Origin of the sequence: Micromonospora sagamiensis, assembly GCF_014680085.1 — a bacterium.
Lineage (GTDB): Bacteria > Actinomycetota > Actinomycetes > Mycobacteriales > Micromonosporaceae > Micromonospora > Micromonospora inyonensis.
In genome coordinates this window covers 1,266,859-1,323,826 of record NZ_AP023438.1, presented here as the reverse complement: position 1 = coordinate 1,323,826, position 56,968 = coordinate 1,266,859, and the positions used below count along the sequence as shown (strand labels likewise).

The 56,968-nt window shown below is 73.2% G+C and carries 54 protein-coding genes, 2 pseudogenes and 1 riboswitch (2 of these 57 running past the window's edge); of the genes and pseudogenes, 37 read left to right on the top strand and 19 right to left on the bottom strand.

What is annotated here, in order from left to right; genetic code table 11:
- From era to IGA62_RS05425, 5 genes and pseudogenes are all read left to right on the top strand, one after another.
- Positions 1 to 485, top strand: the 3' portion of a protein-coding gene (gene era / locus IGA62_RS05445) for a GTPase Era (RefSeq protein ID WP_145815973.1). 457 nt of this gene lie to the left of the window's left edge; 485 of the gene's 942 nt are visible here — the last part of the coding sequence; its start codon lies off the left edge, out of view; its stop codon occupies positions 483 to 485.
- A 218-nt stretch (positions 486 to 703) separates the two neighbouring features.
- Positions 704 to 1,825 carry an acyltransferase family protein gene (locus IGA62_RS05440; RefSeq protein ID WP_145815974.1) on the top strand — a complete coding sequence of 374 codons (1,122 nt, stop codon included), beginning with the start codon at positions 704 to 706 and terminating at the stop codon, positions 1,823 to 1,825.
- 52 nt (positions 1,826 to 1,877) lie between these two features.
- A pseudogene (gene recO, locus IGA62_RS05435) lies at positions 1,878 to 2,719 on the top strand (DNA repair protein RecO).
- A gap of 8 nt (positions 2,720 to 2,727) precedes the next feature.
- Positions 2,728 to 3,537, top strand: coding sequence for an isoprenyl transferase (locus IGA62_RS05430; protein WP_145821778.1), 810 nt, complete (start codon positions 2,728 to 2,730; stop codon positions 3,535 to 3,537).
- 81 nt (positions 3,538 to 3,618) lie between these two features.
- A complete protein-coding gene (locus IGA62_RS05425) occupies positions 3,619 to 3,807 on the top strand; it encodes a hypothetical protein (protein WP_091459496.1) in 189 nt (62 codons plus the stop codon).
- A gap of 34 nt (positions 3,808 to 3,841) precedes the next feature.
- Here the strand turns inward: IGA62_RS05425 and IGA62_RS05420 are convergent.
- Positions 3,842 to 4,153, bottom strand: a pseudogene (locus IGA62_RS05420) (hypothetical protein); the annotation flags it as partial.
- Here IGA62_RS05420 and IGA62_RS30725 point away from each other — a divergent pair.
- The 3 genes from IGA62_RS30725 (at position 4,141) to IGA62_RS05410 (ending at position 5,628) form a co-directional block, all read left to right on the top strand.
- The gene (locus tag IGA62_RS30725) at positions 4,141 to 4,515 is read left to right on the top strand and encodes a Scr1 family TA system antitoxin-like transcriptional regulator (RefSeq protein WP_222433298.1); all 375 of its coding nucleotides are present in this window, start codon (positions 4,141 to 4,143) and stop codon (positions 4,513 to 4,515) included. The pseudogene IGA62_RS05420 and the gene IGA62_RS30725 sit on opposite strands and share 13 nt — an antisense overlap.
- Positions 4,516 to 4,526: 11 nt before the next feature.
- The gene (locus tag IGA62_RS05415; RefSeq protein ID WP_145815976.1) at positions 4,527 to 4,739 is read left to right on the top strand and encodes a DUF397 domain-containing protein; all 213 of its coding nucleotides are present in this window, start codon (positions 4,527 to 4,529) and stop codon (positions 4,737 to 4,739) included.
- A gap of 196 nt (positions 4,740 to 4,935) precedes the next feature.
- Positions 4,936 to 5,628 (top strand): pentapeptide repeat-containing protein, encoded by a 693-nt coding sequence (locus tag IGA62_RS05410; RefSeq protein ID WP_145815977.1) that lies wholly within the window; start codon positions 4,936 to 4,938, stop codon positions 5,626 to 5,628.
- Positions 5,629 to 5,718: 90 nt separating this feature from the next.
- Here IGA62_RS05410 and IGA62_RS05405 read toward each other — a convergent pair whose 3' ends face one another.
- Positions 5,719 to 6,015 (bottom strand): MTH1187 family thiamine-binding protein, encoded by a 297-nt coding sequence (locus IGA62_RS05405; RefSeq protein ID WP_091459502.1) that lies wholly within the window; start codon positions 6,013 to 6,015, stop codon positions 5,719 to 5,721.
- A 249-nt stretch (positions 6,016 to 6,264) separates the two neighbouring features.
- Between IGA62_RS05405 and IGA62_RS05400 the strand changes: the two genes are divergently transcribed.
- A complete protein-coding gene (locus IGA62_RS05400) occupies positions 6,265 to 6,498 on the top strand; it encodes a hypothetical protein (RefSeq protein ID WP_145815978.1) in 234 nt (77 codons plus the stop codon).
- An 86-nt stretch (positions 6,499 to 6,584) separates the two neighbouring features.
- On the opposite strand, the gene IGA62_RS05395 is transcribed toward IGA62_RS05400, so the two are convergent.
- From IGA62_RS05395 to IGA62_RS05385, 3 genes are read right to left on the bottom strand one after another with little or no spacing between them, the layout of a single operon-like run.
- Positions 6,585 to 7,385, bottom strand: coding sequence for an energy-coupling factor transporter transmembrane component T family protein (locus tag IGA62_RS05395; RefSeq protein WP_145815979.1), 801 nt, complete (start codon positions 7,383 to 7,385; stop codon positions 6,585 to 6,587).
- Positions 7,382 to 8,827: an ABC transporter ATP-binding protein gene (locus tag IGA62_RS05390; RefSeq protein ID WP_145815980.1), complete on the bottom strand. Its 1,446-nt coding sequence runs from the start codon at positions 8,825 to 8,827 to the stop codon at positions 7,382 to 7,384. Before IGA62_RS05390 ends, IGA62_RS05395 begins: the two co-directional genes overlap by 4 nt.
- Positions 8,828 to 8,831: 4 nt before the next feature.
- Positions 8,832 to 9,422, bottom strand: coding sequence for an ECF transporter S component (locus tag IGA62_RS05385; protein WP_145815981.1), 591 nt, complete (start codon positions 9,420 to 9,422; stop codon positions 8,832 to 8,834).
- A 77-nt stretch (positions 9,423 to 9,499) separates the two neighbouring features.
- Positions 9,500 to 9,605, bottom strand: a riboswitch (TPP riboswitch).
- Positions 9,606 to 9,942: 337 nt separating this feature from the next.
- On the opposite strand from IGA62_RS05385, the gene IGA62_RS05380 reads away from it, so the two are divergent.
- From IGA62_RS05380 to IGA62_RS05360, 5 genes are all read left to right on the top strand, one after another.
- Positions 9,943 to 10,875 (top strand): permease, encoded by a 933-nt coding sequence (locus tag IGA62_RS05380; RefSeq protein WP_232625045.1) that lies wholly within the window; start codon positions 9,943 to 9,945, stop codon positions 10,873 to 10,875.
- The gene (locus tag IGA62_RS05375; RefSeq protein ID WP_145815982.1) at positions 10,876 to 11,598 is read left to right on the top strand and encodes a TIGR03943 family putative permease subunit; all 723 of its coding nucleotides are present in this window, start codon (positions 10,876 to 10,878) and stop codon (positions 11,596 to 11,598) included.
- A 56-nt stretch (positions 11,599 to 11,654) separates the two neighbouring features.
- Entirely contained in the window at positions 11,655 to 12,485 is an 831-nt protein-coding gene (locus IGA62_RS05370; RefSeq protein WP_145815983.1) for an alpha/beta fold hydrolase, read from the top strand.
- On the top strand, positions 12,482 to 13,273 hold the full coding sequence (locus IGA62_RS05365) for an SIS domain-containing protein (protein ID WP_280526143.1): 792 nt from the start codon (positions 12,482 to 12,484) through the stop codon (positions 13,271 to 13,273). The genes IGA62_RS05370 and IGA62_RS05365 overlap by 4 nt, the downstream gene beginning before the upstream one ends.
- Before the next feature lie 187 nt (positions 13,274 to 13,460).
- The gene (locus IGA62_RS05360; RefSeq protein WP_145815984.1) at positions 13,461 to 13,964 is read left to right on the top strand and encodes a DUF6328 family protein; all 504 of its coding nucleotides are present in this window, start codon (positions 13,461 to 13,463) and stop codon (positions 13,962 to 13,964) included.
- A gap of 25 nt (positions 13,965 to 13,989) precedes the next feature.
- On the opposite strand, the gene IGA62_RS05355 is transcribed toward IGA62_RS05360, so the two are convergent.
- The 8 genes from IGA62_RS05355 to IGA62_RS05320 all read right to left on the bottom strand — a co-directional run bounded on the left by IGA62_RS05355 (position 13,990) and on the right by IGA62_RS05320 (position 18,845).
- The gene (locus IGA62_RS05355) at positions 13,990 to 14,157 is read right to left on the bottom strand and encodes a hypothetical protein (protein WP_176737968.1); all 168 of its coding nucleotides are present in this window, start codon (positions 14,155 to 14,157) and stop codon (positions 13,990 to 13,992) included.
- A 9-nt stretch (positions 14,158 to 14,166) separates the two neighbouring features.
- Positions 14,167 to 14,772: a hypothetical protein gene (locus IGA62_RS05350; RefSeq protein WP_145815985.1), complete on the bottom strand. Its 606-nt coding sequence runs from the start codon at positions 14,770 to 14,772 to the stop codon at positions 14,167 to 14,169.
- Positions 14,773 to 14,916: 144 nt separating this feature from the next.
- Positions 14,917 to 15,318 carry a Fur family transcriptional regulator gene (locus IGA62_RS05345; protein ID WP_091459510.1) on the bottom strand — a complete coding sequence of 134 codons (402 nt, stop codon included), beginning with the start codon at positions 15,316 to 15,318 and terminating at the stop codon, positions 14,917 to 14,919.
- Positions 15,319 to 15,367: 49 nt separating this feature from the next.
- Positions 15,368 to 15,667, bottom strand: coding sequence for an ArsR/SmtB family transcription factor (locus tag IGA62_RS05340; RefSeq protein ID WP_091459511.1), 300 nt, complete (start codon positions 15,665 to 15,667; stop codon positions 15,368 to 15,370).
- 43 nt (positions 15,668 to 15,710) lie between these two features.
- Complete coding sequence (locus tag IGA62_RS05335) at positions 15,711 to 16,577, bottom strand: metal ABC transporter permease (RefSeq protein WP_145815986.1); 867 nt, start codon at positions 16,575 to 16,577, stop codon at positions 15,711 to 15,713.
- Positions 16,574 to 17,338, bottom strand: a complete 765-nt coding sequence (locus tag IGA62_RS05330) for a metal ABC transporter ATP-binding protein (RefSeq protein ID WP_091459512.1) — start codon at positions 17,336 to 17,338, stop codon at positions 16,574 to 16,576. The genes IGA62_RS05335 and IGA62_RS05330 overlap by 4 nt, the downstream gene beginning before the upstream one ends.
- Entirely contained in the window at positions 17,335 to 18,315 is a 981-nt protein-coding gene (locus tag IGA62_RS05325) for a metal ABC transporter substrate-binding protein (RefSeq protein ID WP_145815987.1), read from the bottom strand. Before IGA62_RS05325 ends, IGA62_RS05330 begins: the two co-directional genes overlap by 4 nt.
- A gap of 272 nt (positions 18,316 to 18,587) precedes the next feature.
- A complete protein-coding gene (locus IGA62_RS05320; RefSeq protein WP_145815988.1) occupies positions 18,588 to 18,845 on the bottom strand; it encodes a DUF6703 family protein in 258 nt (85 codons plus the stop codon).
- Positions 18,846 to 18,873: 28 nt separating this feature from the next.
- On the opposite strand from IGA62_RS05320, the gene IGA62_RS05315 reads away from it, so the two are divergent.
- The 3 genes from IGA62_RS05315 to IGA62_RS05305 all read left to right on the top strand — a co-directional run bounded on the left by IGA62_RS05315 (position 18,874) and on the right by IGA62_RS05305 (position 21,420).
- Entirely contained in the window at positions 18,874 to 19,215 is a 342-nt protein-coding gene (locus IGA62_RS05315) for an antibiotic biosynthesis monooxygenase family protein (protein ID WP_145815989.1), read from the top strand.
- Between the two features lie 24 nt (positions 19,216 to 19,239).
- Positions 19,240 to 19,782 (top strand): hypothetical protein, encoded by a 543-nt coding sequence (locus tag IGA62_RS05310; RefSeq protein WP_232624884.1) that lies wholly within the window; start codon positions 19,240 to 19,242, stop codon positions 19,780 to 19,782.
- Positions 19,783 to 20,040: 258 nt separating this feature from the next.
- A complete protein-coding gene (locus tag IGA62_RS05305; protein WP_145815990.1) occupies positions 20,041 to 21,420 on the top strand; it encodes a glycine--tRNA ligase in 1,380 nt (459 codons plus the stop codon).
- Positions 21,421 to 21,617: 197 nt separating this feature from the next.
- Here the strand turns inward: IGA62_RS05305 and IGA62_RS05300 are convergent, their stop codons facing one another.
- Positions 21,618 to 22,571 (bottom strand): hypothetical protein, encoded by a 954-nt coding sequence (locus IGA62_RS05300; protein WP_145815991.1) that lies wholly within the window; start codon positions 22,569 to 22,571, stop codon positions 21,618 to 21,620.
- Between the two features lie 213 nt (positions 22,572 to 22,784).
- Here IGA62_RS05300 and dusB point away from each other — a divergent pair, with 213 nt between their 5' ends.
- Complete coding sequence (gene dusB, locus IGA62_RS05295; protein ID WP_145815992.1) at positions 22,785 to 23,951, top strand: tRNA dihydrouridine synthase DusB; 1,167 nt, start codon at positions 22,785 to 22,787, stop codon at positions 23,949 to 23,951.
- 46 nt (positions 23,952 to 23,997) lie between these two features.
- Here the strand turns inward: dusB and IGA62_RS05290 are convergent, their stop codons facing one another.
- Positions 23,998 to 26,883, bottom strand: a complete 2,886-nt coding sequence (locus tag IGA62_RS05290; RefSeq protein ID WP_190289258.1) for an AfsR/SARP family transcriptional regulator — start codon at positions 26,881 to 26,883, stop codon at positions 23,998 to 24,000.
- Positions 26,884 to 27,088: 205 nt separating this feature from the next.
- On the opposite strand from IGA62_RS05290, the gene IGA62_RS05285 reads away from it, so the two are divergent.
- On the top strand, positions 27,089 to 28,033 hold the full coding sequence (locus IGA62_RS05285; RefSeq protein ID WP_232624883.1) for a response regulator: 945 nt from the start codon (positions 27,089 to 27,091) through the stop codon (positions 28,031 to 28,033).
- Here the strand turns inward: IGA62_RS05285 and IGA62_RS05280 are convergent.
- Positions 27,964 to 29,535, bottom strand: a complete 1,572-nt coding sequence (locus IGA62_RS05280) for a beta-N-acetylhexosaminidase (protein WP_377465198.1) — start codon at positions 29,533 to 29,535, stop codon at positions 27,964 to 27,966. The two genes, IGA62_RS05285 and IGA62_RS05280, sit on opposite strands and share 70 nt — an antisense overlap.
- Before the next feature lie 317 nt (positions 29,536 to 29,852).
- Between IGA62_RS05280 and ppdK the strand changes: the two genes are divergently transcribed.
- Positions 29,853 to 32,615: a pyruvate, phosphate dikinase gene (gene ppdK, locus IGA62_RS05275; RefSeq protein WP_145815995.1), complete on the top strand. Its 2,763-nt coding sequence runs from the start codon at positions 29,853 to 29,855 to the stop codon at positions 32,613 to 32,615.
- 61 nt (positions 32,616 to 32,676) lie between these two features.
- On the opposite strand, the gene IGA62_RS05270 is transcribed toward ppdK, so the two are convergent.
- Entirely contained in the window at positions 32,677 to 33,177 is a 501-nt protein-coding gene (locus tag IGA62_RS05270) for a roadblock/LC7 domain-containing protein (RefSeq protein ID WP_186499738.1), read from the bottom strand.
- A gap of 294 nt (positions 33,178 to 33,471) precedes the next feature.
- Here IGA62_RS05270 and IGA62_RS05265 point away from each other — a divergent pair, with 294 nt between their 5' ends.
- From IGA62_RS05265 to IGA62_RS05250, 4 genes are all read left to right on the top strand, one after another.
- Positions 33,472 to 33,831 carry a VOC family protein gene (locus IGA62_RS05265; RefSeq protein ID WP_145815997.1) on the top strand — a complete coding sequence of 120 codons (360 nt, stop codon included), beginning with the start codon at positions 33,472 to 33,474 and terminating at the stop codon, positions 33,829 to 33,831.
- A 5-nt stretch (positions 33,832 to 33,836) separates the two neighbouring features.
- Positions 33,837 to 35,102: a deoxyguanosinetriphosphate triphosphohydrolase gene (locus IGA62_RS05260; RefSeq protein ID WP_145815998.1), complete on the top strand. Its 1,266-nt coding sequence runs from the start codon at positions 33,837 to 33,839 to the stop codon at positions 35,100 to 35,102.
- Between the two features lie 10 nt (positions 35,103 to 35,112).
- Positions 35,113 to 35,949, top strand: coding sequence for a siderophore-interacting protein (locus IGA62_RS05255; protein WP_145815999.1), 837 nt, complete (start codon positions 35,113 to 35,115; stop codon positions 35,947 to 35,949).
- 112 nt (positions 35,950 to 36,061) lie between these two features.
- Complete coding sequence (locus IGA62_RS05250) at positions 36,062 to 36,925, top strand: peptidoglycan DD-metalloendopeptidase family protein (protein WP_145816000.1); 864 nt, start codon at positions 36,062 to 36,064, stop codon at positions 36,923 to 36,925.
- Between the two features lie 156 nt (positions 36,926 to 37,081).
- Here the strand turns inward: IGA62_RS05250 and IGA62_RS05245 are convergent, their stop codons facing one another.
- Positions 37,082 to 38,962, bottom strand: coding sequence for a glycerophosphodiester phosphodiesterase (locus tag IGA62_RS05245; RefSeq protein WP_145816001.1), 1,881 nt, complete (start codon positions 38,960 to 38,962; stop codon positions 37,082 to 37,084).
- A gap of 46 nt (positions 38,963 to 39,008) precedes the next feature.
- Entirely contained in the window at positions 39,009 to 39,689 is a 681-nt protein-coding gene (locus IGA62_RS05240) for a hypothetical protein (RefSeq protein ID WP_145816002.1), read from the bottom strand.
- A gap of 191 nt (positions 39,690 to 39,880) precedes the next feature.
- Here IGA62_RS05240 and dnaG point away from each other — a divergent pair, with 191 nt between their 5' ends.
- The 13 genes from dnaG to IGA62_RS05175 all read left to right on the top strand — a co-directional run.
- Positions 39,881 to 41,746 (top strand): DNA primase, encoded by a 1,866-nt coding sequence (gene dnaG / locus IGA62_RS05235; RefSeq protein WP_145816003.1) that lies wholly within the window; start codon positions 39,881 to 39,883, stop codon positions 41,744 to 41,746.
- 2 nt (positions 41,747 to 41,748) lie between these two features.
- On the top strand, positions 41,749 to 42,282 hold the full coding sequence (locus IGA62_RS05230; RefSeq protein ID WP_145816004.1) for a hypothetical protein: 534 nt from the start codon (positions 41,749 to 41,751) through the stop codon (positions 42,280 to 42,282).
- A 110-nt stretch (positions 42,283 to 42,392) separates the two neighbouring features.
- The gene (locus tag IGA62_RS05225; RefSeq protein ID WP_145816005.1) at positions 42,393 to 43,322 is read left to right on the top strand and encodes an ABC transporter ATP-binding protein; all 930 of its coding nucleotides are present in this window, start codon (positions 42,393 to 42,395) and stop codon (positions 43,320 to 43,322) included.
- A gap of 16 nt (positions 43,323 to 43,338) precedes the next feature.
- Positions 43,339 to 44,151, top strand: coding sequence for an ABC transporter permease (locus IGA62_RS05220; protein ID WP_377465203.1), 813 nt, complete (start codon positions 43,339 to 43,341; stop codon positions 44,149 to 44,151).
- 9 nt (positions 44,152 to 44,160) lie between these two features.
- A complete protein-coding gene (locus IGA62_RS05215) occupies positions 44,161 to 44,970 on the top strand; it encodes an ABC transporter permease (protein ID WP_145816006.1) in 810 nt (269 codons plus the stop codon).
- A gap of 102 nt (positions 44,971 to 45,072) precedes the next feature.
- Positions 45,073 to 46,206 (top strand): YihY/virulence factor BrkB family protein, encoded by a 1,134-nt coding sequence (locus IGA62_RS05210; protein ID WP_145816007.1) that lies wholly within the window; start codon positions 45,073 to 45,075, stop codon positions 46,204 to 46,206.
- A gap of 292 nt (positions 46,207 to 46,498) precedes the next feature.
- Entirely contained in the window at positions 46,499 to 47,677 is a 1,179-nt protein-coding gene (locus IGA62_RS05205; protein WP_145816008.1) for an ROK family transcriptional regulator, read from the top strand.
- On the top strand, positions 47,674 to 49,233 hold the full coding sequence (locus tag IGA62_RS05200) for a sugar ABC transporter ATP-binding protein (RefSeq protein ID WP_145816009.1): 1,560 nt from the start codon (positions 47,674 to 47,676) through the stop codon (positions 49,231 to 49,233). Before IGA62_RS05205 ends, IGA62_RS05200 begins: the two co-directional genes overlap by 4 nt.
- A 40-nt stretch (positions 49,234 to 49,273) precedes the next feature.
- Positions 49,274 to 50,377, top strand: a complete 1,104-nt coding sequence (locus IGA62_RS05195) for an ABC transporter permease (RefSeq protein ID WP_145816010.1) — start codon at positions 49,274 to 49,276, stop codon at positions 50,375 to 50,377.
- Between the two features lie 122 nt (positions 50,378 to 50,499).
- Positions 50,500 to 51,552, top strand: a complete 1,053-nt coding sequence (locus IGA62_RS05190) for a substrate-binding domain-containing protein (protein ID WP_145816011.1) — start codon at positions 50,500 to 50,502, stop codon at positions 51,550 to 51,552.
- 53 nt (positions 51,553 to 51,605) lie between these two features.
- Positions 51,606 to 52,802, top strand: coding sequence for a Gfo/Idh/MocA family protein (locus IGA62_RS05185; RefSeq protein WP_145821784.1), 1,197 nt, complete (start codon positions 51,606 to 51,608; stop codon positions 52,800 to 52,802).
- Positions 52,803 to 53,760: 958 nt separating this feature from the next.
- Positions 53,761 to 56,592 carry a PQQ-dependent sugar dehydrogenase gene (locus IGA62_RS05180; RefSeq protein ID WP_145816012.1) on the top strand — a complete coding sequence of 944 codons (2,832 nt, stop codon included), beginning with the start codon at positions 53,761 to 53,763 and terminating at the stop codon, positions 56,590 to 56,592.
- Between the two features lie 128 nt (positions 56,593 to 56,720).
- Positions 56,721 to 56,968, top strand: the 5' portion of a protein-coding gene (locus IGA62_RS05175) for a ThuA domain-containing protein (RefSeq protein WP_145816013.1). It continues 1,864 nt past the right edge of the window; the window shows 248 of its 2,112 coding nt (coding positions 1–248); its start codon is at positions 56,721 to 56,723; the stop codon falls past the right edge of the window.

Sequence of the window (56,968 nt, the reverse complement as noted above, 5' to 3'; positions counted from 1 at the left end):
CCGAGCAACTGCTCGCGGTCAGCGAGATGGGCGAGTTCGCCGACGTGGTGCCGGTCAGCGCGGTCTCCGGGCACCAGGTGGACACCCTGGTCGAGGTGATGACCGGTTACCTGCCGCCGTCGCCGCAGCTCTACCCGGACGACATGCTCACCGAGGACCCGGAGCAGGTGCTCGTCGCCGAGCTGGTCCGCGAGGCGGCCCTGGAGGGCGTCCGGGACGAACTGCCGCACTCGATCGCGGTGATCGTCGAGGAGATGATCCCCGAGGGGCAGGTCATGAAGATCTACGCCGACGTGTACGTCGAGCGCCCCAGCCAGAAGGCGATCGTGATCGGTCACCGGGGGAGCCGGCTGAAGGACGTGGGCACCCGGGCCCGTCGGCAGATCGAGGAGCTCCTCGGCACCCGGGTCTACCTCGACCTGCACGTGCGGGTGGCGAAGGACTGGCAGCGCGACCCGAAGCAGCTGCGTCGGCTCGGTTTCTGACGCCGGGCCGAGGTCGGGGGCGGCGGGTCGGACCGGGTCCGACCCGCCGCCCGCCCACGTCGGTCCTGGCCCCACCGCACCGTCACCCGGTCCCTGGGGGCCGCACGCTGTGTGTGGGATTGCTCACTTTCGATACCCCCGGACAGGACGTTTGCAGCCGAGGGTGGCCAGGGTAGGAATCGCGACCTGTCCTTGCCCCCGGACATAGATACAGGCTGATGCGAAACCGATACCTGGATCTGCTGCGCTTCCTCGCGATCATCCGAGTCGTGGTCTACCACGTCACCGGGTGGGCCACCCTCACCCTGGTCTTTCCGGCCATGTCGGTGATGTTCGCGCTGGCCGGCTCGCTGATGGCCGCCTCGCTCGACCGCTCCGGTCCGTCCGCGGTCGGTCGCCGGCTGCGCCGGTTGCTGCCCTCGCTCTGGGTGGTCGCCGCGATCTTCGTACCGGCCATGCTGCTGGCCGGGGGCCTGCCGGTGAGTTGGCGTCTGGCGCTCTGGCTCTTCCCGATCACCGATCCGCCGGCGAACGGCTGGGGCGCGCTCGCGCTCAGCGTGATCTGGTATCTCCGCGACTACCTCTGGTTCGTGCTGGTGTCCCCGGCGGCGCTCTGGTTGTTCCGGCGGGCCCCGCTGCCCACCCTGCTCACCCCGTACGTGCTGCTCGTCGTGGTCGAGCTGGGCTTCCCGGGCGCTCCGGTCGTGCTGCGCGACTTCGGGCTCTACTTCGGTGCGTGGCTGCTCGGCTTCGCCCACCACGACGGCATGCTGCGCCGGCTGTCCCGGCGGGTGCTGGTCGCCGTCGCGGGGCTGCTGGCCACCGCCGGGGGCGCCTGGATCCTCACCCACCCGGGAGCGCGCGGCTACGACCTCAACGACATCCGGATCGGCAACGCACTGTGGGCGGCCGCCTTCATCCTGATCGCCCTCGGTTTCGCCCCCTCCGGTGCGGCCTGGGTGGACCGGAACGCCCTCCTCGGCCGGGCGGTGACCGTGTTCAACCGTCGGGCGTTGACCGTCTACCTCTGGCACATGCCCTTCGTGGTCGCGCTCACCCCGCTGGTCGACGTCGTCGGCTGGTCCCATCAGGACCTGCTCGGCCTCGCCATCCGGGTGGTGCTGGTCTTCCTCCTGGTCGGAGTGGTGACGATGCTGGTCGGTTGGGTCGAGGACGTGGCCGCCCGCCGTCCGCCCGAACTGCTGCCCGGCAGGCGGCGTACCCGGACTCCCGGACCGGTCGTCGTGCCCTCTCCCCGGACCGCAGCCGCCGAGACCCGCGTCGCAGCCGCCACGGAGGCCACGTCGTCCGCCGGGGCCACCCCGGTCCGGGTGAGCTGACTGCCCGCCACCCGGCTCACCGGGACGTGCGGCCGGCGGGGAGAATGGCCCGATGGCCGGGTACCGCCGACAGCTCTACCGCGACGACGCGGTGGTGCTGCGCGTCCAGAAGCTCGGCGAGTCGGACCGGATCATCACCCTGCTGACCCGCCGGCACGGCCGGCTGCGCGCGGTGGCCCGGGGGGTGCGCCGCACCACCTCCCGCTTCGGTGCCCGGCTGGAGCCGTTCGGCCACGTCGACCTCCAGCTCGCCGGGGACCCGAAGGGCAACCAGGGCAGCTCGCTGCACACGGTCAGCCAGGTCGAGGGAATCGACCTGTACGGCAAACGGTTCCTCGGCGACTACCCGCGTTACACGGCGGCCAGCGCGATCGCCGAGACCGCCGAGCGGCTCACCCCGGTCGAACGGGAACCCTCGCTGCGGCTCTTCCAACTCACCCTGGGCGCACTGAAGTCGCTGGCCCGCGCCGACCACGACACCACGCTGGTGCTCGACGCGTACCTGCTGCGCGGGATGGCGATGGCCGGCTGGGCACCCGCGCTGACCGCCTGCGCGGTCTGCGGCACGCCCGGGCGGCACCGGGCGTTCTCCGTACCGGCCGGGGGTTGTGTCTGCCCGGACTGCCGACCGCCCGGCGCGGCCCACCCGGCCCCGGCCACCGTCGACCTGATGTCCGCGCTGACCACCGGCGACTGGGTGGTCGCGGACGCCACCCCCACCGGCGTACGCCGGGAGTGCAGCGGGCTCGTCGCGGCGCACCTCCAGTGGCACCTGGAGCGCGCGCTACGCTCGCTGCCGCTGGTCGACCGGGGCGTACCGCCGGCCGGCCCGGCCCCGTCGCGCGGCAGTGACGGGCCGGTGGAGCGGGTGTGAGCAGGGAGAGTTTCGAGTGATCCGATCGATGAGGACGGGCCGGCGCACGCCGACACCGCCGACGCCGCACCCGACCGGGGCCCGGCCGCCGGCACTGCCCGCCGAGGCGCTGCCGAAGCACGTCGCGGTGGTGATGGACGGCAACGGCCGGTGGGCCAAGGAGCGGGGGCTGCCGCGCACCAGGGGCCACGAGGCGGGGGAGTTCTCCCTCTTCGACACCATCGAGGGCGCGATCGAGCTGGGCATCCCCTACCTGTCGGCGTACGCGTTCTCCACCGAGAACTGGCGGCGCTCCCCGGACGAGGTCCGCTTCCTGATGGGCTTCAACCGGGACGTCATCCGGCGTCGCCGCGACCAGCTCGTCGACCTGGGCGTGCGGGTGGTCTGGTCGGGGCGGGCCGGCCGGCTCTGGAAGAGCGTCATCGGTGAGTTGCAGACCGCCGAGGAGATGTCGAAGGACAACTCCACGCTGACCCTCCAGTTCTGCGTCAACTACGGCGGCCAGGCCGAGATCGCCGACGCCGCCGCCGCGATCGCCCGGGACGTCGCCGCCGGGAAGCTCGACCCGGCGAAGGTCAACGAGAAGACCGTGGCGAAGTACCTCTACCACCCGGAGATCCCCGAGGTGGATCTGTTCCTCCGGCCGTCCGGCGAGGAGCGGATCTCCAACTTCCTGCTCTGGCAGACCGCCTACGCCGAGCTGGTCTTCCTGGACACCCTCTGGCCGGACTTCGACCGTCGCCACCTCTGGTACGCCTGCGAGCTGTACGCCCAGCGGGACCGGCGCTTCGGCGGCGCGCTGCCCAACCCGGTCGCCCCGCCGGCCCCGGTCGGCTGAGCCGTCCCCGGCGTCGGTGCTTACCGACGGCCCGTCCTGGGTACTGCCTGGTCAGCAGCTATCCAGGGAGGTGTACCGACGATGATCCAGAAGCGGATCGGACAGTGGGCCATCATGGCGGTCGCGGTGCCGCTGGCGGCTGCCGGCGCGCGGCGCATCAGCCACACCATCGAGGCCCGGCGCGGCCCGTCCGGCATCAGCCGGATGCTCAGCAAGGGAGCCGACCTGCTCCGCCCGCAGCGGGCGAAGCGGCGGCGTCGGTTCTGGTGATCCCACCGGTCCCGCCGCCGCGCGCGTTCCGCGCACGGCGGGGTCCGTCCGGCGTACGAGGGGGTTCGTTGGACGTTCGGCGGGGTTGTGGTGGCCGGTTTCCGACCGCTCGCCGCAACCCCGCCGACTGGACGAGGATCGACCGGCGGGCGACGGCTTCGCCCCGGGCGTCGAGCTGGTAGCCCTCCAGCCAGAGCCAACCGTCGAAGACCGGCCAGTCGAGCACCCGGATCAGCCGGAAGAAGAACGGCCTGCCGAACTGGACGCTCGCCGCCCGGGTGACGTGCAGCAGATCGCCGGCCCGGAGCCCGTGTCGCCCACCGCCGGAGCCGCGTGCCGGGGTCACGCCAACCACCCGACGAACCGGCGGTGCAGCTGCCCGGCCGGAGCCCAGCCGAGGTCCTGACTCGCCGCCACCAGGCACGATCCCATGTAGAGGGCCAGGGATGCGGGTGCCCGGTCGTACTCGGCGCACAGTTCGCGACGTCGGGTGCGGCACGGCCACGGTGCACCGCAACCGCCGCAGGTCCACCGGCGGCCGAGGACCGCACGGTGTACGTCGACACGCTGACGGGAGCGCTCTACCTCGAACGGCCCTCGGAGGTCGCGGCATACGCCGCGGCCCACGAGCAACTGCAAGCCCTCGCCCTCGCTCCGGGGCCCACCCGGGATACGCTGCGGTCGATTGCCGCCGAACTGCACACGTAGGAGGGCACCGCATGGACCTGCCGCGTCACGCCTGGCGAATGAGCACCAGGTCCGGTTCGAGCGGCAACTGTGTCGAGGTGGCCGCACCGCCGGACCTCGTAAGGGTCCGGGACAGCAAGGACCGCACGGGGTCGGTGCTGTCGTTCGCACCCACCCAGTGGGCCGACTTCATCTCGGGCATCAAAGCCGGTCGGCTCGGCGGCTCGACCCGTGTCAGAGATTGAAGGGCTGGCGGCTGACCGTCTGGGCCTCGTGGCCTTGGCGCGAAACCACCGTCGAGTTGAATCAATCTCCAGCTCTGGCCGCTGAACCATCCCGGATACGGCACGCAGATTCATGCAGTCGGCTGCTGGCGGGGGTGGCGCGGGTGCGCGCTCGTGTTGGTGGGTGGGGTACGGCCGTATGCCCTAGTGTGGTCGGGTGCGTGCTCGACAGGCCGTGACGCGGCGCTCGTCTGCCCGTTCTCCACGGGAGCCCCAAAATCCGGTGCCGCCGGATGAGGTGAAGCTGTTCGAGGCCACCGAGGTGGAGCCGGAATCACAGTGGGAGCGCTGGGCTTTCTACCGGTCCTGTCTCGCGGGCCAGGATGCCTCGGCGGTGGCGTTCGCGCAGTGCCGGTTCCGGGGCGCAGACCTGTCCGGGTGCCGGTTGGACCAACTGGCTGTCACCGACTGCTTGGTGACCGACTCGAACTGGGCCAACCTGCGCGCCGACGGCGCCAGCATGACCCGGGTACGGCTTGCCCAGTCCCGGTTGACCGGGATGACGTGGGCAGACGGGCTCCTGCGCGACGTCACGGCGACCGGCTGCCGCGCGGACCTGTCGTCCTGGCGGATGACGACCTTCGACGCGGTGCACTTCGTGGACTGCAACCTCACCGGCGCTGACTTCACCAACGCCGACCTACGGGGCGCGGTATTCCGTGACTGCGACCTCACCGGCGCGGTATTCCATCACGCCACCATGGCCGGAGCCCGGTTCCGTGGCTGCACCCTGGCCGGGGTCGGCGACATCACCAGCTGGAAAGGAGCCGTGCTGCACCACACCGACCTGCTCAGCCTCTCATACAGCCTCGCCTACGCCGCCGGAATCCACGTCGACGACCAGGGCTGACACATCGGAGCTTGGCGGGACGCCCCTGCCGCCGGCTGCCCTACAGCCCGCCGACGAGTCGGGGTACTGGTGGGCACGACCGTGCCGGCCTCAGCCCTCGGCGAGGCGGGCCTCGATGTGGGCGACCTTGCTGGTCAGCGCGTCGGTCACGCCCGGCCGGACGTCGGCCTTCAACACGACGCTCACCCGGGGCGCCTGCGCGGCGACCACGTCGACCGCCCGCTTGACCACGGCCATCACCTCGTCCCACTCGCCCTCGACGGTGGTGAACATGGCATCGGTACGGTTCGGCAGGCCGGACTCCCGGACCACCCGGACCGCCTCGGCGACCAGGTCACCGACGGACTCCCCGACGCCGAGCGGAGTAATCGAGAACGCGATCAGCATGTCGCCGATCGTCTCCGGTAATTCGGGTGCGCGCCAGAGAAGCGTGGGATAGCGTCCAGGACATGCGCTACTGACGCCCTTGTGCCGAGCCGGGTCCACCGCCGTTGCCGTGGACCGTGCCGCCGGGCGTGCGCGTTCCCCGTTCGTCGCTGCCGCGACGTGTGGTCGGCCGTCCCGGTGCACTCCCGTTCCCCGCTCGCCGACCGTACCGGCCGCTGTCGGACGGTCCCTCGCCGAAGGAGGCACCGTATGCCTGCCAAACGCAAGCCGAAGAAGTCCCGTCCGTCCGCGCCGAAGCCGTCCCTGCGGGACGTGACCCCGCCGGATCTGGAGACGATCGAGGTGGCTCCGGTGAGCCTGCCGGCCGGGTCCACCCCGCCGCAGGCTCCGAAGTCCGGGCCGCCCCAGCGGGGCGCGGCCTTCGTCGCCAATCGCGGCCGACCTGCCGCGCAGGGCCGCCAGTACGCCTTCCGCCGCAGCTGATCGGTCCCGGGATGGTCGGGGCGGTCAGCGCCCCGGCCGTCCCGATAGCTTGCCGGCGTGGAGATCGTGACCGGACGCTGCCGGGGTCAGCCGATCAGGGGTCGGAACGTGCCGAGCGCCACGCTGACCGCCAGCGCCCCGCCGGCCAGCACGGCCGCCCCCACCACCAGCAGCCCGTCCGCGACGGTGAACCGTTGCCGGCGGGCGACCGTACGCGGGGTGCCGGCGTCGAAGCCGCGCGCGTCCATCGCCACCGCCAGTCGGGTGCCCCGCCGGATCGCGCCGACCAGCAGCCCGAATGCGGTGGAGGCGAAGAGCCGGAGCTTCGCCAGCGGGTTACGCCCGGCGTCCACGCCCCGGGCCCGCCGTGCCAGGCTGATCATCTGCCACTCCTGGCCGAGCATCGGCACCAGCCGGAACGCGGCCAGCGCGCCGATGGCGAACCGGGGTGGGGCCTTGGCGTTCTGGATCAGCGCGTCGGCCAGGTCGGTCGGGTCGGTGGTGGCGAAGACGATCACGCCGGGCAACGCCACCGCGAACGTCCGCAGCACCAGCCCGAGCGCGGTGACCAGCACTCCCGAGGTCACCAGCACGGGGCCCGCCTCGACGAGCACCCGGCCCTCCCGCTCGGCGGCGAAGAGCACCAGGGTGACCACGATGCCGACCGCGCCGAGCAGCAGCGGCCAGGCCCGCCGGGCGAGCACCCCGTACCGCACCCCGAACAGCGGCAGGACGGCCAGCTCGATGGCGATGGCGATGGCCGGGGCGACCGGGTCGAGGGTGGCGACCAGGGTGAACGAGAAGAGCAGCGCCGCCGCGAGTTTCGCCACCGGGTTCCGGCGGGCCAGCGGCGCGGTCGGGTCGGCGACCGGTTCCAGGCTGATCACGGCTGCTCCTCCCCGTCCCGGGGTGCCCGGTCCAGGGTGAACCGACGGTCGGCGAGGGCGTCGACGAAGTCCGCGTCGTGGGTGACCGTCACGACGCCGTGCCCGGCGTCGCGCAGCCCGGCGAACAGGTCGACCAGCTCCGACCAGGTGCGCCGGTCCTGCCCGAAGGTGGGCTCGTCGCAGACGAGCAGGCGGGGCGCGGTGGCCAGGGCGGTCGCCACGCTCAGCCGCCGTGCCTCCCCACCGGAGAGGGTGTACGGGTTCGCCCCGGCCAGCCGCTCCAGCCGTAACCGGTCCAGCAGTTCGTCCACGGTGGCGCGGACGGCCGCCTCCGACCGGCCGGTGCGGCGCGGCCCGAGCGCCAGCTCGTCGAAGACCGTACCGGTGACGAACTGGTGTTCCGGGTCCTGGAAGACCGAGCCGATCCGCCGGGCCAGGGCGGGTGCCCGCCAGCGGTGCGGGGGAGTGCGCCGGTCGGCGTCGGCCAGTTCCGCGCTGGCGGTCAACCGGCCGGTCCCCGGTCGGAGCAGCCCGCCGAGGAGCAGCGCGAGGGTGGACTTGCCCGCCCCGTTCGGGCCGAGGACGGCGAGCGCCTCGCCCGCGCGGACCGCCAGGTCGGTGGGGGCGAGCCGGGGCGGCAGGCCGAGCCGGTCGGCGGTGAGCAGCACCTCCCCGGCGGGCGCGACCGCCCGGCGGGGCGGCACCGGGTGGCCCGGCACCCAGACCCCGTCGGCGGCGAGCGCGGCACCGTGCTCGGCGAAGACCCGCTCGGGTGGCCCGTCGGCCCGCACACCGCCCCCGGCGGCGAGGACGAGCACCCGGTCGACCAGGGGCAGCGCCTCGGCGACCCGGTGCTCGACCAGGACCAGCGTGGTGTCGGCGTCCACCGCGTCGGCGACCGCCCGCCGGACCAGGGCCGCCCCGGCCGGGTCGAGGTTGGCGGTCGGCTCGTCGAGCAGCAGCAGTCCGGGCCGCAGCGCGAGCGCGCCGGCCAGGGCGAGGCGTTGCTGTTCCCCGCCGGAGAGCGCGGCGGTCGGCCGGTCCCGGCGGTACGGGAAGCCGACCCGGGTCAGCGCCTCGTCCACCCGGGGCCAGATCCGTTCCGCCGGCACCCCCCGGTTCTCCAACCCGAACGCCACGTCGTCGCCGCAGCGGGCCATCACCAGCTGACTCTCCGGGTCCTGGAAGACCATGCCCACCCGGTCGCGCGCCTCCTGCGGCGGGAGACCGTCGATCTCGATGTCACCGGCCCGCTCGCCGGAATCCTCCGGCAGCAGTCCGGCCAGCGCGGCCAGCAGGGTGCTCTTGCCCGCGCCCGACGCGCCGAGCAGCAGCACCCGCTCGCCGGCCCCGATGCGCAGGTCGACGTCCCGGACGGCCCAGGCCCTCCGGCCCGCGTGCCGCCACCCGAACCCCCGCAGCCGTACGGAGACGCCACCCACCGGGTCAGATGAGGGTGCGGTCGCGGGCGGCGGGGAGGTGGGCCAGGGCACCGGTGCGGGCCAGGGCGGTGGTCAGGGCATGCCCGCCGACACCGGCCACGACCGCGGCGCTGACCACGGTGAGCAGCGCGTACGGGATGCGGTAGCTGGTCAGGTCGTACTTGGCGTTCCAGACGAAGAAGTCGAACAGCGCCGCGCTGACGCCGGTCAGTGCCCCGGCGAGCAGTGCGGTCGGCAGCCGGAACGAGCGGTACCGGAACGCGGCGAAGGCCAGCTCCGCGCCGAGACCCTGGACGATGCCCTGCGGGATGACCGTGCCGGCCCACTGGCTGCCCAACAGCGCGGAGAGCACCGCCGCGACGGTCTCGCAGTACAGGGCCGCGCCGGGCTTGCGGATCACCAGGCCACCCACCACGGCCGGCATCAGCCAGACCCCGTAGATGAGGGTCTGCGCCGGGGGGAAGAAGGCGAACGCGCCGGATGTGGCGCTCCACACCAGGCCCCAGGCCCAGAAGATGACGCCGAAGGCGACCGCGATCACCGAGGCGACCACGATGTCGATGGTGCGCCAGCGGGGGTTGTCGAACTTGTTCATGGGTACGTGCTCCCAGTCCGTGTGCGAACCAGGCAAGACGCACGCCGTACGCCCGGTGGCACCGGACGACGACGCGGCTGGAGACTGACCGAACTCCCTGCGCTGGCATTACCCAGATCAGGTTCGAGGGTCTGCGGGCCGTGGCCCGCACTCTCAGCGCTGTGCGCTCCCCTGTCGGATGTGAAGTTGTCTGCGCAGACGCTAGCACCGAGACGGGCCGGAACCCAGGGGCGCGTTGCGTGGAGAGAGTCGGCCACGTCACTGTCCGGGTTAGGGTGAGCTGCTCCCCGTACCCGTCGACCCGGAGACCACCGTGACCGCTGCCGGCCAGGCCACCCCGCGCCCCGGTCGACCCGAGCCCGCCGGTCCGCCCGACGACGCTGTCCGGTCCGACCCGGCGACGTCACCGCTGGGCGTCGTCGCGCCCGGCGTACCCGAGGAGCAGCCGGCACCCGGCGGGCCGGAGCGGGACGCCCCGGGCGGCGGGCCCGGCCGGTGGCTCGGCGAGCGGGTCGGCTCGGTGGAGGTCCTGGCCGGGGTCCTGGTCCTGCTGGTGGTCTTCCGGGAACCGATCGGCACCGCGATCTCCGCGCCCCGCCTCCAGACCTGGACCACCGTCTTCGTCTCGGTCATGGTGCAGGCGATGCCCTTCCTGGTGTTCGGGGTGCTGCTCTCGGCGGTGATCGCGGTCTTCGTGCCGCGCTCGTTCTGGGCGCGGGCGCTGCCCCGGCACCCCGCGCTCGCCGTGCCGGTGGCCAGTGCCGCCGGAGTGGTCCTGCCCGGGTGCGAGTGCGGGTCGGTGCCGATCGCCGGGTCGCTGATCCGCCGGGGCGTCACCCCGGCCGCAGCGCTGGCCTTCCTGCTCGCCGCCCCGGCGATCAACCCGATCGTGCTCACCGCCACCGCGGTCGCCTTCCCCGACAACCCGGAGATGGTCCTCGGTCGGGGCCTGGCCAGCCTGGTCGTCGCCATGATCATGGGCTGGCTCTGGCTGCGGCTGGGCCGGGCCGACTGGATCCGGCTGCCGCACCGACCGGACCTGGACGGCCTGGGCCGGGGCGCGGCGTTCTGGTCGGCGGTACGCCACGACGTGGTCCACGCCGGTGGGTTCCTGGTGCTCGGCGCGATGGCCGCCGCCAGCATCAACGTGCTGGTGCCGGAGCGCTGGTTGCAGACCCTGGCCGACGACCCGGTGCTCTCGGTGCTGGCCCTGGCGGTGCTGGCCGTCCTGCTCTCCATCTGCTCGGAGGCGGACGCGTTCGTCGCCGCGTCGCTGTCCCAGTTCTCGTTGACCTCCCGGCTGGTCTTCCTGGTGGTCGGGCCGATGGTGGACCTGAAACTCGTCTCGATGCAGGTCGGGGCGTTCGGCCGGCGGTTCGCGTCCCGGTTCGCCCCGACCACCTTCGTGGTGGCCGTGCTGGTGGCCGTCGGAGTCGGAACGGTGGTGAGCTGAGTGAACCGGCAGGCCCAGGCGGTCGTCCTGCTGCTGCTCGGGGGTGCGGTGCTGCGGGCCAGCCTCACCGACCTGCACCTGCGCTACGTCAAGGCGGGGCTGCAACCCTTCCTGGTCGCCGCCGGGCTGCTGCTGGTGGCCGCCGCCGCGATGACCCTCTGGTACGAGCTGCGCCCCGCCGCGCCCGACGACCCGGACGAGCACGACGATCACGACCACGGCCACCACGGCCCGCGAGTCGGGTGGCTGCTCCTCCTGCCGGTGCTCGGCCTGCTGCTGGTCGCCCCGCCGGCCCTCGGCTCGTACGCCGTCGGACAGGCCGGAACGGTGCTGCCGGACCGGGTGACGTCCGACTATCCGCCGCTGCCCGAGGGGGACCCGGCGCGGATCACCGTACTGGACTACGCCTCCCGGGCGTTGTTCGAGCGGGGACGGTCCATCGGGGACCGTCGGGTCCAGCTCACCGGCTTCGTCGTCACCGGCCCGGACGGGCAACCGATCCTGGCCCGCATGATCCTGTCCTGCTGCGCCGCCGACGGCCGCCCGGTGAAGCTCGGCCTCACCGGCGACCCGCCCACCGGCCTGGCCGACGACACCTGGGTGGAGGTGACCGGCCGCTACACCGACAAGGTCGGCCGGGACCCGGTCAACGACGCCGAGGTGCCGTACCTGGAGGTCGAGTCGTGGCGTCAGGTGCCCGCCCCGAAGCAGCAGTACGAGTAGGGCCGCCGGCCTTCCCGTGCCCGCTCCGACGCGCCGCGTCACGGTAGGCTCCGGGGATGAAGATCGATGCGCGGGGGCTGACGTTCGACGTGCACGCCGACGGCCCGGCCGACGGTGATCCGGTGCTGTTGCTGCACGGGTTTCCCCAGCACAGCGGCGAGTGGGTGGACCTGCTGCCGGCCCTGCACGCCGCCGGGCTGCGGACGTACGCGCTGGACCAGCGGGGCTACTCGCCCGGTGCCCGGCCCACGGCGGTCGAGGCGTACCGGCTGGCCGAGTGCGTGGCCGACGCGGTCGCCGTCCTCGACGCGCTCGACGTGCCCACCGCGCACGTGGTCGGCCACGACTGGGGGTCGATCGTGGCGTGGGCGCTGGCCGCCGGGCACCCGGACCGGGTGCGCACCCTCACCGCCGTCTCCGTGCCGCACCCGGCCGCGATGGCCCGGACCATCGCCCGGGACCGGAAGCAGAAGGCCCGGTCGGCGTACATGGGGCTGTTCCGCAAGGAGGGCAAGGCCGAGAAGGTGCTGCTCGCCTGGCACGGTGCCGCCCTGCGCAAGCTGCTCGGCGGGGTGGGGAACCGGGAGCGGATCGAGACGTACGTGCGGCCGATGCGGGAGCCGGGCGCGCTCACCGGGGCACTGAACTGGTACCGGGCGATGTCCGGTCGGGAGTTGGTGGGCACCGGACCGGTGTCGGTGCCGACCACCTACGTCTGGAGCGACCGGGACACCGCGGTCGGCCGGACCGCCGCCGAGGCGTGCGCGGCGTACGTCACCGGGACGTACCGGTTCGTCGAACTCACCGGGGTGAGCCACTGGATCCCGGACGAGGCGCCGGGCGCGCTGGCCGAGGCCGTTCTGGCGCAGGTGGAGGCGGTAGGGTGACCGGCCCGGTGGACGCCTCCGGGCCGGACGCGACGACCCCGCCGGTCAGTGCCGAGGCCTACCTGGCCGTCGTCACCTCGACGATCGCCCGGGTGGCCGCCGGCCAGCGTGCGGCGGTGGCCCGCGCGGCCGACCTGGTCACGGACGCGCTCCGGGCCGGCGGGGTGGTGCAGGCGTTCGGCACCGGGCACTCCGAGGCGCTGGCGATGGAGATCGCCGGACGGGCCGGCGGCCTGGTCCCGACCAACCGGATCGCCCTGCGCGACCTGGTGCTGCACGGCGGCGCGCCGGTCGACGTCCTCGACCCCACCCTGGAGCGCGACCCGGCGGTCGCGCACCGGCTCTGGGAGTTGACCCCGGTACGCCCGTCGGACGTGTTCGTGATCGCCTCGAACTCCGGCATCAACGGCGCGGTGGTCGAGTTCGCCTCGCTGGTCAAGCGGCACGGGCACGGGTTGGTGGCGATCGTCTCGGCGGAGCACTCGGCCCGCGTGCCGTCCCGCCACCCGAGCGGGCGTCGGCTCGCCGACTTCGCCGACGTGCTGCTGGACAACGGCGCCCCGTACGGCGACGCGACCCTGCCGCTGCCCGGCGGGGGCGCGGTCGGCGCGGTCTCCTCGATCACCGCCGCCCTGCTGGCGCAGCAGATCGTGGCGGAGGTGGCGGCCCGGCTGCTGGCGGCGGGGGAGTCGCCCCCGGTCTACCTGTCGGCCAACGTGCCGCACGGCGACGCGCACAACTCCGAACTGGAGGCCCGGTACGCCGGCCGCCTGCGGCGCGGCACCTGACCCGGTGCGGCATCCGGGCCCCGGTGTCCGTATCGCGGGCGCTGTCCCGCGGTGTCCCGGTCCTGCCGTCGGGTCCGGAAGTGGACTGGTGAATGCGTTTCGCGGCGCGCGGCACGGGGCATTCGCTGTGCTGCCGGCGGCGCGGGACGTACCGCCGGTTCTCAGTCCCCGGTGCGGAGGTGGCGGTTTGTCCAAGGAGACCGAACGGCAGCGTTGGCAGCGCAACTTCGCCGACCTGTTGCAGGAGCTGCGGGTCGCCCAGACCGGCGTGCAGATCCTCTTCGCCTTCCTGCTCACCCTTCCCTTCAGCGCCGGCTTCACCCGGACGACCGGCTTCCAGAAGGACGTCTACGTCGTCGCGCTCCTCTCCGCCGCCGCCGCCACCGCGATGATCATCTCGCCGGTGGCGTTCCACCGGGCGCTGTTCCGCCAGGGCCGTAAACCGGAGCTGGTCCGCTTCGCCCACCGGATGGCCAGCGGCGGCCTCGCCTTCATGCTGGTCTCGATGGTCAGCGCGGTGCTGCTGATCACCGACTTCATCCTGAACCGGAGCGTCGCCTTCGTCCTGAGCGCGGTCACCGGCCTGTGGTTCCTGACCTTCTGGGCGATCCTGCCGTTCGCGCGGCGCAACTGGGGTGAGGACGACCTCGACGACGAGGACGACGATCCGCCCTCGGGCCAGGGCGACTGAGGACCGGGGCACGGCGGGGGCCCGGTCAGCGGTTGACCGCCCAGACCAGCACGGCCACCAGGATGACCGCGTTGAGCACGCCGAGCACCACGTACGCCGTGGAGGGCATCTTCTGCCCGCGCCGGGCGAGACTCATCAGGTAGCCGGCGTAGCCGAACAGCAGCAGGGCCATGACGATCAGGAAGTAGAGCACCGGTCGACCTTAACGGTCAGCCCGCAGGCCGAGTTCACGCAGTTCCAGGGCGGCCAGCGCGTCGACGGTGGCCGGGTCGCCTCGCCGCCACGCCTCGGCCACGTCCGGCGCGATCCGGGTGAGCCGGCCCAGGGGCTGCCCGGCCAGTGCCCGCAGGGCGAGCAGGTCCCGGCCGGCGGGTACGGACCGCAGGGCCGCCGCCGCGCCGGCCCGGCGCATCCAGCGCAGCCGCAGCGGCAGCCAACCGAACAGGACCAGGCCGAGCGGGAACACCAGCACCGCCACGGCCAGGGCCAGGGCCAGCTGGTCGACCAGTTCCTGCTGGTCGCGGCCAGCCTCGGCGACCGCCCGGGCGGCCTCGGCGGCCCGCTCGAACGGCGTGGTCAACTCGTCGCCGACCAGCGGAACCCGGCCGATCTTGCCGCCGGCGTCGGCCAGGTTGTCGGCCAGGCCGCCGCCGGCGGACTCCAGCTTCCTTCCGGGTACGGCGAGCCGCTGCACCAGGTCGTGCAGCCACATCGCGCCCCGGATCGCGGCGTACACCCAGGCCACGACGAGCAGATCGGTGACGAGTTGACGGACGGCGGTGGGAAAACGATCGGCGTAGATCCTCACGCCGCACAGCGTGCCACGCGGCGCCCGCCACCGCCGACCGGGCAGCCTGGCGCGGCGCCGTCCGCCGCAGGACCGCGGCGGCGGACGGACCCCTCGGCGGTCAGCCGGCGGCGCAGGACTGCGACGGCGGACGCGTTTCCACGGTCAGCCGGCGGCGCAGGACGGGCAGGTGCCGAAGATCTCCAGCGTGTGGCTGACGTCGGAGTAGCCGTGCTGGGCGGCCACCCGCTCGGCCCAGGTCTCCACGGCCGGGCCGGCGACCTCCACCGTGCGCCCGCAGGAGCGGCAGACCAGGTGGTGGTGGTGTCCCTCGCTGCACCGCCGGTAGAGGTGCTCACCGCCCGGCGGGCGCATCACGTCGATCTCGCCCGCGTCGGCCAGCCCCTGCAACGTCCGGTAGACGGTGGTGAGGCCGACCCGCTCGCCCCGCTCACGGAGCATCGCGTGCAGGTCCTGCGCGCTGTGGAAGCCCTCCACCTCGGCGAGCAGCGCGCTGACCGCCGTACGCTGCCGGGTGTTGCGCACGGCCGTACCGCTCTCGCTCACGCCACCGCCTCCCTCACACCGACCCCGACGGTCCGCTCGCTCTGGTCGCTCATGTCCCCTCCCCGGCGTGGCTGACCGCGTCCGCCACGATGTGCGCGACGTGCTCGTCGACCAGGGTGTAGGCGATCTCCCGGCCGCGCCGGGAACCCCGCACCACACCGGCCCCTCGCAGCACCCGGAGGTGCTGGGAGACCAGGGGTTGCGTGGCGCCGAGTTTCTCCACCAGCTCGTGGACGCAGCGTTCACCCTGGGCGAGCTCGCTGACGATGGCCAGCCGGATCGGCGCGGAGAGGGCGCGCAGCAGGTCTCCCGCGCCCTCGTACGCGTCGTAGCCGTTGGTGCTGGTCACCCTGCAACGGTAACCAATGCCGGCACACCTCGGGCGATCAGGATCAGCGCAGCACCACCTCGTGCGGCTCCGTCGGGGCGGGCGCGGCCGGGGTACGCCGTCGGAGCACGCTCCGCCAGACCGCCGCGCCGACCGCGACGACGAGGAAGGAGGCTATCGCGAGCACCACCACGGACGCGCCCGGGGCGGTGTCGGCGACCGCCGCCACCCAGACCCCGCTGCCGGCGGCCAGCAGGCCGACCGCCATCGCCATCGCCATCGTGCTGCGGAAACCCCGGGTGACCTGCTGCGCGGTGGCCACCGGGACGACCATCAGCGCGCTGATCAGCAGGACGCCCACCGCCCGCATGGCGATCGTGACGGTCACCGCCGTGGTCACCGCCAGCAGCAGGTTGAGCGTACGGACCGGAAGGCCGGAGACCCGGGCGTACTCCTCGTCGTGGCAGACCGCGAAGAGGGCGGGGCGCAACGCGACCATGGTGACCAGCACCGCCACCCCGAGCACCGCGATGGTGACCAGGTCGGTGCGGGAGGTGGTGGTCAGCGCGCCGAACAGGTAAGCGTTGAGGTTGGCGTTGCTCGCGTCGGAGAGCCCGACCAGCATCACGCCGCCGGCGATGCCGCCGTAGAAGAGCAGCGCCAGGGCCAGGTCGCCGGAGGTGCGGCCGCGTTCCCGGACCAGCTCGATGACGACCGCGCCGAGGGCGGCGGCGACCACCGCCATGAGCACGGGCGACTGGTTGAACAGCAGGCCGGCCCCGACCCCGGTCAGTGCCACGTGGCCGATCCCGTCGCCGATCAGCGCCAGCCGCCGCTGCACCAGGTAGATGCCGAGCGACGGGGCGGCGAGACCGATGATCAGCGCGCCGACCAGGGCGCGGAGCATGAAGTCGTACTGGAAGAGGCTCACGGCGTGCTCCACAACCCGGCGGGCTCCTCGGGACCGTGCGGGTGCACGTGGTCGTGGTCGGGATCCGCGTGGTGACCAGCCGGCTCCGGGACCGCGCCGTCGTGCGCGATGCCGCCCTGGTGGACGACCACCGCGCGGCTGATCAGCGGACGCAGCGGACCCAGCTCGTGGGCGACCAGCACCACCGTCCCGCCGCCGTCGACGAACCCCCGCAGCGCCTCGGCGAAGGCCTCCTGGCTGACCGCGTCGACCCCGGCGGTCGGCTCGTCGAGGACCAGCAGTTCCGGTGCTCCGGCCAGCGCCCGCGCGATCAGGGTGCGCTGCTGCTGCCCGCCGGAGAGGGTCGCCACCGGATCACCGGCCCGGTCGGCGAGCCCCACCGCGCGCAGCGCCTCGGCGACCGCCGCCCGGTCGGCCCGCCCGGCCGGCCGCAGGACGCCCCGCCGGGCCAGCCGACCGGAGGCGACCACCTCGGCCACCGTCGCCGGTACGCCACTGCCGGCCCCGAGCCGCTGCGGGACGTACCCGATGCGGTGCCACTGCCGGAAGCGGCGCAGCGGGGTGCCGAAGAGGGTGACCTGCCCGGCGCTGAGCGGTACCAGGCCGAGGACCGCGCGGATCAGGGTGGACTTGCCGGAGCCGTTGGCCCCGAGCACGGCGACGACCTCACCGGCGGAGACCGCCAGCGAGACGTCACGGAGCACGGGGCGGCCGTCGTAGCCGACCACCCCGTGCTCCACGTTCACGACGGGTTCGCTCACGAGCAGCCCAACGCCGTCCGCAGGTTCTCCAGGTTGCTGCGCATCACCGAAAAATAGTCCCCACCGGTGTTGTCGGCGGAGAGACCCTCGATCGGGTCCAGTACCGCGGTCTTCGCCCCGACCTCCTTGGCGATGGTCTCGGCGACCTTCGGGCTGACCAGCTCCTCGAAGAAGATGGTGGTGGCCTTGTGCTCGCGGGCCTCCTCGGTGACCTCCGCGAGGCGCTGCGGGGACGGCTCGTTCTCCGGGCTCAGGCCGGAGATGCCGATCTGCTCCAGCTGGTAGCGCTCGGTGAGGTAGCCGAAGGCGGTGTGGCTGACCACGATCTCCCGCCGCTGGCAGGTCTTCAGGCCCTGGGTGAACTCGGCGTCCAGCTTCTCCAACTCGGTGCGGAGGGTCTTCGCCCGGGTGGTGTAGTCGGCGGCGTGGTCCGGGTCGGCCTTGCCGAGCCGCTCGGCGAGCTTGTCGGCGATGGTGGCCAGCCGGGTCGGGTCGAGCCAGACGTGTGGGTCCTTGGCGCCGTCCTTCTCCCCGGCGGGCTTCTCCTTCTCCTCCTCGTGGCCCTCCTCGCCCTCGTGACCGTGGTCGTGCCCGTCGGTCGCGGCGTCCAGGAGCGGCTGCACGGTGGTCACGTCGAACGTCCGGTCCCCGCCGTTCTGCTCGACCGCCTCGTCCACGGCCGGCTGGAAGCCCTTGAGGTAGACGACCAGCTCAGCCTCGCTGACCTGACCGACCTGCCCCGGGTTCAGCTCCAGGTCGTGCGGCTCCGCGCCGGGCTTCGCCAGGTTCACCACTGTCACCGCGTCCCCGCCGACGCGCTCGCTGACGAACTGAAGGGGGTAGAACGCGGCCACCACGTCGACCCGCTGCGGGTCGGCGCCGGCCACCTCGTCGGAGGAGCAGGCCGTGACGGCACCGAGAGCGAGCAGGGCGGAGGAGGCGGCGGCCAGGACACGCGACGTGGGACGGCTGTTCATGTTCCCCACCTTCCGCTGCAACGACAATGATTGTCAAAAACGCATGCTTGCATGTGAGCCCCCGCAACCGGCCCCGGACCGGGTGCGCCGTGGAAGGCGGGTGCGGTGGAAGGAGGGGTGCGGTGGAAGGAGGGGTCCCCTGTTACCGCTTTTTGATGAGGAAGGGCCCCCTGCAACCACCTGGGGCGGGCGCGGTGGGGCGCGCGGAGAGGAGCGCGGTGGGTGCGGGTGCGGTGCCGGGTGCGGTTGCGGTGCGGCGGGGTGCGGGTGGGTCAGAGCAGCTTGGCGAGCGCGACGCCGACCAGCAGGGTGAGCATCAGCAGCCGGATCAGCCGGGTCGTCGGGGTCTGCACCGGCCAGGTCAGCCGCAGCAGGGCCACCAGCGCGGCGGCCAGCAGCAGGAGCAGCAACCCGCCGACGATACCCGGCGTGAGCAGGCCCACCAGCACCAGCGCGAGCGCGGCCAGGAACACCCCGGTCGGATTCACCCGGGACAGGCGGGCCAGCAGAGGGCTCTGCGTACGCTGCATCCCACAGACTCTACGAGGAGGACGCCCGGTGCTCGTCACCAACCGGTTCGTGGTCGACGAAGACGTCGCCCCCGCCTTCACCGAGCGGGCGCACGCCGCCCTCGCCGCGCTCGCCGCCCGCCCCGGCTACCTGCGTGGGGAACTGCTGCGCGCCCTCGACGACCCCCGCTACTGGTGCCTGGTCACCGAATGGGAGTCGGTGGGGGCGTACCGGCGGGCCCTGGGCGGGTTCGACGTCAAGGTCCACGCCACCCCGTTGCTGGCCGAGTCCGTCGACGAGCCCTCGGCGTACGAGACGCTGGCCAGTGCCGGGCCGGACGGCGCGGTGACGATCTCCACGAGCGATCGGGCCGCTGGTCCGTACCGCTGACACCCGGGCACTACCCTCTCCGGTATGACCGCACCCGGACCGGCCACCCCGTCGCCGTACCCCGTGCTCCCCGACGGGCCGGAGGGGAACGGCGTACCCGCACCACCGGCCGGCCCCGGGGTCGCCCCGCCGTTCGCCGCGCCGCCCACCGAGGGGCGCAGCGTCCGGATGTGGCTCGGCCTCGGTGCCGGGGGCCTCGCCCTGCTGCTCTGCTGCGGCGGCGGGACGGCGACCCTGGTCGGGTTGGCGGTGGCCGGCACCCAGGCGCTGGACGAGCAGGGCCGCGCGGTCACCGGCGACTACTACCGGGCGCTCGTCGACGACCGGTACGCCGAGGCGTACGACCTGCTCTGCCGTGACCTCAAGGAGCGGGAGTCCCGGGCGGAGTTCGAGCGGCGGGTGACCGCCGAGCCGGCCATCACCTCCTACCGGGTCGGTGGCGTCGACCTGAACGACTTCACCGTCCCGGTCGACGTGGTCCTCGACGGGGGTGGCCGGGAGACCCAGCGGGTGACCCTGGTGCAGAGCAGCACCACCGGTCAGTTCGAGGTCTGCGGGGTCAGCTGACCGGGCCGGGCGGGCGGACGCGACCGGCCCATCGCGTCGTACGCCGTGCCCAGACGTACGCCGTGACCAGCGGTCCCGGCACCGGCCCACCGCGACATACCCCATGACCAGCGGCGCCGGGGCCGGCCCGCCACGCGGGCGGACAGCTCACCGGGAGTATCCTGCTGGGCTCGGGGCGGTGGTGGCCGTACCGTAGTCCCGAACCTGTCCGGAATCTCCCTGTGTCCCCGCCGACCGCCAGCCGGCGTAGGAGGAAACATGTCCGCCGACCGTATCGACGCCGTCGTCAGCCTCGCCAAGCGCCGGGGTTTCGTCTTCCCCTCCAGTGAGATCTACGGGGGTACCCGGTCGGCGTGGGACTACGGTCCGCTCGGCGTGGAACTCAAGGAGAACGTCCGCCGGCAGTGGTGGAAGACCATGGTCCAGCAGCGCGACGACGTGGTCGGTCTCGACTCGGCGGTGATCCTGGCCCGCGACGTCTGGGCCGCCTCCGGCCACCTCGACGCCTTCGTGGACCCGCTGACCGAGTGCCAGTCCTGCCACAAGCGGTTCCGGGCGGACCACCTGGAGGAGGCGTACGAGGCCAAGCACGGCAAGGCGCCGGCCTCCCTGTCCGAGCTGAACTGCCCCAACTGCGGCAACAAGGGCACCTTCACCGAGCCGAAGATGTTCAACGGCCTGATGAAGACCTACCTCGGCCCGGTGGAGAGCGACGAGGGCATGCACTACCTGCGCCCGGAGACCGCCCAGGGCATCTTCGTCAACTACAACAACGTGGCGACCACGGCCCGCAAGAAGCCGCCGTTCGGCATCGCGCAGACCGGCAAGTCGTTCCGCAACGAGATCACCCCGGGCAACTTCATCTTCCGTACGCGCGAGTTCGAGCAGATGGAGATGGAGTTCTTCGTCGAGCCGGGCACCGACGAGCAGTGGCACGAGTACTGGCTCGCCGAGCGCTGGAACTGGTACGTCGACCTCGGGCTCTCCGAGGAGAACATGCGCTTCTACGAGCACCCGAAGGAGAAGCTCTCGCACTACTCGAAGCGGACCGTCGACATCGAGTACCGCTTCCGCTTCGGCGGCACGGAGTTCGCCGAGCTGGAGGGTGTGGCCAACCGGACCGACTTCGACCTCTCCACGCACAGCAAGCACTCCGGGGTCGACCTGTCCTACTTCGACCAGACCAAGGGCGAGCGCTGGGTCCCGTACGTGATCGAGCCGGCCGCCGGCCTCACCCGGGCCGTGCTCGCCTTCCTGCTCGAGGCGTACGACGAGGACGAGGCCCCGAACACCAAGGGCGGGGTGGACAAGCGTACGGTGATGCGCTTCGATCCCCGGCTGGCCCCGGTGAAGGTGGCCGTGCTGCCGCTGTCGCGCAACGAGGCGCTCTCCCCGAAGGCCCGGGGCCTCGCCGCCACCCTGCGCAAGCGCTGGGTGGTCGAGTTCGACGACTCGCAGGCGATCGGCCGCCGCTACCGCCGCCAAGACGAGATCGGCACCCCGTTCTGCGTCACCGTCGACTTCGACACCCTCGACGACGACGCGGTGACCATCCGGGACCGGGACACCATGACCCAGGAGCGCGTCTCCCTCGACCAGGTCGAGCGCTACCTGATCGAGCGCCTCCCCGGCTGCTGATCGGCTTCGGCGGGCTGCTGCGTTGGTTGGTGGCAGGGGGCCCTTGTTACCGCTTTTTGCGGAGCAGGGGTCCCCTGCAGACACCTCGGACGCCGGGTGTGCCGGGGTATCGCGGTGCGGCGGTGCCGGGGTGTCGCGGGGCGGCGGTGGCGGGGCGCCGGGGTGTCGCGGTGCGGCGGGGTTTTCGCCGGGAGGCGTCACCGGGCTGGCGACACCACGACTCCGACGCTTGCGCCCAGCCCACGTCGGGAGCGGTAGGCGTCCTCGACGGTTCGCCGCACCTGCTCCGGCCCACCACGGATCTGTGCCGGGGTGAAATGCAGGACGAGGATGCCGTGCCGACCCAGTTCGTTGTGCCGGCGCATCGTCCGGGCCCAGTCGTCGGGCGAGAAGTGGAACTCCCGGGAGTCCACCTCCAGAGCCACCGCGGCATCGTCGAGGTACCCGTCGGGCGTGGGTAGCACGCCGCCGTCCGTGGTCCGTAGCTGCGGATTCCAGTGGATTTCCGGCAGCACCCGGCTGGCACCGAGGCACTGCCGCAGCTCCGCCTCGGGCGCCGACCGCGCACCGGCGACGACCTCCGCGAACGCCCGCCGTACCAGGGCGGTGCTGCTTCGCCGGGCGCGACGGATCTCCTCGTCGAGGGAGTTCAGGTCGGTGAACTCCCGCTGAATCGCCTCGGTGACGATGGCCCGTACCGGCCGGATCTGCCGCAGGCGGCGGGCGGCGTCCACCACCGCCCGGGCGGGCGAACAGACCGGATAGAGCCGGGTGCGCCGGGCCCGCGCGTCCAGGGTGAGCGCACGGGTGATCACCACGTGACCGGTCGAGCGTCGCCGTGCGTGGTGCGGCACCACCAGGTGGACGTCCGGCGTACGGGGACCCTGGCGGAAGCCGTACCAGATCAGTGCGGCCAGGCCGGTGACCTGGGCGTCCGGTCCCGCGTAGAGCGCTGCGGCGATCAGCCGTTGCTCATCGGTCAACGTTCCGGTGACCAGCGCGTAGGTGGCCGGGAGGACGCGTTGCCAGATGCCCCGCTTGGCCTGGCGGCACATGTGGTTGTCGGCGAACCCGGCGGCGAGCAGTTGCGCCCGGGTGACGATCTGGTGCTGGACTCGTGCGGTCTCTTCGAGGGTGTGGCGCTGGCTCATGCCGGGAGGGTGCCTGCCGGCCCGGCGCTCCGTCCGCCCCGCCGGCCCTGGCTGTGGACAACCGGGCCTCCTGTGGACGACCACCGTCCACCGCCCACCGTGTGCTATGCGCCGCCCTGCCCCGCGGCGTGTGGCGTGCTCGCCTGAGGTGGTTGCAGGGGGCCCTTGCTACACAAAAAGCGGTAACAGGGGACCCCTCCTTACACTTGAGCGGTGAGTGGAGCAGGGGTGTCGGGTGGGTTGCGGCTGGGGCGGCACGAGGTGTGGCCGCCGGTGGTGCTCGCGCCGATGGCCGGTATCACCAATGTCGGCTTCCGCCGGCTCTGTCGGGAACAGGGCGGCGGCATCTACGTCTGCGAGATGATCACCACCACCGCCCTGGTGGAGCGGAACCCGAAGACGCTGCGCATGATCGCCTTCGGTCCCGAGGAGCGGCCGCGCAGCCTCCAGCTCTACGGCACCGACCCGGAGACCACCGCCGCGGCCGTGCGCATCGTGGTGGAGAAGGATCTCGCCGATCACATCGACCTGAACTTCGGCTGCCCGGTGCCGAAGGTCACCCGCCGGGGCGGCGGTGCGGCGTTGCCGTGGCGGCGTCGGCTCTTCGCCCGGCTGGTGAAGGCCGCCGTGGACGCCGCGTCACCCGCCGGGGTGCCGGTCACGGTCAAGATGCGCAAGGGCATCGACGACGACCACCTGACGTACGTCGAGGCCGGGCTGGCCGCCCAGGACGCCGGGGTCGCCTGGGTGGCCCTGCACGGGCGGACGGCCGCGCAGCGCTACTCCGGCACCGCCGACTGGGACGCCATCGCCACCCTCAAGCAGGCGCTCGATGTCCCGGTGCTCGGCAACGGCGACATCTGGGAGGCCGACGACGCGCTGCGGATGGTCGCCCACACCGGGGTCGACGGGGTGGTGATCGGGCGCGGCTGCCTGGGGCGGCCGTGGCTCTTCGCCGACCTGCACGCCGCGTTCGACGGCCGGCCGGAGCGGCGGCTGCCCACCCTCGGCGAGGTGGCGACGACCATGCGCCGCCACGCCGCACTGCTGGTGGAGCAGTTCACCGCGGGGTCGCGGACGCCGGCCCGGGGCGAGCGGGACGGTTGCACCGACTTCCGCAAGCACGTCGCCTGGTACCTGAAGGGCTTCCCGGTCGGCGGTGAGCTGCGCCGCTCCCTCGCCATGATCGAGAGCCTGGCGCAGCTCGATGACCTGCTGGGCAAGCTCGACCCGGCGGAGCCGTTCCCGCTCGGCGCGCTCGGTCAGCCCCGGGGCCGGACCAACTCGCCCGGCAAGGTGTTCCTGCCCGACGGCTGGCTGGCCAGCCGGGACGACGACACCGTCCCCGAGGGCGCCGAACTGGCCGACTCCGGCGGCTGAGGCGGGGTTCTGTCGCCCCGTCGGTCGGCTCCCGGGGCGACCCTGGTCAGCCCGGCGGCGGGGGAGGATCGGCCAGCCGGTCGACGAAGGCGCGTACCGCCGCCCGGTCCATCGTCTCCCCGACCGCCCGGGCACGGGCGTACGCGGTCGGCGAGAGCGCGGAGGCGACCGCGGCGACCTCGCGGGGGCTGTCGTACGGGTCCATCAGCTCGGGGGAGTAGCCGGCCCGACCCCCGATGCCCGCCACCGCGCCGAGCAGGACCGCGCCGTCCGCCGCGCGGCCGGTCATGCCGAGCGTCCCGGCGAGCAGGTGCAGGGCGGCCAGCCAGCCGGTCACGTCCTCCAGGTCGTCCAGTCCCCGGGTCGCGGTGAGCGCCGCCCGGTACGCGTCGTCGGCCGCCCCGGCGTCGGCCGCCACCTTCGCGCGGAACCAGTGCGAGGAGCTGACCGACCAGCGGTAGCCGATCCGGGTGCCGACCCGGATCGCCTCGTCCAGGGTCGCCGCGGCGGTCTCCAGGTCGCCCCGGGCCCGCGCCAGGTAGCCGTTGGTGGAGAGCGCCTCGGAGAGCAGCCAGTCCACCCCGGACCGGCGGGCGTGCCGTACCCCGTTCTCCCCGGCGACCGCCGCCTCGGCGATCCGGCCCCGCATCGCCAGGTAGTACGCCTGGTAGACGTAGGCGCGCGCGACGGGGGCGGGGTCGTCGGTGGTCAGGGCGAGGTCGAGCGCCGCCCGGTTGGCCGCCCCGCTCTCCTCCAACTGTCCGGCGAGGTAGAGCAGGGAGGCGAGCGCGGTCAGCGCCCGGGCCCGGTCGACCGGGGGCGCCCCGGCGGCGGCGTCGATGGTCTCCCGCAGCCAGCGGACGCCCTCCCGCAGGTGGCCCCGGTGGTACCAGTACCAGGACAGGTCGGTGGCCAGCCGCATGCCGGCCAGCGGCTGGTCGGCGGCGAGGGCGAACGCCAGCGCGGCCCGGGTGTTGGCCTGCTCGGCCCCGAGGGTGCGGTACCAGCGCAGCGCGTCGGGCCCGCGCAACCCCTGGTCGGCGGCGCGTGCCAGACCCAGCGCCCAGTCCAGGTGACGGTGCCGTAGCCGGTCCCGGTCGGCCGGGTCGAGCAGTCGGTCGGCGTACTCGCGCAGGATCTCCAGCAGCCGGTACCGGCGTGCCGCGCCGGCCGGGGTGCTGGCCACCAGCGAGCCGGTGACCAGGCCGGTGAGCGGGGCCAGGACGTCCGCGCCCGCGCCGGCCACCACCTCGGCGGCGTCCAGGTCGAAGGTGTCGGCGAAGACGCTGAGCCGGGCGAACAGGTCCCGCTGGGCGTCGTCCAGCAGCCGGTAGCTGTTGTCGATGGTCCGGTCCAGGCTGCGGTGCCGGTCCGGCAGGTCCGGGCGGGTGCTGGTGATGGCCAGGGAGCGGCCGAGCCGATCCAGGATCTGCGCCGGGGAGAGGACCGCCATCTGGGCGGCGGCCAGCTCGACGGCGAGTGGCAGACCGTCCAGCCGGACGCAGATCCGCGCCACGTCCTCGTGCTCCTCCGGGTCGCAGGTCCAGTCCGGGGCGACCGCGCCGGCCCGGTCCAGGAAGAGCTCCACCGCTGTCGTGTCGACCGGCAGCGGTGGCACCGGGAAGCGGCGCTCGCCCCCCACACCGAGCGGGCGCTGGCTGGTCGCGAGGACGCGTAGACCGGGCAGGTCGGTGAGGAGCCGCAGCACGACGTCGGCGAGCGCCCCGGTCAGGTGTTCGCAGTTGTCCAGCAGCAGCAGGACCTCGGCGTCACCGACGGTCGCCGCCACGGCGTCCAGGCCGGACAGGACGGCCAGGCCGAACGCCTGCGCGATGGTCGCCTCCAGCAGGCCCGCGTCGTGCAGGCCGGCCAGCTCGACCACCTGTACCGGCTGGGGGAGCCGACGGCAGACCTCCCGGGCGAGGCGGGTCTTCCCGCTGCCGCCCGGACCGGTCAGGGTGACCAGCCGGTGCGTCCCCAGCAGCCGCCGGACCTCGTCCAGCTCGCGGTCCCGCCCGACGAACCGGTCCAGCGGCAGCACCAGCCGGGACCGTGCCGGCGTGGGCGTGACCGGGCCGGTGGGCGAGGGCGCGGTGGTGGGCCCGGTGGAGGGGGGCGCGGTGGTGGGCCCGGTGGGCGAGGGCATGGTGCCGGGTCCGGTCGGCGACACCGCCGACGGCGCGGTCGGTGTCGTGAGCAGCTCCGGATCCTGCCGCAGGATCGCCTGGGCGAGCGCGGCGAGGTCGTCGCCGGGGTCGAGGCCGAACTCGTCGACGAGCAGCCGCCGGGCCTCGTGGTACGTGGCCAGCGCCTCGCTCTGCCGGCCGTCCCGGTACAGCGCGAGCATGAGGTGCGCGACGCCCCGTTCCCGCAGGGGGTGGTCGGCGACGAGCGCGCGGGCCGCGGCGACGCCGCCGGTGACGTCCCCGAGGGCGAGCATCGCCTCGACCCGCGTCTCGGCGGCGACCAGGCGCAGCTCGCCGAGGCGGGCGATCTCGGCCTGGGCGAAGGGCACGTCGGTCACGTCGAGCAGGGCCGGGCCAAGCCAGAGCGCGAGCGCCTCCTCGACGGCCCGGTGACCGGCGGAGGGGTTCCCGGCGGCCAGGGCCGCGCGCCCCTCGGCGAGAAGCCGCTCGAAGCGGTACGCGTCGATCACGTCGGGGTCGGCGACGAGCCGGTAGCCGGCGGGGTGCCGGCACAGGGTGTCGGTCCCGAGCACCCGGCGCAGCCGGGACACGTACGTCTGGAGCGCGTTCCGCGCGCTCGGCGGTGGCTGCTCACCCCAGATCGCGTCGACGAGACCCTCCACCGAGACGATCCGGTTCGCCTCCAGCAGCAGCGCGGCGAGTGCCGCCCGCGGCTTGGGGCCGCCGATGGCGAGACTCCGCCCACCCTCGGTGACCTCGATCGGCCCCAGGATCCAGAACTCCACGGTCCCCCCTCACGGCCGTCGGCCGTCCCCGCCGGCGCGTCGCACAGTCGCCGGCTCTAGTCCCGGACGCGTCGACGCCTTCGGATGGTTGCCAGGGCTCTGCACGCGGATTGCGAGTGATTTCTGACAGTCTCTGCCCGCACGTCCGGCTTCCCCCGCCCCCGCCCGCCGGACCCGTACCGCTTCCGTAGCACGAGATGGAGAGATGACCGTGATGGTGTCGCAGGTGAGCGCGGAGGGGTCGGCGTGGCCGGCGCCGGACGCGCCGGTGGGGGAGCCGCGAATCCGGCAGCGGCCGGTCCGGCGGCGCACGGTGCGGGTCGGCCGTCCCGCCCTGGCCCGGCACCTGGCCGTGCTGCCGTCCTGCCCGGAGGACGCGGTCCACGTCGGGCCGGCGGCGGTCGGGCCGGACCGGGCTCTGTCCGGGGTGGGCGACCCGGCCGCCGCGGTCATCCGGGTGGTGGTGGTCGACGGTCACCCGGTGTTCCGGCTCGGGCTGGCGGCCCTGCTCGGCTCCCTGGCCGATCTGGGGGTGGTCGGGGCCACCGGCGATGTCGCCACCGCGCTCACCCTGGTGGACCGGCACCGCCCGGACGTGGTGGTCATCGACCCGCATCTGGCCGGCCGGGCCGGTGCGACGGCCGTCCGGGACGTCGTGGCCCGCCACCGGCGCACCGGTGTGCTGGTGGTGACGACGCTCGACGACGACGAGTCGGTGGTCGCCGCGCTCCGCGCCGGGGCCCGGGGCTACCTGCTCAAGGGAGCCGCCCCGGCCGAACTGGAGCGGGCGGTGCGGGCGGTGGCCAACGGCGAGGTGCTGCTCGGCCCCGGGATCGCCGGGCGGGCGGTGGGGCGGCTCACCGGCGAACGCGGGGCGGGTCCGCCGCCCCTGCCCGAGCTGACCGGACGCGAGCGGGAGGTGCTGGACCTGGTCGCCCAGGGGCTGACCAACGTGCTGGTCGCCCGGCGGTTGGGACTGAGCCCGAAGACCGTCCGCAACCACCTCTCCACGGTGCTGCACAAGCTCCAGGCCGCCGACCGCAGCGAGGCCGTCCGCCGGGCCCGGCAGGCCGGGCTCGGTCAGCTCTCCGGTGCGCGGGGCGCGGGCACGGCGGCCACCGGCCAGGGCACCTCCGGGCTGCGGTGGTAGCCGGTGCCGGCGACCTCCCAGCGGGGACCCTGGGCGGCCAGCCGGCGACGGAACCCGGCCCAGTCGTGGGTGGCGCGCGGTGACCAGCCCAGTTCGGCGAGGGCGGGCAGCCGGGGCAGGAGCATGTACTCGAGTTCGGCGCGTGAGGTGACGTACTCCGTCCACAGGGGCGCGGCGACGCCGAGCACCGCCTCGGCCGGTACGTCGTCCAGGTAGCCGGCCGGGTCCCAGTCGTACGCCCGGCGCACGTCGATGGCGCCGGCCCAGTCGTGCCCGACCGGGCTGTCCGGGGCGTACCGCATGTCGAGGTACGTCCGGTCGGCGGGGGACATCAGCAACCGCGCGCCCCGCCGGACGGCGTCGGCGACCACCGGGTCGGTGGCGGTACGCCCCCAGTACTGGAGGACCCGGCCCGGCGAGTGCGGGGCGGGGGCGATCTGGTGCCAGCCCAGCACGGTCTTGCCGGTGTCGGCGACGATCCGCTGCACCCGGTCGACGAACCGGGCGTACGCGTCGGCCGGCACCTTGAACGCCTCGTCCCCGCCGATGTGCAGGTACGGCCCCGGGGTGAGCGCGGCGACCTCGCCGAGCACGTCGGCGACGAAGGAGTAGGTCAGCTCGCGGTCCGGGTCGAGGTAGCTGAAGCCGACCTCGGTGCCGGTGTACGGCGGCGGCGTGACCCCGTCCGGCGCGAGCCGCCCGTACGCGGTCAGCGCCGCGTGGGTGTGCCCGGGCAGGTCGATCTCCGGCACCACGGTGACGTGCCGCTCGGCCGCGTACCCGACGATCCGCCGGTAGTCGGCCTGGCTGTACCAGCCGCCGGGGCCGCCGCCGACCGCCGTGGCCCCGCCGATCTCGGCCAGCCGGGGCCAGGAGTCGATCGCGAGCCGCCAGCCCTGGTCGTCGGTGAGGTGCAGGTGCAGGTGGTTGAGCTTGTAGCGGGCCAGGTGGTCGACGACCCGCAGGACCTCGTCCACCGCGAAGAAGTGCCGGGCCACGTCGAGCATCGCGCCCCGGTGGCCGTACCGGGGGTGGTCGGCGATAGTCCCGCCGGGCAGCGACCAGGGCCCGCCCACCGGGGTCGGGCTCTCCACGGCGGCGGGGAGGAGCTGGCGCAGCGTCTGCACCCCGTGGCCGAGCCCGGCCGGGGTGGCGGCGGTGAGCCGTACCCCGGTGGGGGTGATGTCGAGCCGGTAGCCCTCGGGGCCGAGACCGGGGTCGGCCAGGGCCAGGGTCAGCGCGCCGGCCACCGGGGCGGCCGGGTCGACGGTGACCGGCAGCGGGTGGCCGGTGGCCGGCCGGAGCAGCGTGGCGAGCCGGTCGGCCTCCACGCGGGCCGCCGGCTCGGCGCGGATCACCGTGTCGGCGGTCAACGGGAAGTCCGCGCCGGGCTCCGGACGGACGCTGGCCGGAACGGGCAGCACGTCGCCCAGCGCGACCGGGGTGGTCCGGCCGGAGACGGAGGTGACGACCGGCGGGACCGGCGAGGGGGTGGTGGGCACGGGGACCTTCCGGGGGCAGGGGGTGTAACCGCGACGCTTCTGGCAAATCCACCTCGGCCGAGGTGGGTGCGCCAAGCGTACGAGAGGACGGCTGAGCTGCGTGAACGTGCGCGTGGAACCGTTCCCACCAACCCGTACGAACGCACACAGTCGTGATGACTGTGCCGATTGTCACCGGATGGTCCCCGTTGCCCGCCCGGTCGCTTAACCTTCGCCCACCGGCGCCCTTCCAACCCGGATTACCAGCCGGTGACCTCGGGGTACATGGGCGACTGAACCTTCGTTAAGTGTCCGACGGCGTGCGCGTGGAGGGTCTGGTGGCAGTGCAGGGAACCGTGGAACGCAAGTACGTCTACGACTTCGCCGAGGGGAACAAGGACCTCAAGGACCTGCTCGGCGGCAAGGGGGCGAACCTGGCGGAGATGACCAACCTCGGTCTGCCCGTCCCGCCCGGCTTCACCATCACCACCGAGGCGTGCCAGGAGTACCTCACCACCGGCCGGGAGCCGGACGGCCTGGCCGACCAGGTCGCCGTCCACCTGGCGGCCCTGGAGCGGGCGATGGGCCGGCGTCTCGGCGACCCGGACGACCCGCTGCTGGTGTCGGTCCGTTCCGGGGCGAAGTTCTCCATGCCCGGCATGATGGAGACCGTCCTGAACGTCGGCCTCAACGACCGCAGCGTGGTCGGGTTGGCCCGCCAGGCCGCCGGATCGGGGGGCCCGGCCGGCTCCGCCGGCTCCGCCGGCCAGACCGACTCCGCCGGCGCGGACCGGTTCGCGTGGGACTCGTACCGCCGGTTGATCCAGATGTTCGGCAAGACCGTCTGCGAGGTGCCGGGGGAGGAGTTCGAGCACGCCCTGGAGGACGTCAAGCGGGCCCGGGGCATCCGTGACGACGTCGACCTGGACGCCGACGACCTGCGCGGGCTGGTCGACGCGTACAAGAAGATCTTCCGCAAGCACACCGGCCGGGACTTCCCGCAGGAGCCGCGCGAGCAGCTCGACCTGGCCGTCCGGGCGGTCTTCGACTCCTGGAACGCCGAGCGGGCGGTGCTCTACCGGCGGCAGGAGCGCATCCCCGCCGACCTCGGCACGGCGGTCAACGTGGTCGCCATGGTCTTCGGGAACCTCGGTCCGGACTCCGGCACCGGGGTCGCCTTCACCCGGGACCCGGCCAGCGGCGCGCAGGGCATCTACGGCGACTACCTGGCCAACGCCCAGGGCGAGGACGTGGTCGCCGGCATCCGCAACACCATCCCGTTGCAGGAACTGGAGCGGCTCGACCGGCGGTCCTACGACGAACTGCTCGACATCATGGCCCGGCTGGAACGGCACTACCGCGACCTGTGCGACATCGAGTTCACCATCGAGCGCGGCAAGCTCTGGATGCTCCAGACCCGGGTCGGCAAGCGCACCGCGGCGGCGGCCTTCGTCATCGCCGGGCAGCTCGTCGACGAGGGGCTCATCGACCTGGACGAGGCGGTGCACCGGGTCACCGGAGCGCAGCTCGCCCAGCTCATGTTCCCCCGCTTCCAGCTCGACCACGAGATCCAGCCGGTGGCCCGGGGCATCGGGGCGTCGCCGGGCGCGGCCGTCGGCCGGGTCGTCTTCACCTCAGCCCGCGCCGTCGAGCTGGCCGCCGGCGGGGAACGGGTGATCCTGGTCCGCCGGGAGACCAACCCGGACGACCTCGAGGGCATGATCGCCGCCCAGGGCATCCTCACCTCCCGGGGCGGCAAGACCAGCCACGCGGCGGTGGTCGCCCGGGGCATGGGCAAGACCTGCGTCTCCGGCGCGGACGCGCTGGAGGTCGACGTCCCGGGGCGGCGGTTCACCGTCGCCGGGCAGACCCTCACCGAGGGGGACGTCGTCTCCATCGACGGCACCACCGGCAACATCTTCCTCGGCGAGGTGCCGGTGATGCCGTCGGAGGTGGTGCAGTACTTCGAGGGGAGCCTCGACCCGGAGCACATCGACAACGCGCTGGTCCGCGCCGTGCACCGGATCATGACCCACGCCGACCAGCGTCGGCGGCTGGCCGTCCGGGCGAACGCCGACACCGGCGCGGACGCCGCCCGGGCGCGACGCTTCGGGGCGCAGGGCATCGGGCTCTGCCGTACCGAGCACATGTTCCTCGGTGACCGGCGGGAACTGGTCGAGCGGCTGATCCTGGCCCGTACCGACGACGAGCGGGAGAAGGCGCTCGCCGCGCTGCTGCCGTTGCAGCGGGCCGACTTCGTGGAGATCTTCCGCGAGATGGACGGGTTGCCGGTCACCGTGCGGCTGATCGACCCGCCGCTGCACGAGTTCCTGCCCCCGCTGGAGCAGCTCGCGGTGAACGTCGCGGTGGCCCAGGAACGGGGCGAGGACGTGGCGCAGGAGGAGGCGCTGCTCGCCGCCGTACGGCGGATGCACGAGGAGAACCCGATGCTCGGCCTCCGGGGCGTCCGTCTCGGCCTGGTCATCCCCGGCCTGTTCGCGATGCAGGTCCGGGCGATCACGGAGGCGGCCGTGCAGTGCGCCCGCGACGGCGTCGCCGCCCGGCCGGAGATCATGGTCCCGCTGGTCGGCGCGGTCCAGGAGCTGGAGACGGTACGTGCCGAGGCGGAGCGGATCATCGCCGAGGTGGTCGGGGGCAGCGGCGTCGAGGTGCTGATCGGCACCATGATCGAGGTGCCCCGGGCGGCGCTGACCGCCGGCCAGATCGCCGAGGCGGCGCAGTTCTTCTCCTTCGGCACCAACGACCTCACCCAGATGGGCTGGGGCTTCTCCCGGGACGACGTCGAGGGCGCGTTCTTCTGGCGTTACCTGGAGCTGGGCATCTTCGGCATCTCGCCCTTCGAGTCGATCGACCGGGACGGGGTGGGCCGGCTGGTGCGGATCGCCACCGAGGAGGGCCGGGCCGCCCGGCCGGACCTCAAGATCGGCGTCTGCGGCGAGCACGGCGGCGACCCGGACTCGGTGCACTTCTTCCACGAGGTGGGGCTGGACTACGTCTCCTGCTCGCCGTTCCGGGTGCCGGTCGCCCGGCTGGAGGCGGGTCGCGCCGCCGTGGAGACCACCGGCTCGGACAGCCGCTGACCTGCCCGGGACCGGTGGGGGCTCGTCCGTCCCCACCGGTCCACCGGCACCGTGGGCCGGATCAGAACAGCGGGCGGGGCCAGCCGTCGTGGGCGCTGCGCCGACGCAGGTGGGTCGGGATCGTCGCCATCGGCGTGCGGACGGTCAACCGGCCGGGCGTGATCGGCGGCTGGGGCTCGTCGTATCCCCGTCGGTGGGCGTCGAAGACCCCGCCGGTGCGCCGGGCCACCGCCCGTGCCTCCTCGTGCAGGGCCTCCGGGTCGGCGTCCGGGCCGGCGACCAGGGTGAGCAGCGCGTGCTCGCCGGCCGGGTAGATGACCACCTGCCCGTCCGTCGTGCGGACCACGTGCTCGCGGAACTCGCCCCGGGTGGCCGCCTGGGCGACCCGCTGGCCGAGACCGAAACTGGCGGCGGCGAGCGCGGCGAGGTGGGCCGCCTCCGTCGCCGGCAGGTCGCTGGCGATCAACAGGCCGTCCGTGCCGGCCAGGACCGTGCCGCAGACCTCCGGCCGGTTCGACCGCAACCGGCGCAGCTCCGCGTCCATCAGGGTGCCAGCGTCCACGATCGCCCTCCCCAGGGTCGCTCCCACGCACCGGTCGGGGTGACGCCGGTGACGTTCCGCTCCTGGAAAGCTACCGCCGGCCACGGAAGGCTGCGATCCCATAACGGGCCGCGATCGGTCCGCAACTCAGGTCCGATCGGCCGATGTGCCGTCCGCCGAACGGCAGTGCCCCCGGTCCGGGCCGGCGAGCCGGCGGCCGGTCCGCCCCGGGCCTCGTCGCCGAGCCCCGGCGTCGCGGCGGGCGTAACCTGTGCTGGCCGGTGACACCGCTGTCCCGCAGACGAAGGAGGGCGCATGACCAGCGTCTGGGAGAGCCTGACGATCGACGCCGAGGACCCGGCCCGGCTGGCCCGCTGGTGGGCCGAGGCGCTCGGCTACCAGGTCGTCCACGAGCGACCCGACGGGGTGGAGATCCGCGGTGCGGCGCCACGGACACCCGCGATCGTGTTCGTCCCGGTCGCCGACGGCAAGACCGCGCGGAACCGGCTCCACCTCGACCTGCGTCCCGCCGACCAGGAGGCCGAGGTGGAACGGCTGGTCGACATGGGCGCGCGCCACGTCGACGTCGGGCGGGACGACCCCGGGTGGACGATGCTCGCCGACCCCGAGGGGAACGAGTTCCGCGTCCTGCGGCAGCGCGACCTGGCCGGCTGAGCGGCTTGGGCACCGACGTCGGCGGGGGACCGGCCCCGGCGGACCGCGAGCGGTGGGTGCCCGAGTCGCCCAAGGACACCGGCTACGGCCGCAGCCCGTACGAGCGGGACCGGGCGCGGGTGCTGCACTCCGCGGCGTTCCGGCGGCTCGCCGCCAAGACCCAGGTGCACACCGCCGGCACCGACGACTTCCTGCGGACCCGGCTCACGCACTCGCTCGAGGTGGCCCAGATCGCCCGCGAGATGGGTGCCCGCCTCGGCTGCGACCCGGACGTGGTGGACACCGCCGGGCTCGCCCACGACCTCGGACATCCGCCCTTCGGGCACAACGGGGAGTCGGCGCTCGACGGCCTGGCCGCCGACTGCGGCGGCTTCGAGGGCAACGCGCAGACCCTGCGGGTGCTCACCCGGCTGGAAGCCAAGGTGCTCGGCCCGGACGGCCGTTCGGCCGGACTCAACCTGACCCGGGCCGCGCTCGACGCGGTCGCCAAGTACCCCTGGCCACGTCGTGCCGGCGAGCGCAAGTTCGGGGTGTACCCGGACGACCGGGCCGTCTTCGACTGGCTGCGCCGTGGCGTGCCCGCCGACCGGCGACGCTGCCTGGAGGCGCAGGTGATGGACTGGGCCGACGACGTGGCGTACTCGGTGCACGACGTGGAGGACGGCATCCACGGTGGCTACCTGACGCTCCGGCCGCTGCTGCGCGACGCCGACGAGCGGGCCGCCCTCTGCGCCGACGTTACCGCCGTCTACTCCGCCGAGAGCGCCGCCGACCTCGGGGCAGTGCTGGTCGACCTGCTCGCCGACCCGGTGCTCGGGCCGGTCGTCGACTACGACGGCAGCCACCGGGCGCAGGTCGCGCTGAAGGCGACGACCAGCACGCTGACCGGGCGGTTCGTGACGGAGGCGGTTCGCGCCACCCGGGAGCGCCACGGCCCCGGCCCGCACCGCCGCTACGCCGCCGACCTGGTGGTGCCCCGGCGGATCCGCGCCCAGTGCGCGCTGCTCAAGGGCATCGCCCTGCGGTACGTGATGCGCCGCCCGGGTGCCCAGGCCCGTTACGCCCGGCAGCGGGAGGTCCTCGCCGACCTGGTCCGGGTGCTCGCCGACCGGGGCGCGGACGCCCTGGACCCGGTCTTCGCCCCGCTGTGGCGGGCCGCCCCGGACGACCCCGCCCGACTGCGGGTGGTGGTCGACCAGGTCGCCTCGCTCACCGACCCGGCGGCGGTGGCCTGGCACGCCCGGCTGGGGCCAGCCGCCGACTTAGGTTAGCCTAACCGGCATGACGGATCGTCCGAAGAAGGCCACCACCACCGCGCACGTCGTGCGTACCGCACGCCCCACCCCGCATGTGATCCGCCTGGTGCTGGGCGGGGACGGGCTGGTGGGCCTGCCGGTGGGCGAGTACACCGACCACTACGTCAAGCTGCTCTTCCCGCAGCCGGGCGTGGCGTACCCGACGCCGTTCGACCTGGACGTGATCCGCCGGGACCTGCCCCGCGAGCAGTGGCCCCGGCTGCGCGCCTACACCGTGCGCGCCTGGGACCCGGTGACCACGGAGCTGACCATCGACATCGTGCACCACGGCGACGAGGGGGTCGCCGGGCCGTGGGCCGCCGCGCTGCGCCCCGGCGACCCGGTGCACTTCCTCGGGCCCGGTGGGGCGTACGCGCCGAGCCCGGAGGCCGACTGGCACCTGCTGGTCGGCGACGAGAGCGCGCTGCCGGCCATCGCGGCGTCGCTGGAGCGGCTGCCGCTCGACGCGCCGGCCCGGGTGTTCGTGGAGATCGACGGCCCGGCGGAGGAGCAGCCGCTGCCGAGTCCGGGCGCGGTCGAGCTGGTCTGGCTGCACCGGAACGGCCGTCCGGTCGGCGAGGCGCTGGTCGCGGCGGTGCGGGCGCTGGAGTTCCCGCCCGGTGCGGTGCACGCCTTCGTCCACGGCGAGGCGAACTTCGTCAAGGAACTGCGTCGGCTGCTCCGCGTCGAGCGGGGGGTGCCCCGGGAGATGCTCTCCATCTCCGGCTACTGGCGGCGTGGCTTCACCGACGAGGGCTGGCGGGCGAGCAAGTCGGACTGGAACCGTCGGGTCGAGGTGGAGGAGACCGCCGCGATCGGGTGAGCGGCGTCCACAGCTCTTGATCGACGTCAATGATCGTCGATACATTGACCCTCCGTCCGGCACCCGGGCGGTACGTGACGGCCACCGCGGCCGGGACCGGAGGAGGGGCGCCATGTGCGAGACGGACCACGGGGTTGACCGGCGGACACTGTTGCGGGGGGCCGCAGCCGGCGCGGTGGTGCTGGGCGGCGCGGCGGTGGGCCTCGGTGGCGCACTCGTGGTGGGTGACCCGGCCCACGCCTCCGGCTTCTACAACCCGTTCACCGCCTACCCGATCTCCGACGGCTGGCAGGCCCACCTCGACCGGGGCTCCCTCGGCGGCATCGACTACGTGATGAGCGTGGGCACCCGGTTGCCGGCCTGCGGTGGCGGCACCATCCAGAACATCCCGTACAACGGCACCGGCGGGCACACCGTCACGATCTACCACCCCAACGGCTACCGCACCCAGTACATGCACCTGTCCGCGTTCAGCCTGAGCAACGGCGCGTCGGTCGGGGCCGGAGGCATCGTCGGGCTCTCCGGTGGCGCGGCCGGTGCGCCCGGTTCCGGCTCCTCCACCGGCCCGCACGTGCACTGGCACATGATCAACCCGTCCGGGGTGCGGATCAACCCGCTCACCTACCTCGCCAGTCTCGGCGGCACGCTGCCGAAGACCTCCACCGAGTCCGACGGCATCCCCGGCCCGATCATGTGGAAGCGGGCGCAGAACTGGCTACGAATGGAGCACGGCTACACCGGCCCGATCGACGGGGTGCCCGGACCGAACACCTACGCCGCCCTCCAGCGGGCGATGCGCGGGTACGGCTACACCGGCCCGATCGACGGCGTGCCCGGGACGCAGACCTGGGCGGCGGTGCAGCGGCTGGCCTCCCACTGGGGCTACACCGGGCCGATCGACGGCGTGATGGGCCCCAACTCGTGGCGCGGCTTCGCCCGCTTCCTCAACCAGGACCGCTACGACCGCATCGCCTGACCGGCCCGCGTCGCCTGACCGGCCCGCGTCGCGTGCCGGCGCCGGCAGGCGGCCCGAGGACGGCGCCGCACGGCTGGCGGCAGCATCCGACGGCAGCACGGACGGACCCGGGTGACCGGACCGGGGTGGCCCGGCCCGGTCACCCGGGTGGGTGGGTCAGCGGTCGGCGAGGCTGCGGGCGTCGGCCGCGATCACGGCGGCCACTGCCGTCGGGACCTGCTTGCCGGCCTGCTGCTCGGCGTACGCGGCGAGCTGGTCGTACCGGCCGTCGGCCAGGAGGTTGAGCATCGCGTGCCGGGCACCGGCTGCGGCCTCCGAGGCGAGCACCAGATGGGCCAGGCCGGTCGGGTCGGCGACCACGGTGAAGGTGGTGGTCACCGTGGTCCGGCCGCCCGGCCCGGTGGCCTCGACGCGGACGGTGTGCGCACCGGCGGCGAGCCGGGTCGGGTCGAGCACCCGGCCCGGGGTGGCCGGCTCGCCGTCCAGGGTCACCGTGACGGTGTCCGCGTTGCCGGTGACGACGCCGAGCACCGGACGCTGGGCGCGGTCCAGCCGGGCCCCGTCGGCCGGCGAGGAGACGGTGACGGTCGGCCGCCCCACCCCGCCCTGGAGCTGTGCGGCGTTCCAACCGGCCAGCTCGGCGGGCCGGTTGGTGATGATGCCGTCCACGCCGTACCCCTCCAGCCGCTGCCAGGCGGTGGCCGAGTCCACCGTCCAGACCATCACCGCCACCCCGGCGGCGTGCAGGTCCGCGACCACCGACGGGCGCGCGGTCAGCGCGGCGTCGCTCGGGTTGTACGCGGCCAGGCCCAGTTCCTTCGCCAGGGCGACCGGGTCGGCGTCGAGGGTGCCGCGCAGCAGTCCCAACGGCAGTTCGGGGGCGAGCGCCCGGGTGTGCCGCAGGGTCTCCACGTCGAAGCTCTGCACGAAGACCCGGGTGGTCATCCGCTCGGCGCGGATCACCTCGACGATCCGGGCCACCTCGGCGTGGCTGTGCACCCCCTTGATCTCCAGCAGCAGGTTGCCACCCCGGTTCCGCAGGTCGGCGAGCTGCTCGGCGAGGGTGGGCAGCCGCGCGCCGACGAAGTGCGGGGCGAACCAGGAGCCGGCGTCGAGCGCCTTGAGCTGCGCCGAGGTGAGGTCGCGGATCGCGCCGGTGCCGTCGGTGGTGCGGTCGACGGTGCCGTCGTGCAGCACGAACGGCACCCCGTCCCGGCTGGGCTGCACGTCGTTCTCGATCCAGTCCGACCCGGCCCGGCGGGCCACCTCCTGGGCGGCCAGGGTGTTCTCCGGCGCCGCCGCCGAGGCACCCCGGTGGGCGATCACGGTCAGCGGGGCGCCGTCGGGGCGGAGCAGCCCGTTCGGGGCCAGTTCGGTGACCGTGACGTCGTCGAACGAGACGGTCGCGCCGTTGACCACCAGGGCCTGCCCACCGTCGGTGGAGCGCTGGAGGCTGCTGGTCCGCATGAGCTGACGTCCGTCGAGGAACCAGCGGGCCTGGTTGCCGTGCACCTCGATGGCGAGCTTGACGTCCCGCCCCGTACCGGCCGCGTACGGCGCGGCGGTGGTGTTCGTGACGTTCCAGGCCCCGGCCGGGGTGAGCTGCGCGAACTCCAGCCCGTTCGCGGCCGTGCTGCCGCTGCGCATGGTGGCGATCCACCAGGGGGCGGCCCCGCTGGCCGGCACGTCGAGGCCGAGCGCCGTCCACCGGGTCGCCTCGTTGACCTTGTCGAACCGGACCGTCGCGGAGAACCGGAAGTGTTCGAGGTGCCGGCCGAAGGTGATCTTTCGGGTGCCGCTGGTGGCGGTGCCGACCAGCCGGCCGCCCACCACCTTCCAGTCCCCGTCGACCGCCCGCCAGCCGGCGGGGAGCGTGCCGCTGTCGAAGTTCTCGGCGACCACGACGTCACCCGGCTCGGCACCGGCGGGGGTGGCTTCGCCGAGCGCGGTCAGCAGGCCACCGGCGACCACGAGCGTGGCCAGGCCGGCGACCGCGCGCCGCCGGGCCGTGGTCGGCCCGATCCTAGAAATGATCATGGTGACCAACCTAGGGTCCGTCCGCGAACACCGCTGTGACCTGCGGTTACTCCCGCACGAACGGCTCGTGTACCGGGTCGACGTCCGGATGCAGGTCGGCACGACGGGCGAGCACCTCACCGACCAGCCGGGCGGACTGGGCCACCCGGCGGCGTACCACCGCCAGGTGCACGGCGACCGAGCCGGCGAGGGCCGCGACCGCGCCGACCACCGCGAGCCAGCCCGGTGCCACCGCCGCCAGGCCGGCCCCGGCGGCCACCGCCACCACCACGCTGTTGATCAGGCCGATGGTGCCGGCCTGGCCGACCAGGTCGCGCAGCCAGTGCCGGCGGAACGGCTCCGGCGCGAACGGTCCCGGGTCGTCCAGCGTCGGCATCATCAGGTACGGCGCCAGATCCGGCGCGCGCCGGGCCAGGTAGGTGCGCAGCACGGTGGCGGCGACCGCGTACCGCCGGCCCCGGGCGTTCAGCTCCACCTGCCGGGCGAAGACCGCGCTGCCCAGCAGCAGCACCAGCACGCCCAGCCCGGCCAGTACGGTCGGCCGGACCGCCCCGGCCGGCGTACCGGTGGTGACCATGCCGGCGGAGACCGCGGTGGCGGCGGTGGCCACGGTCAGGAAGAAGGTGAACCGGGCCGTCGTCTGGTCGTCGATGGCGCGACTGGCCTCCCGCAGGTGCTCGTACTCGGCCAGCGCGATGGTCAGCGGTGCGTCCGGTTCCTCGGGCATGGTCCTCCGTCCGTTTCCGGCCCCCGAGCGTAGCCATGATCCACAACCCGGGGTGCCCGTCCGGACGCCCCGGTGGCACGCACGGGGCGTGGCCGGCGGTCCCGACGGGCGGCGGACCCGTCACACGCCGTGCCCCCGCCGGGCCGATCCCGGGCCCCGCAGGGCAGGATGTACGCCGGAGGAGGTGGCCGATGGCTGGGCGGATCCGGGACGAGGACATCGCGCTGGTACGCGAACGCACCTCGATCGCGGACGTCATCTCCGAGACGGTGACGCTGAAGTCGGCCGGCGGCGGCAACCTCAAGGGCCTCTGCCCGTTCCACGACGAGAAGAGCCCGTCGTTCAACGTCTCGCCGGCCCGCAACGTCTTCTACTGCTTCGGCTGCGGCGCGGGCGGCGACGCGATCAAGTTCCTGATGGACGCCGACCACCTCAGCTTCGTCGAGTCGGTCGAGCGGCTCGCCGACCGCGCCGGCATCCAGCTGCGCTACGTCGAGGACGGCAAGCCCGCCCCCCGCCTCCGGCAGCAGCAGGGGCAGCGGCAGCGCCTGGTCGCCGCGCACGCCGCCGCCGTCGAGTTCTACACCGCGCAGCTCACCACCGCCGGGGCGCGTCCGGCCCGCGAGTTCCTCGCCGAGCGTGGCTTCGACCGGGCCGCCGCCCAGCGGTACGGCTGCGGCTTCGCCCCGGACGCCTGGGACCTGCTCACCAAGCACCTGCGTCAGCAGGGCTTCAGTCACGACGAGCTGGTCACCGCCGGGCTGTCCCGGCCGGCCCGCTCCGGTTCGCTGATCGACCGGTTCCGCCGCCGGCTGCTCTGGCCGATCCGCGACCTCAGCGGCGACGTGATCGGCTTCGGCGCGCGCAAGCTCTTCGCCGACGACGACGGCCCGAAGTACCTGAACACCCCCGAGACCCCGATCTACAAGAAGTCGCATGTGCTCTACGGCATCGACCAGGCCAAACGGGAGATCGCCAAGCAGGGCCGGGTGGTCGTGGTCGAGGGGTACACCGACGTGATGGCCTGCCACCTGGCCGGCGAGACGACCGCCGTGGCGACCTGCGGCACCGCTTTCGGTGCGGACCACATCGGGGTGCTGCGCCGGCTCCTGCTGGACAGCGACGACGTGGCCGGCGAGATCATCTTCACCTTCGACGGGGACGCCGCCGGGCAGAAGGCCGCGCTGCGCGCCTTCGAGGACGACCAGCGCTTCGTCGGGCGGACCTTCATCGCGGTCAGCCCGGACAACATGGACCCGTGCGAGCTGCGGCTGGCAAAGGGCGACCTGGCCGTCCGGGACCTGGTCGCCCGCCGCGAGCCGCTTGTCGACTTCGCGCTGCGGCACGTGATCAGCCGGTACGACCTGGACACCGTCGACGGCCGGGTCGAGGCGATGCGCCGCGCCGCGCCGCTGGTCGCCAAGCTCAAGGACGCGGAGAAGCGCCCGGAGTACGTCCGCAAGCTCGCCGGTGACCTCGGCATGGAGATCGAACCGGTGCAGCGGGCGGTGCTCGCCGCCGGAGGCGCACCGACCGGCCGGGAGGCGTCGCGCTCCGCCCCGGCCCGGCGGGAGCCGGCGGTGGACAGCCCGCAGTCGATGGTCGAGCGGGAGGCGCTGAAGCTCGCCCTCCAGGAACCGGTGCTCGCCGGTCCGATGTTCGACGCGGTCGGCGCGGACGAGTACCGCCACCCGGTCCACCAGGTGGTGCGCGCGGCAGTCGCGGAGGCCGGCGGGGTGTCCTCGGCGACCGGTGGCGCGGTCTGGGTCGGCCGGGTGCAGGACGCCTGCGCCGATCTCGCCGCGCAGGCCCTCGTCGCGGAGCTGGCCGTGGAACCGCTGCGGATCGACGGCGAGGCCGACCCGAGGTACGTCTCGATCACCCTCGCCCAGTTGCAGTGGGGGTCGGTGACCAGCCGGATCAAGGACCTCAAGTCAAAGATCCAGCGGGTGAACCCGGTGGCGCACAAGGACGAGTACTTCGCGCTCTTCGGCGAGCTGCTCTCGCTGGAGCAGCACGGCCGGGCGCTGCGCGAACAGGCCGCGGGAGGACTGTAGACATGGGGCTGTTCAACCGCCGGCCGAAGCTGCCCGCCCGGCAGCGGCCGGAGCTGGCGGCCGACGAGCGGGTCCTCGCCTGGGCCCGGGTGGGTGACGGCGAGGAGGCCGCCGCGGTCGCCACCAACCTCGGGCTCTGGCTGCCCGGCCGGACCGCGCGGCTGGGCTGGCACGACATCCTCAAGGCGGTCTGGTCCGGGCGGGAACTGACCGTCACCCCGGCCGAGCCGGTCGCCGAGCGGGACGGCTACCTGGTGGTCGCCGACGCGCCCACCGAGACCTGTCTCCTCCTCGACCCGGGGGAGCTGCCGCACCAGGTCCGCGCCCGGGTGACCAAGTCGGTGGCGTACACCGAACACCACCCGGTGCCCGGCGGCGCGGGCCGGATCGCCGCCCGCCGGGTGCCCGGCGTCGACGGCCTGACCTGGACGGTCCGCTACGACCCCGGCACCCCGGCCGACGACCCGGAGGTGGTCGCCGAGACCGACCGCCTGGTGGCCGCCGCGCAGGTCGCCACCACCCCCGGTTCGCTGTAGGGGGCGCCCCGGCCGGGTGGTCCCCGGGGCGTTGCCCCGACGAAGAACCTGGGCGGTGCCCGACGGAAAAGGGGTGGGGCCTGTCGGAGGGGCCGGCTAGGGTCGTCGGCGTGACGGCAGAGGTGTTGATCCGAGCCCGGGGCCTGGTGAAACGGTTCGGTGACTTCACCGCCGTGGACGGGATCGACGTCGACGTACCTGCCGGGGAGGCCTTCGGGTTCCTCGGCCCGAACGGGGCGGGCAAGTCCTCGACCATGCGGATGGTCGGCTGCATCTCCCCGCCCAGCGGCGGCGAGCTGCGCATCCTCGGCATGGACCCGGTGCGCGACGGGCCGGCGATCCGGGCCCGCCTCGGCGTCTGCCCCCAGCTGGACAATCTCGACCCCGAGCTGACCGTCCGGGAGAACCTCACCACCTACGCGCGCTACTTCGGCATCCCCCGCCGGGTGGCCCGGGAACGCGCGGCCGAGCTGCTCGACTTCGTGCAGCTCACCGAGCGGGCCGACAGCAAGGTCGAGCCGCTCTCCGGCGGTATGAAACGCCGGCTCACCATCGCCCGCGCGCTGGTCAACGAGCCGGAGATCGTCCTGCTCGACGAACCGACCACCGGGCTCGACCCACAGGCCCGGCACCTGGTGTGGGAGCGGCTGTTCCGGCTCAAGCAGCAGGGCGTCACCCTGGTGCTGACCACGCACTACATGGACGAGGCGGAGCAGCTCTGCGACCGCCTGGTGGTGATGGACGGCGGCCGGATCGCCGCCGAGGGGTCGCCCCGGGCGCTGATCGAGCGGTACTCCACCCGTGAGGTGGTGGAGCTGCGCTTCGCCGCCGAGTCGCAGGAGGCGTTCGCCGGCAAGCTCGACGGTGTCGGCGAACGGGTCGAGGTGCTGCCCGACCGGGTCCTGCTCTACGTCACGAACGGCGACGACGCGGTCGCCGAGGTCCACGCGCGCGGGCTCACCCCGGCGAGCGTGCTGGTCCGGCGCAGCAGCCTGGAGGACGTCTTCCTCCACCTGACCGGTCGCACCCTGGTCGACTGAGGGCGGGGGAGCACTGATGAGCGTGACGCGGCAGCAGTCCCGCCGGGAGGCGGCCCGGCCGACCCTGCCCCGGGTGCCGGCGCTGGCGGTCCTGTCGTACCACCTGGTCGGATACCGACGTACCTGGCGGGCGAGCATCTTCTCGTCGTTCCTGCTGCCGGTGCTGACCGTGCTCGGCTTCGGTGTGGGCGTCGGCGCGTACGTCGACCAGGGCGTCGGCGGGGTGCCGTACCTCGACTGGATCCTGCCGGGACTGGTCGCCTCGACCGCCTTCCAGGTCGCGGTCAGCGAGTCGACCTGGCCGGTGTACGGCAACTTCCAGTGGACCAAGCTCTACTACGCGCAGAGCGCCGCCCCGCTGCGGGTCGGCGACATCCTCGGCGGTCATCTGATCTTCGTCCTGTTCCGGGTGCTCACCTCCGCCGCCGCGTTCCTGCTGGTCGCGGCGGTGTTCGGGGCGGTGCACTCGATCTGGGTGCTGCTCGCCCTGCCGGTGGTGCTGCTGCTCGGCCTGGCGGTGGCCGCACCGGTCTTCGCGTTCGCCGGCAGCGTGCCCGGCGACAGCTACCTGGCGCTGCTGTTCCGGTTCGCGGTGATCCCGGCGACCCTCTTCGCCGGGGTCTTCTTCCCGGTCGAGTCGCTGCCGGTCGGTCTGCGCTGGCTGGCGTACCTCACCCCGCTCTGGCACGGCGTCGACCTGTGCCGGGCCGCCACGCTCGGGGTGGCCCCGCAGTGGTCGGCCACCGGCCACCTGCTGTACCTCGCGGTCTGGGCCGTGGCCGGCTGGGTGCTGGCCCGGCGCGTGTTCCACCGCACCCTCGTCGTCTAGGGAGGACCCGTGGTCGCTCTGGTGCTGCCCCGGCTGCTCGACGCCCGGGCCGCCGCCCGCCGTTCGTCCGCGGTGACCTGGCGGAACGTCGACACGCTCAGTACGGCGTACTGGCTGGTGCTCGTCTCCGGCTTCCTGGAGCCGGTGTTCTACCTCTTCTCCATCGGCGTCGGGGTCGGGGCGCTGGTCGGCGACTTCACCCTCCCCGACGGCCGGGTCGTGTCGTACGCGACGTTCGTCGCCCCGGCGCTGCTCGCCTCGTCGGCGATGACCGGCGCGCTCGCCGAGACCACCTTCAACTTCTTCGGGAAGATGAAGTACCTGAAGCTGTACGACGGGGTGATCGCCACCCCGGTGCAGCCGTTCGAGATCGCTCTCGGTGAGCTGGCCTGGGCGATGCTGCGGGGCTCGCTCTACTCGGCGGCGTTCCTCGTGGTGATGGTGACGATGGACCTGACCACCGTGGCGCGGGCGGTGACGGCGTTGCCGGCGGCGCTGCTGGTCGGCTTCGCGTTCGGCGCGCTGGGCATGACCGTCGCCACCCTGATGCGCAGCTGGCAGGACTTCGACCTGCTCGGGTCGGCGCAGTTCACCCTGTTCCTCTTCTCCGGCACCTTCGTCCCGGCGCAGGCGTACCCGGACGTGCTGCGCTGGGTGGTGGAGGTGACCCCGCTCTACCGTGCGGTGCATCTGATCCGGGGCGCCGCGCTCGGCACCGGCGGCGGGGGTTGGCTGGTCGACGTGCTCTACCTGGTCGGGTTGACGGTGCTGTGTCTGGTCGTGGCGTCCCGCCGGACGTCCCGCCTGCTCTACCGGTAGTCCGGCTGGCCCGGAGCTGGCCGGGTGGGACGCGGAGGGTGGTTACCCGGGGCCGGGGCGGGGCATGAGCAGGGGGAGACAGCCGACCTGAGGGAGGGGCGCATGGCCTCCGACGAGTCCCCCGGCCGGGGCGGGCCGCACCGCGACCGCTCCGCCACCACCGCCCGGCGCGTACCCGCCGACCCGTCGGGTGAGTCCCGCGCGGACGCGGAGCCCACGCCCGCCGCGCCGAGCCGCAACCGCCCGGTGGGGCCGGACGACGGACCGGACAGCCCCACCGATCTCTCCGGCACCGGGTGGCTGGCCACGCTGCGCCGGACGGGCCGGGAGTTCTCCGAGGACAGCCTGACCGACTGGGCGGCGGCACTGACCTACTACGGCGTGCTCTCGATCTTCCCCGGCCTGCTGGTGCTGATCTCGCTGCTCGGACTGCTCGGCGAGAGCGCCACGAACGAGGTCCGGGACACGGTCACCGAGGCGGTGCCGGACCAGAGCATCCGCCAGATCATCGAGGGGGCCATCGACCAGGCGAGCGCGTCCGGCGGCCTGGCCAGCGTGGCGGCCGTGCTCGGTCTGCTCGCCGCCTTCTGGTCGGCCTCCGGCTACATCGCGGCATTCATGCGCGCCTCCAACTCGATCTACGACGTGCCGGAGGGGCGGCCGATCTGGAAGACCCTGCCGATCCGGATCGGGGTGACCGCCGTGATCGGTGTGATGCTGCTGGCCAGCGCGGTGATCGTGGTCTTCACCGGCCGGCTGGCCGAGGCGGCGGGGAACGCGATCGGGCTCGGATCGACCGCGGTGACGGTCTGGAACATCGCCAAGTGGCCGGTGCTGCTCGTGCTGGTCAGCCTGATGTTCGCGCTCCTCTACTGGGCCTCGCCGAACGCGCGGCACGGCGGGTTCCGCTGGGTCAGCCCGGGTGGCGTGCTGGCGGTGGTGATCTGGCTGGTCATCTCGGGTCTCTTCGCGCTCTACGTCAGCAACTTCGGCTCGTACAACAAGACGTACGGGGCGCTGGCCGGCGTGATCGTCTTCCTGATCTGGCTCTGGCTGACCAACATCGCCATCCTGCTCGGCGCCGAGTTCGACGCCGAACTCGAACGCAGCCGGGCGATCGCGGCCGGGCACTCCCCGGAGAAGGAGCCGTACGTCGAGCTGCGCGACGACCGCAAGCTCCGCAAGAACGCCCGCAAGCGGGAGCAGGAGCGCAAGCGCCGCCCCAACGTCCGCTGACACCCGTACCGTCGCACCGCCCCCGCCCCCGCCCCCGCCCCCGCCCCCGCCCCCGCCCCCGCCGCGCACGTGGCGGGGGCGGGGGCGTGTCCGCACCGACGGGACAGGTCGGGACGGGCCACACGTTACCGACAAGTTTCAGCGATTCGACCGTAGCTTTTGCTCTCAATGACAAAAGTTGGATCCAGATCGTCTGAAGGTCTGGACATGCCCTGCGGAAGACTCCTACTGTGACGGGCACGACACGACGACGTCACGTCGACGTGAACGGCTTGAAGCGAGGTGAGTCCCGGTGCGGAAGGCCCATCCCCTGCACCTGCGACTGCTGTGGCTGCTCCGCGACGAAGGGGCCCTCTCCCGGGCCGAACTCGCCGACCGCCTCCAGATTCCGCGTCCGCGCCTGCTCGCCGAGCTGGAACGGCTGGTCGCCCTCGGCTACGTCGCGGAGGCCGGCCTGGCCAAGTCCCGGGGTGGCCGTCGGTCCACCCTGGTCGAGCTGGACCCGCGCCTGCGGTTCGCCGCGGTGGACATGGGGGCCAGCTCGATCGACGTCGAGGTGGTCAACGGCCGGCTCGAACCGGTCGCCGCCTACGCTGAACAGGCCGACATCCGCTCGGGGCCGAAGGCCACCCTGCACCGGGTCAACGAACTGCTGCACAAGGCCAAGGCCGACGGGGCGTACGAGCGACTCGACGCGATCGGCGTCGGGTTGCCCGGCCCGGTGAGCTTCCGGGACGGGGTGCCGGTCTCCCCGCCGATCATGCCGGGCTGGGACCGGTTCCCGGTCCGGGAACTGCTCACCCGAGAGCACGGCTGCCCGGCGGTGGTCGACAACGACGTCAACATCATGGCGATCGGCGAGCGGCACGGCGGGGTGGCCCACTCGGTCGACGACTTCCTCTTCGTCAAGATCGGGACCGGGATCGGGTGCGGGATCTTCCTCGGCGGCGAGGTCTACCGGGGCAGCGACGGCTGTGCCGGGGACATCGGCCACATCCAGGTCGAGTCGCACGGTCCGGTGTGCTCCTGCGGCAACGCCGGCTGCCTGGAGGCACTCTTCAGCGGCGCGGCACTGGCCAAGGACGCGACCGCCGCCGCGCGCAGCGGCGCCTCCCCGGCGCTGGCGGAGCGGCTGGCCGCCCGGGGTCGGGTCACCGCGCTCGACGTCGCCGAGGGGGCCGGCGAGGGAGACGTGACCTGCATCCAGCTCATCCGGGAGGGCGGACGGCGTGTCGGCGGCGTGCTGGCCGGTCTGGTCAGCTTCGCCAACCCGTCGATGATCGTGATCGGCGGGGGACTGGCCCAGCTCGGCCACGTCCTGCTCGCCGAGATCCGCAGCGTCGTCTACCGCCGGTCGCTGCCGCTGGCCACCGGCAACCTGCCGGTGGTCCTCTCCGAGCTGGGGGCACGCGCCGGGGTCGCCGGCGCGGCGGTGCTCGCCAGCGACGTCGCCTTCCTGGAGGCGTCGTGAACACCGACCGGTCGGAGCACCGGCCCCCGGTCGACCCGCCCGGTGAGGTGGTCCTGCGGCTGACCGACGTGGTCAAGACCTTCCCCGGCGTCCGCGCCCTGGACGGGGTGCAGCTGGAGGTGCGGGCGGGCGAGGTGCACTGTCTGCTCGGGCAGAACGGGGCCGGCAAGTCCACCCTGATCAAGGTGCTCGCCGGGGTGCACCGGCCGGACTCGGGGCAGGTGTGGTGGCGCGGCGAGCCGACCACCTTCGCCAACCCGCAGGCCGCCATGCGCGCCGGCATCGCCACCATCTACCAGGAACTCGACCTGGTCGAGGACCTCTCGGTCGCGGAGAACGCGTTCCTGGGCCACGAACCGCGCCGGTTCGGCTTCGTCCGCCGGGGCCACACCGCCCGGCGTACCCGGGAGATCCTGGGTCGGCTCGGCCACCCGGAGATCCCGCCGGGCCGGATGGTCCGCGCGCTGCCGGCGGCCGGCAAGCAGATCGTCAGCATGGCCCGGGCCCTCTCCCACCAGGCCCGACTGATCGTCATGGACGAGCCCAGCGCGGTCCTCGCCCACGACGAGGTGGGCAACCTCTTCCGGATCATCCGGGAGCTGACCGCGCAGGGCATCGCGGTCATCTACATCTCCCACCGGTTGGAGGAGATCCGCGAGATCGGCGACCGGGTGACCGTCCTCAAGGACGGCCGGACGACCGCGGCGAACCTGCCCGCCCGGGACACCCCCACCCGGGACCTGGTCAGCCGGATGACCGGCCGGACCATCGAGTACGTCTTCCCCGAACGCCCGGACACCGCCCCCGGCGGGGAACTGCTCCGGGTGGACGGGCTGACCCGCACCGGCGAGTTCGCCGACGTGTCGTTGAGCGTCCGCGCCGGGGAGATCGTCGGCATCGCCGGACTGGTCGGCTCGGGTCGGTCGGAGCTGATGGAGACCATCTTCGGGGCCCGCCGTCCGGAGGCGGGCACGGTCCGGGTGGCCGGTCGGCGGGTGCGTCCGGGCAGCGTCGGCGCGGCGGTCCGCGCCGGCATGGGGATGGCCCCGGAGGAACGCAAGAGCCAGGCGCTCCTGCTCGGCGAGCCGATCTACCGCAACGTCACCCTGGCCACCTTCGGCCGGTACGCCCGGCTCGGCTTCACGAACACCGACCGGGAACGGGCCGAGGCGGACCGGATCGCCGACGTCCTCGACCTGCGGCCCCGGGACGTGGGCCGCCCGGTTCGTACCCTCTCCGGCGGCAACCAGCAGAAGGTGGTGGTCGGGCGCTGGCTGCTCGGCGACACCCGGCTGCTGCTGCTCGACGAGCCGACCCGGGGTGTGGACGTGGGCGCGCGGGCCGAGCTGTACCAGGTGATCCGGGGCCTGGCGGCCCGGGGCGTCGGGGTGCTGCTGGTCTCCAGCGAGGTCCCCGAGGTGCTCGGCCTGGCCGACCGGGTGCTGGTGATGCGGGAAGGGCGGGTCGTGCGCGAGGCGCCGGCCGGCGAACTGGACGAGAACACCGTGCTCGACCTCGTCATGGCGGGGTCCCTCCTGGAAGGCACGCCGGCATGAACGGATGCAGCGGCCGAACACGCACAAGCGAGGCGACGGCATGAGCGACGCGACAGGTACCACCACCCCGGAACGCCCCACCGACCTGCCGGCGCAGTCGCCCCCGGTCCACAAGGGCACCACCACCACCGGACGGGGTGTCCTCTCCCTCTGGCGGGGTGAGGACGGCGAGGGCGCGCGACGCAACCTGGGCCTGATCGCCGTGCTGGTGGTGCTGGTGGCCATCGGGATCGCCACCCGCCCCGACCTCTACGGCGACTCCACCTGGGTCTGGAACAACATCCTCACCATCCTCAAACTGGCCTCGGTGGTCGGCGTGGTGACCGTCGGCATGACCTTCGTGATCATCGGCGGGGGCATCGACCTCTCGGTCGGGGCGATCGTCGCGCTGGCCGGGGTCTGGTCCACCACCGTCGCCACCCAGAGCTACGGCGCGGGCGGCATGATCTTCAGCGCGCTCACCGTCGGACTGGCGGTCGGCCTGGTCAACGGTCTGCTCATCGCGTACGGGAAGCTTGTGCCCTTCATCGCCACCCTGGCCATGATGGTCGCCGCACGGGGCCTCGCGGCGGAGATCTCCGACAAGCAGACCCAGGTCTCCGACAACGCCACCATCAACGGCATCGCCAGCACGAACCTGTTCGGCATCCCGCTGCTGGTCTACATCCTCGCCGCGGTGGTCGTCGCCGGGTGGGTGCTGCTCAACCGCACCACCTTCGGCCGACGCACGGTCGCCGTCGGCGGCAACCCGGAGGCGGCCCGGCTGGCCGGCATCGACGTCAAACGGCACACCCTGCTGCTCTACGGGCTCTCCGGGCTCTGCTGCGGCATCGCCGCCGTCATGCTCACCTCCCAGGCCACCTCGGCCCAGGCGGCCATGGCCAACCTCTACGAACTCGACGCCATCGCCGCCGCGATCATCGGCGGGACGCTGCTCAGCGGCGGGCGGGGCACCATCGTCGGCTCCCTGCTCGGCGTGATCATCTTCTCCACGATCACCAACCTGTTCGCCATCAACGGGCTCTCCACCGAGGCCCAGAACATGGTCAAGGGCGGCATCATCGTCGCCGCGGTCCTGGTCCAGCAGGTCCAGTTCCGCAGTCTCTCGCAGTTCCTGCGCCGCAACCGGGCGACCACCGCCTGACCCGGCGGCGGCGCCCCGGACACACCAGCCCCGACCAGCGGCCACCTCGTACCCGACGGTGGCCGGGACGAACGCACCCTTCCTCCGTACCCCTCCACCACCCCCGCACCCAGGAGGTCACGATGACCCAGCACCGCCGCGACCTGTCGCGCCGCCGGATGCTGTTCGGCACCGCCGCGCTCGGTGCCGGCGCGCTGCTCGCCGGCTGCACCAGCAACGAGACCGCGCCGACCGCCGCGCAGACCAAGGCCGCCGAGGCGGGCGGCAACGCCGAGCCCGGCAAACGCGTCACCATCGGCTTCTCCGCCCCGGCCGCCGACCACGGCTGGATCGCCGCCATCACCAGCAACGCCAAGGCCCAGGCGGCGGCGTACTCAGACGTGGAGTTCAAGACGGTCGAGGCCGGCGCGGACGCGGCGGCCCAGCGGGCGGCGCTGTCCACCCTGCTGTCCCAGAAGCCCGACGTGATCGTGCTGCTGCCGCACGACGGCAAGGAACTCAACGCCTTCGGCCTGGAGGCGATGAAGGCCGGCATCCCGGTGGTCAACCTCGACCGCGCCTTCCCGGACGCCCGGGCGTACCGCTGCCAGATCAAGGGCGACAACTACGGCATGGGGGTGGCCGCCGCGACGTACATCGTGGAGCAGTTGCGGGGCAAGGGCGTCACCAACCCGGTCATCGGCGAGATCCCCGGCATCGACTCGCTGGAGCTGACCCAGGAACGGTCGAAGGGCTTCGCCGACACCCTCGCCTCGTACGGTTTCAAGGTGGCCAACCGGCGGCCGGCGGAGTTCACCGCGGACTCCGGCCAGCAGGCGGCCACCGGCCTGCTCCAGGCGCTGCCGAAGATGGACGCGCTCTGGAACCACGACGACGACCAGGGCATCGGGGTGCTCGCGGCGGTCAACCAGTCCGGCCGCAAGGAGTTCTTCATGGTCGGCGGCGCCGGTTCCAAGAAGGCCATGGAGGACATCCAGGCCGACAACACCGTGCTGAAGGCGACCGTCACCTACAGCCCGTCGATGGCCTCCTCGGCCATCAGCCTGGCCCGACTGATCGGCCAGGGCAAGGGCATGTCCGACCTGGTGGAACTCCAGGTACCGAAGGAGATCGTGCTCGCCTCGGAGACGATCACCAAGGAGAACGCGGGCAGCTACCTCAAGCTCGGGTTCTGACACACGGGGGGAGACCCACCTTGTCCACTTCACCACGGGAACTGCGGGTCGGCATGGTCGGCTACGCGTTCATGGGTGCCGCGCACTCGCAGGCGTGGCGCACCGTGAACCGGGTGTACGACCTGCCGGCCCGGGTCCGGATGGCCCTGATCTGCGGCCGGGACACCGGGAAGGTGGCCGACGCCGCCGACCGGCTCGGCTGGGAGGCCTACACCACCGACTGGCGCGACCTGGTCGCCCGGGACGACATCGACGTGGTCGACGTCTGCACCCCGGGGGACAGCCACGCCGAGATCGCGTTGGCCGCGTTGGCCGCCGGCAAGCACGTGCTGTGCGAGAAGCCGCTGGCCAACACGGTCGAGGAGGCCCGGGCGATGGCCGCCGCGGCGGCCACGGCCCGAGTCGGCGGCGTCCGGTCCATGTGCGGTTTCAACTACCGCCGGGTGCCGGCGGTCACCATGATGCGGGACCTGGTCGCCGCCGGCCGGCTGGGCGTCATCCGGCACGTCCGGGCGACCTACCTCCAGGACTGGATCGTGGACCCGCAGTTCCCGCTGGTCTGGCGGTTGCGCAAGGACCGGGCGGGGTCGGGTGCGCTCGGCGACATCGGGGCGCACATCATCGACCTGACCCAGTTCGTCACCGGGCAGCGGATCACCGGGGTCAGCGCGGTCACCGAGACCTTCGTCAAGGAGCGACCGCTGCCGGTCGACTCACACGGCCTGGCCGCCGCCGTGGACGGTGCCGCCGCTCCGGCGGACGGGCCCGCTCCGGCCACCGGAACGGTCACCGTGGACGACGCGGCGGTCTTCGTCGCCCGGCTCGACGGCGGGGCGCTGGCCACGTACGAGGCGAGCCGCTTCGCCACCGGCCGGAAGAACGCCCTGCGGGTCGAGATCAACGGTTCACTCGGCACCGTGGTGTTCGACCTGGAGCGCCTCAACGAACTCGACTTCTACGACGCCGCGCTGCCTCCGGCGGAGCAGGGCTTCAGCCGGATCCTGGTCACCGAGGGTGACCACCCGTACATGTCGGCCTGGTGGCCGCCGGGGCACATCATCGGCTACGAGCACTCCTTCACCCACCAGATGCGCGACTTCGTCGAGGCGGTCGCCACCGGCACCGACCCCACCCCCTCGTTCGCCGACGGGTTGCAGGTCCAGCTCGTGCTGGACGCGGTGACCCGCTCGGCGGAACTCGGTTCGTCCTGGACCGAGGTGGAACCGGCCCTGGCGACGGTGGCCGCCTGACCGACCGGGGCGCAAGTCGCGGTACCCGCGCCCCCACCACCCACCGTGGGACGGCCTCCGGGCCGCCCATCCGAGCGACGTTCCGGACGGACCGGCGAGGGCCGGCCGCGGTTGCGCCCCGCGGCCGGAGACGAGGTCCGATCCGGAAACGGCGTGCCCCGGCGGACCGTCTCCGGCCCGGTGGGGCACGACAGCACGACGGTCGTCCGGTGCGGCCGGACCGGGATTCCCCGGTCGCACCGGAGGACCGGACCTCCGACCCCGATTCGGGACGGTACCTGTCCCGAGCGGACGACACGGGTGGACAGGGGCGAGACGCCGACCGACCCCTGCCCACCTGCCCCGTCCGTCACACCGGACCGGGCCTGCGGGCCGACGTCCTCGCCGCCGACGTCGCCGCCGGTCCGCGGGCGCTCAACCGGCCCGGTGGGACGGGCGGGGCGCCCTCCCGCGCACGACGTGGTCCGGGTTTCAGCGTGCACGACGTGGTCCGCGTTCGAGCGGACGAGACGTGGTCCGTGTGCGAGCGTGCGCGACAGCAGAGGTACGACCGGGACGACGCTGTAGAGCTGCCCCGTCTGTGCGGGCAGCTCGACAGGACGCGGTGCGCGAACCGCTCCCGTGACGCGGCACCGGGCAGGTCCGCAGCGGGCCGCTGCGGCTACTTTTCGCGACTTGAGCAGAAGTTCCGCGAGAACTGTCAGAAGCTATGGACACCGACATCGAAACCCCTTAATGTCGTCGCCATCGCGAACCTGTTTCGTCGAGGTGAACCGGCGGCGCGGTGATCCATCGACCGTCCCCGAGCGTCAGCGCGCACCTGCGCCACGCCCCCGGACGACACGGCCCGACCGGGACGGCACCCGGCCCGAGCCGAGCACATCCCCCGCTACGGCACCCGGCGCGACGGCGCGCGCCCGCCCTGGCAGTCGATCGTCAGGAAGGGACGGACCCAGGCATGTCCACACACGACGGCACCCCCGGCCGGCGAACGTCGTCGGTCGGCTCCGCGTTGCTGCTGCTGGCCGCAGCCGGGCTGGTCGCCCTCGGCGGCACCTCACCCGCGCAGGCCCACCCCGTCAACGCTACCGACTTCCAACAGGTCACCCTGGCCAAAGGGGTCGCCGAGGTCGGCGAACCGATGACCATCGCGGTCCTGCCCGACCGCTCCGTGCTGCACACCGCCCGCAACGGCACGCTGCGCCGCACCGACGCGGCCGGCACCACCACGGTGCTCGGCACCATTCCGGTCTACGCCCACGACGAGGAGGGCCTCCAGGGCGTCGGCGCGGACCCGAACTTCGCCAGCAACCGGCACGTCTACCTCTACTACGCACCGCCGCTGTCCACCCCCGCCGGGGACGCCCCGGCCACCGGCACCGACTTCTCCGCCTGGCGGGGCGTCAACCGGCTCTCCCGGTTCACCCTCAACGCCGACTGGACGTTGAACACCGCCAGCCGGATCGACGTGCTCGACGTACCGGCCGACCGGGGCATCTGCTGCCACGTCGGCGGCGACATCGACTTCGACGCGGCCGGCAACCTCTACCTGTCCACCGGGGACGACACCAACCCGTTCGACTCCGCCGGCTACGCACCGCTCGACGAGCGCACCGACCGCAACCCGGCGTACGACGCGCAGCGCACCGCGGCCAACACCAACGACCTGCGCGGCAAGATCCTGCGGATCAAGGTGAACGCGGACGGGACGTACTCGATCCCGGCGGGGAACATGTTCGTCGACTCCGACCCGAGGACCCGTCCCGAGATCTACGCGATGGGCTTCCGCAACCCGTTCCGGATGAGCGTCGACCGGGCCACCGGCATCGTCTACGTCGGCGACTACGGCCCGGACGCCGGAACCACCAGCACCCGGGGGCCGAGCGGGCAGGTCGAGTTCAACCGGATCACCGGTCCCGGCAACTACGGCTGGCCGTACTGCACCGGCACGAACACCGCCACCGAGACGTACGCGGAGTGGGACTTCGCCGCCGGCACCGCCGGAGCGAAGTACAACTGCACCGGCGGGCCGACCAACAACTCGTTCCGCAACACCGGCCTGCCCACGCTCCCCGGGGCGAAGCCCGCCTGGATCCGGTACGCCGGCGACGCCGGCACCCCGCCCGAGTTCGGCGGCGGCTCCGAGTCGCCGATGGCCGGCCCGGTCTACCGGTACGACGCCACCAACCCCTCCACCACGAAGTTCCCGCAGTCCTTCCACGGGCAGTTCTTCGCCGGTGAGCTGGGTCGCGGCTGGGTCAAGCCGATCCACCTGAACACCGACGGCTCCCCGGGCACCATCGACACCTTCCCGTGGAACGGCAAGCAGGTCATGGACTCCGCCTTCGGCCCGGACGGCGCGCTCTACGTGCTCGACTACGGCACCGGCTACTTCAACGGCGACGCCAACTCGGCGCTCTACCGCTACGACCACATCGGCGGCGGCAACCGCGCGCCGACCGCCGTGGCCACCGCCGACCGGACCTCCGGGGCCGCCCCGTTGACCGTGAACTTCTCCTCGGCCGGGTCGTCGGATCCGGACGGGGGCGCGCTGACCCACTCGTGGACCTTCGGCGACGGCACCGGCTCGACCTCGGCGAACCCGAGCAAGACGTACACCACCAACGGCACGTACACCGTGACGCTGACCGTCCGGGACCCGCAGGGCGCGACCGGTACGGCCAGCGTGTCGATCAGGGTCGGCAACACCGCTCCCACCGTGAAGATCAACGCCCCCTTCGAGGGGCGGCTCTTCTCCTACGGCGACACGGTGCCGTTCAGCATCACCGTCACCGACCCGGAGGACGGGACGATCGACTGCACCAAGGTCAAGATGACCTACGTGCTCGGCCACGACCAGCACGGCCACGCGATCACCTCGCAGAACGGCTGCTCCGGCTCGATCACCATTCCGGTCGACGGTGAACACGACGAGGCGGCCAACATCTTCGCCGTCTTCGACGCCGAGTACACCGACTCCGGCGGGCTGACCACGCACGAGCAGCACATCCTCCAGCCGCGCAAGCGTCAGGCGGAGCACCACAAGGACTCCTCCGGCGTGACCCTCTACGACAAGGCCCCGGCCGAGGGCGGCCGGACCGTCGGCAGCATCGACAACGGGGACTGGATCGCGTTCGAGCCGTACCGGCTCGACAACGTCACCTCGTTCAGCGCGCGGGTCTCCTCCGCCGGGGTAGGTGGCACCATCCAGGTGCGGGCCGGCTCGCCCACCGGCACCGTGCTCGGCTCGGCCACCGTGCCGGTCACCGGCGGCTGGGACACCTTCACCACCGTCACCGGCACCATCTCCGGTGCGCCGGCCACGACCGGCCGGCTCTACCTCACCTTCGCCGGTGGCACCGGCGCGCTGTTCGACGTCGACACGTTCGCCTTCACCACCAGCGCCGGTGGCACCGGCCCGGTCGTCGGGTTGGGTGGGAAGTGCCTCGACGTGCGGAACGCGGCCACCGCCGACGGCACGCAGATCCAGATCTGGTCCTGTAACGGCACGGCGGCGCAGACGTGGTCGGTGACGCCAGGCGGTCCGGTGCGGGCGTTGGGTAAGTGTCTGGATGTGTCGGGTGGCGGTTCGGCGGACGGTACGAAGATCCAGTTGTGGACGTGTAACGGTTCGGGTGCGCAGGTGTGGTCGGCGCAGTCGGATGGTTCGGTGCGTAATCCGCAGTCGGGGAAGTGTCTGGACGTGTCGAACAACAGCGCGACGGATGGGCAGGCGGTGCACCTGTGGACCTGCCACACCGGCGCGAACCAGAGGTGGGTTCTGCCGTGACGTGTGGTGGCAGGGGTCCCTTGCTACCGCCTCGTGAGGAGGAAGGGCCCCCTGCCGCCACCCCCGCCACCCCACCACCGCCTCGACGCCACCCCGCCACCACCGCCCCACACCGCTGGGAGAGCGACATGCGTAGACTCCTCCGATCCGCCCTCGGCGCGGCCACCGCCGTTCTCGCCGTCCTTGCCTGCACCACTCCCGCCACCCCGGCCAGCGCCGCCGACGCCCCGTACGACGTGCTGGTCTTCTCCAAGACCGCCGGGTTCCGGCACGACTCGATCGCCGTGGGCACCCAGGCCGTCCGGGACCTCGGCGCGGCCCACAACTTCACGGTCACCGCCACCGAGGACGCCACCCGCTTCACCACCGCCAACCT

Coding starts and splice junctions, on each gene's coding strand:
- IGA62_RS05325 (WP_145815987.1), bottom strand. CDS start 18,315: ATGAACAGCCGTCCCACGTCGCGTGTCCTGGCCGCCGCCTCCTCCGCC.
- IGA62_RS05415 (WP_145815976.1), top strand. CDS start 4,527: ATGGACCTGCCGCGTCACGCCTGGCGAATGAGCACCAGGTCCGGTTCG.
- IGA62_RS05190 (WP_145816011.1), top strand. CDS start 50,500: ATGACCCAGCACCGCCGCGACCTGTCGCGCCGCCGGATGCTGTTCGGC.
- IGA62_RS05265 (WP_145815997.1), top strand. CDS start 33,472: ATGACCAGCGTCTGGGAGAGCCTGACGATCGACGCCGAGGACCCGGCC.
- IGA62_RS05285 (WP_232624883.1), top strand. CDS start 27,089: ATGACCGTGATGGTGTCGCAGGTGAGCGCGGAGGGGTCGGCGTGGCCG.
- IGA62_RS05405 (WP_091459502.1), bottom strand. CDS start 6,015: ATGCTGATCGCGTTCTCGATTACTCCGCTCGGCGTCGGGGAGTCCGTC.
- IGA62_RS05385 (WP_145815981.1), bottom strand. CDS start 9,422: ATGAACAAGTTCGACAACCCCCGCTGGCGCACCATCGACATCGTGGTC.
- IGA62_RS05430 (WP_145821778.1), top strand. CDS start 2,728: ATGAGGACGGGCCGGCGCACGCCGACACCGCCGACGCCGCACCCGACC.
- IGA62_RS05245 (WP_145816001.1), bottom strand. CDS start 38,962: ATGATCATTTCTAGGATCGGGCCGACCACGGCCCGGCGGCGCGCGGTC.
- IGA62_RS05440 (WP_145815974.1), top strand. CDS start 704: ATGCGAAACCGATACCTGGATCTGCTGCGCTTCCTCGCGATCATCCGA.
- IGA62_RS05230 (WP_145816004.1), top strand. CDS start 41,749: ATGGGGCTGTTCAACCGCCGGCCGAAGCTGCCCGCCCGGCAGCGGCCG.
- IGA62_RS05210 (WP_145816007.1), top strand. CDS start 45,073: ATGGCCTCCGACGAGTCCCCCGGCCGGGGCGGGCCGCACCGCGACCGC.
- IGA62_RS05300 (WP_145815991.1), bottom strand. CDS start 22,571: ATGAGCCAGCGCCACACCCTCGAAGAGACCGCACGAGTCCAGCACCAG.
- IGA62_RS05310 (WP_232624884.1), top strand. CDS start 19,240: ATGACCGCACCCGGACCGGCCACCCCGTCGCCGTACCCCGTGCTCCCC.
- IGA62_RS05220 (WP_377465203.1), top strand. CDS start 43,339: ATGAGCGTGACGCGGCAGCAGTCCCGCCGGGAGGCGGCCCGGCCGACC.
- dnaG (WP_145816003.1), top strand. CDS start 39,881: ATGGCTGGGCGGATCCGGGACGAGGACATCGCGCTGGTACGCGAACGC.
- IGA62_RS05370 (WP_145815983.1), top strand. CDS start 11,655: ATGAAGATCGATGCGCGGGGGCTGACGTTCGACGTGCACGCCGACGGC.
- IGA62_RS05240 (WP_145816002.1), bottom strand. CDS start 39,689: ATGCCCGAGGAACCGGACGCACCGCTGACCATCGCGCTGGCCGAGTAC.
- IGA62_RS05255 (WP_145815999.1), top strand. CDS start 35,113: ATGACGGATCGTCCGAAGAAGGCCACCACCACCGCGCACGTCGTGCGT.
- IGA62_RS05400 (WP_145815978.1), top strand. CDS start 6,265: ATGCCTGCCAAACGCAAGCCGAAGAAGTCCCGTCCGTCCGCGCCGAAG.
- IGA62_RS05195 (WP_145816010.1), top strand. CDS start 49,274: ATGAGCGACGCGACAGGTACCACCACCCCGGAACGCCCCACCGACCTG.
- IGA62_RS05180 (WP_145816012.1), top strand. CDS start 53,761: ATGTCCACACACGACGGCACCCCCGGCCGGCGAACGTCGTCGGTCGGC.
- IGA62_RS05250 (WP_145816000.1), top strand. CDS start 36,062: ATGTGCGAGACGGACCACGGGGTTGACCGGCGGACACTGTTGCGGGGG.
- IGA62_RS05185 (WP_145821784.1), top strand. CDS start 51,606: ATGGTCGGCTACGCGTTCATGGGTGCCGCGCACTCGCAGGCGTGGCGC.
- IGA62_RS05305 (WP_145815990.1), top strand. CDS start 20,041: ATGTCCGCCGACCGTATCGACGCCGTCGTCAGCCTCGCCAAGCGCCGG.
- IGA62_RS05425 (WP_091459496.1), top strand. CDS start 3,619: ATGATCCAGAAGCGGATCGGACAGTGGGCCATCATGGCGGTCGCGGTG.
- IGA62_RS05320 (WP_145815988.1), bottom strand. CDS start 18,845: ATGCAGCGTACGCAGAGCCCTCTGCTGGCCCGCCTGTCCCGGGTGAAT.